This is a genomic window from Sphingosinicella xenopeptidilytica (assembly GCF_042676985.1).
Taxonomy (GTDB): Bacteria; Pseudomonadota; Alphaproteobacteria; order Sphingomonadales; family Sphingomonadaceae; genus Sphingosinicella; species Sphingosinicella xenopeptidilytica.
Window position 1 is genome coordinate 1 of the sequence record NZ_JBHTIK010000004.1, and the last position, 54642, is coordinate 54642.

Annotated in this window: 57 protein-coding genes and 1 pseudogene (1 of these 58 only partly in view); 30 read left to right on the forward strand and 28 right to left on the reverse strand. The window is 65.2% G+C overall.

Translation table 11 applies throughout. The annotated features are described in order from the left end of the window. The 3 genes and pseudogenes from ACFQ00_RS06455 to ACFQ00_RS06465 all read left to right on the forward strand — a co-directional run. On the forward strand, positions 1–1500 hold a 1500-nt coding region (locus tag ACFQ00_RS06455; protein WP_381487936.1), incomplete at its 5' end, for a TonB-dependent receptor. Positions 1501–1584: 84 nt separating this feature from the next. Next, positions 1585–1815: pseudogene (locus ACFQ00_RS06460) on the forward strand (XdhC family protein); the annotation flags it as partial. After that, positions 1812–2810 (forward strand): molybdopterin-binding protein, encoded by a 999-nt coding sequence (locus ACFQ00_RS06465; protein ID WP_381487938.1) that lies wholly within the window; start codon positions 1812–1814, stop codon positions 2808–2810. The pseudogene ACFQ00_RS06460 and the gene ACFQ00_RS06465, both read left to right, overlap by 4 nt. An 884-nt stretch (positions 2811–3694) precedes the next feature. Here the strand turns inward: ACFQ00_RS06465 and ACFQ00_RS06470 are convergent. Genes ACFQ00_RS06470 through ACFQ00_RS06485 form a run of 4 tightly spaced genes read right to left on the reverse strand, consistent with a single transcriptional unit; the run spans position 3695 to position 7375 of the window. Further along, positions 3695–4288 (reverse strand): flavodoxin, encoded by a 594-nt coding sequence (locus tag ACFQ00_RS06470; protein ID WP_381487941.1) that lies wholly within the window; start codon positions 4286–4288, stop codon positions 3695–3697. Positions 4289–4295: 7 nt separating this feature from the next. Then, positions 4296–5453 carry an aldo/keto reductase gene (locus ACFQ00_RS06475; RefSeq protein WP_381487943.1) on the reverse strand — a complete coding sequence of 386 codons (1158 nt, stop codon included), beginning with the start codon at positions 5451–5453 and terminating at the stop codon, positions 4296–4298. A gap of 57 nt (positions 5454–5510) precedes the next feature. Continuing rightward, complete coding sequence (locus ACFQ00_RS06480) at positions 5511–6368, reverse strand: aldo/keto reductase (protein WP_381487946.1); 858 nt, start codon at positions 6366–6368, stop codon at positions 5511–5513. A 23-nt stretch (positions 6369–6391) separates the two neighbouring features. Then, a complete protein-coding gene (locus ACFQ00_RS06485) occupies positions 6392–7375 on the reverse strand; it encodes an aldo/keto reductase (protein WP_381487949.1) in 984 nt (327 codons plus the stop codon). Between the two features lie 136 nt (positions 7376–7511). On the opposite strand from ACFQ00_RS06485, the gene ACFQ00_RS06490 reads away from it, so the two are divergent. Beyond that, positions 7512–8405, forward strand: a complete 894-nt coding sequence (locus ACFQ00_RS06490) for a LysR family transcriptional regulator (RefSeq protein WP_381487952.1) — start codon at positions 7512–7514, stop codon at positions 8403–8405. Positions 8406–8438: 33 nt separating this feature from the next. On the opposite strand, the gene ACFQ00_RS06495 is transcribed toward ACFQ00_RS06490, so the two are convergent. Then, positions 8439–9107 (reverse strand): carboxymuconolactone decarboxylase family protein, encoded by a 669-nt coding sequence (locus tag ACFQ00_RS06495; RefSeq protein WP_381487954.1) that lies wholly within the window; start codon positions 9105–9107, stop codon positions 8439–8441. 100 nt (positions 9108–9207) lie between these two features. Further along, complete coding sequence (locus ACFQ00_RS06500; RefSeq protein WP_381487956.1) at positions 9208–9690, reverse strand: (R)-mandelonitrile lyase; 483 nt, start codon at positions 9688–9690, stop codon at positions 9208–9210. A gap of 444 nt (positions 9691–10134) precedes the next feature. Between ACFQ00_RS06500 and ACFQ00_RS06505 the strand changes: the two genes are divergently transcribed. The 3 genes from ACFQ00_RS06505 to ACFQ00_RS06515 all read left to right on the forward strand — a co-directional run bounded on the left by ACFQ00_RS06505 (position 10135) and on the right by ACFQ00_RS06515 (position 12499). Beyond that, on the forward strand, positions 10135–10791 hold the full coding sequence (locus tag ACFQ00_RS06505; RefSeq protein WP_381487959.1) for a PEP-CTERM sorting domain-containing protein: 657 nt from the start codon (positions 10135–10137) through the stop codon (positions 10789–10791). 401 nt (positions 10792–11192) lie between these two features. Next, positions 11193–11804 carry a TetR/AcrR family transcriptional regulator gene (locus ACFQ00_RS06510; RefSeq protein WP_381487962.1) on the forward strand — a complete coding sequence of 204 codons (612 nt, stop codon included), beginning with the start codon at positions 11193–11195 and terminating at the stop codon, positions 11802–11804. Positions 11805–11878: 74 nt separating this feature from the next. Beyond that, on the forward strand, positions 11879–12499 hold the full coding sequence (locus ACFQ00_RS06515; RefSeq protein ID WP_381487965.1) for a TetR/AcrR family transcriptional regulator: 621 nt from the start codon (positions 11879–11881) through the stop codon (positions 12497–12499). Here the strand turns inward: ACFQ00_RS06515 and ACFQ00_RS06520 are convergent. The 6 genes from ACFQ00_RS06520 to ACFQ00_RS06545 form a co-directional block, all read right to left on the reverse strand. Next, positions 12496–14367 carry an ABC-F family ATP-binding cassette domain-containing protein gene (locus ACFQ00_RS06520; RefSeq protein WP_381487968.1) on the reverse strand — a complete coding sequence of 624 codons (1872 nt, stop codon included), beginning with the start codon at positions 14365–14367 and terminating at the stop codon, positions 12496–12498. The two genes, ACFQ00_RS06515 and ACFQ00_RS06520, sit on opposite strands and share 4 nt — an antisense overlap. A 33-nt stretch (positions 14368–14400) precedes the next feature. Continuing rightward, positions 14401–14916: a hypothetical protein gene (locus ACFQ00_RS06525; RefSeq protein ID WP_381487971.1), complete on the reverse strand. Its 516-nt coding sequence runs from the start codon at positions 14914–14916 to the stop codon at positions 14401–14403. Between the two features lie 10 nt (positions 14917–14926). Continuing rightward, the gene (locus ACFQ00_RS06530; protein WP_381487974.1) at positions 14927–17044 is read right to left on the reverse strand and encodes a methyl-accepting chemotaxis protein; all 2118 of its coding nucleotides are present in this window, start codon (positions 17042–17044) and stop codon (positions 14927–14929) included. A 103-nt stretch (positions 17045–17147) separates the two neighbouring features. Beyond that, entirely contained in the window at positions 17148–17582 is a 435-nt protein-coding gene (locus tag ACFQ00_RS06535; protein WP_381487976.1) for an HIT family protein, read from the reverse strand. Further along, positions 17579–18634 carry a CDP-alcohol phosphatidyltransferase family protein gene (locus tag ACFQ00_RS06540; protein ID WP_381488708.1) on the reverse strand — a complete coding sequence of 352 codons (1056 nt, stop codon included), beginning with the start codon at positions 18632–18634 and terminating at the stop codon, positions 17579–17581. Before ACFQ00_RS06540 ends, ACFQ00_RS06535 begins: the two co-directional genes overlap by 4 nt. 64 nt (positions 18635–18698) lie before the next feature. Then, positions 18699–19889: a sugar-transfer associated ATP-grasp domain-containing protein gene (locus ACFQ00_RS06545; protein WP_381487979.1), complete on the reverse strand. Its 1191-nt coding sequence runs from the start codon at positions 19887–19889 to the stop codon at positions 18699–18701. 129 nt (positions 19890–20018) lie between these two features. Between ACFQ00_RS06545 and ACFQ00_RS06550 the strand changes: the two genes are divergently transcribed. Both ACFQ00_RS06550 and ACFQ00_RS06555 read left to right on the forward strand, forming a co-directional pair. Next, positions 20019–20804, forward strand: coding sequence for a succinate dehydrogenase iron-sulfur subunit (locus tag ACFQ00_RS06550; RefSeq protein WP_381487982.1), 786 nt, complete (start codon positions 20019–20021; stop codon positions 20802–20804). A gap of 86 nt (positions 20805–20890) precedes the next feature. After that, positions 20891–21232: a TonB family protein gene (locus ACFQ00_RS06555; protein ID WP_381487985.1), complete on the forward strand. Its 342-nt coding sequence runs from the start codon at positions 20891–20893 to the stop codon at positions 21230–21232. A 54-nt stretch (positions 21233–21286) separates the two neighbouring features. Here the strand turns inward: ACFQ00_RS06555 and fliN are convergent, their stop codons facing one another. From fliN to sciP, 4 genes are all read right to left on the reverse strand, one after another. Continuing rightward, positions 21287–21616: a flagellar motor switch protein FliN gene (gene fliN, locus ACFQ00_RS06560; RefSeq protein WP_374598847.1), complete on the reverse strand. Its 330-nt coding sequence runs from the start codon at positions 21614–21616 to the stop codon at positions 21287–21289. A 29-nt stretch (positions 21617–21645) separates the two neighbouring features. After that, a complete protein-coding gene (locus tag ACFQ00_RS06565; protein WP_381487989.1) occupies positions 21646–22629 on the reverse strand; it encodes a flagellar motor switch protein FliG in 984 nt (327 codons plus the stop codon). After that, entirely contained in the window at positions 22626–23471 is an 846-nt protein-coding gene (locus tag ACFQ00_RS06570) for a flagellar M-ring protein FliF C-terminal domain-containing protein (RefSeq protein WP_381487992.1), read from the reverse strand. The genes ACFQ00_RS06565 and ACFQ00_RS06570 overlap by 4 nt, the downstream gene beginning before the upstream one ends. 194 nt (positions 23472–23665) lie before the next feature. Beyond that, positions 23666–23962, reverse strand: coding sequence for a CtrA inhibitor SciP (sciP, locus tag ACFQ00_RS06575; protein WP_121047996.1), 297 nt, complete (start codon positions 23960–23962; stop codon positions 23666–23668). Positions 23963–24215: 253 nt separating this feature from the next. Between sciP and mnmA the strand changes: the two genes are divergently transcribed. Then, positions 24216–25325 carry a tRNA 2-thiouridine(34) synthase MnmA gene (gene mnmA / locus ACFQ00_RS06580; protein WP_381487995.1) on the forward strand — a complete coding sequence of 370 codons (1110 nt, stop codon included), beginning with the start codon at positions 24216–24218 and terminating at the stop codon, positions 25323–25325. Between the two features lie 4 nt (positions 25326–25329). Here mnmA and ACFQ00_RS06585 read toward each other — a convergent pair whose 3' ends face one another. From ACFQ00_RS06585 to pdxH, 5 genes are all read right to left on the reverse strand, one after another. After that, positions 25330–26031, reverse strand: a complete 702-nt coding sequence (locus tag ACFQ00_RS06585; RefSeq protein ID WP_381487998.1) for an endonuclease/exonuclease/phosphatase family protein — start codon at positions 26029–26031, stop codon at positions 25330–25332. Positions 26032–26153: 122 nt separating this feature from the next. Beyond that, positions 26154–26639: a hypothetical protein gene (locus ACFQ00_RS06590; RefSeq protein WP_381488000.1), complete on the reverse strand. Its 486-nt coding sequence runs from the start codon at positions 26637–26639 to the stop codon at positions 26154–26156. 40 nt (positions 26640–26679) lie between these two features. After that, entirely contained in the window at positions 26680–27483 is an 804-nt protein-coding gene (locus ACFQ00_RS06595) for a PhzF family phenazine biosynthesis protein (RefSeq protein ID WP_381488002.1), read from the reverse strand. Further along, positions 27473–28396 (reverse strand): cation diffusion facilitator family transporter, encoded by a 924-nt coding sequence (locus tag ACFQ00_RS06600; RefSeq protein ID WP_381488005.1) that lies wholly within the window; start codon positions 28394–28396, stop codon positions 27473–27475. The genes ACFQ00_RS06595 and ACFQ00_RS06600 overlap by 11 nt, the downstream gene beginning before the upstream one ends. Next, positions 28396–28983, reverse strand: a complete 588-nt coding sequence (pdxH, locus tag ACFQ00_RS06605) for a pyridoxamine 5'-phosphate oxidase (protein WP_381488008.1) — start codon at positions 28981–28983, stop codon at positions 28396–28398. The genes ACFQ00_RS06600 and pdxH overlap by 1 nt, the downstream gene beginning before the upstream one ends. 129 nt (positions 28984–29112) lie before the next feature. On the opposite strand from pdxH, the gene ACFQ00_RS06610 reads away from it, so the two are divergent. The 10 genes from ACFQ00_RS06610 (at position 29113) to ACFQ00_RS06655 (ending at position 36210) form a co-directional block, all read left to right on the forward strand. Beyond that, positions 29113–29454, forward strand: coding sequence for an ArsR/SmtB family transcription factor (locus ACFQ00_RS06610; RefSeq protein ID WP_381488010.1), 342 nt, complete (start codon positions 29113–29115; stop codon positions 29452–29454). Positions 29455–29457: 3 nt separating this feature from the next. Next, positions 29458–29898, forward strand: a complete 441-nt coding sequence (locus ACFQ00_RS06615) for an ArsI/CadI family heavy metal resistance metalloenzyme (protein WP_381488013.1) — start codon at positions 29458–29460, stop codon at positions 29896–29898. A 4-nt stretch (positions 29899–29902) separates the two neighbouring features. Then, positions 29903–30391, forward strand: a complete 489-nt coding sequence (locus ACFQ00_RS06620; protein WP_381488016.1) for an arsenate reductase ArsC — start codon at positions 29903–29905, stop codon at positions 30389–30391. Further along, positions 30388–31413, forward strand: coding sequence for an ACR3 family arsenite efflux transporter (gene arsB / locus ACFQ00_RS06625; protein ID WP_381488019.1), 1026 nt, complete (start codon positions 30388–30390; stop codon positions 31411–31413). Before ACFQ00_RS06620 ends, arsB begins: the two co-directional genes overlap by 4 nt. Before the next feature lie 96 nt (positions 31414–31509). Beyond that, positions 31510–32466 carry a DnaJ C-terminal domain-containing protein gene (locus ACFQ00_RS06630; protein WP_381488711.1) on the forward strand — a complete coding sequence of 319 codons (957 nt, stop codon included), beginning with the start codon at positions 31510–31512 and terminating at the stop codon, positions 32464–32466. Then, on the forward strand, positions 32463–33353 hold the full coding sequence (locus ACFQ00_RS06635) for a YihY/virulence factor BrkB family protein (RefSeq protein ID WP_381488022.1): 891 nt from the start codon (positions 32463–32465) through the stop codon (positions 33351–33353). Before ACFQ00_RS06630 ends, ACFQ00_RS06635 begins: the two co-directional genes overlap by 4 nt. An 8-nt stretch (positions 33354–33361) precedes the next feature. Next, on the forward strand, positions 33362–34165 hold the full coding sequence (fabI, locus tag ACFQ00_RS06640) for an enoyl-ACP reductase FabI (protein ID WP_381488025.1): 804 nt from the start codon (positions 33362–33364) through the stop codon (positions 34163–34165). Beyond that, positions 34162–35232 (forward strand): chorismate synthase, encoded by a 1071-nt coding sequence (gene aroC / locus ACFQ00_RS06645; RefSeq protein WP_381488714.1) that lies wholly within the window; start codon positions 34162–34164, stop codon positions 35230–35232. The genes fabI and aroC overlap by 4 nt, the downstream gene beginning before the upstream one ends. Beyond that, complete coding sequence (locus tag ACFQ00_RS06650; RefSeq protein ID WP_381488028.1) at positions 35229–35513, forward strand: acylphosphatase; 285 nt, start codon at positions 35229–35231, stop codon at positions 35511–35513. Before aroC ends, ACFQ00_RS06650 begins: the two co-directional genes overlap by 4 nt. 94 nt (positions 35514–35607) lie before the next feature. Beyond that, positions 35608–36210, forward strand: coding sequence for a PEP-CTERM sorting domain-containing protein (locus tag ACFQ00_RS06655; RefSeq protein WP_381488030.1), 603 nt, complete (start codon positions 35608–35610; stop codon positions 36208–36210). 12 nt (positions 36211–36222) lie between these two features. Here ACFQ00_RS06655 and ACFQ00_RS06660 read toward each other — a convergent pair whose 3' ends face one another. Beyond that, the gene (locus ACFQ00_RS06660; RefSeq protein ID WP_381488033.1) at positions 36223–37512 is read right to left on the reverse strand and encodes an adenylosuccinate synthase; all 1290 of its coding nucleotides are present in this window, start codon (positions 37510–37512) and stop codon (positions 36223–36225) included. A gap of 139 nt (positions 37513–37651) precedes the next feature. On the opposite strand from ACFQ00_RS06660, the gene ACFQ00_RS06665 reads away from it, so the two are divergent. After that, positions 37652–38665 (forward strand): alpha/beta hydrolase, encoded by a 1014-nt coding sequence (locus tag ACFQ00_RS06665; protein WP_381488036.1) that lies wholly within the window; start codon positions 37652–37654, stop codon positions 38663–38665. Here the strand turns inward: ACFQ00_RS06665 and ACFQ00_RS06670 are convergent. The 3 genes from ACFQ00_RS06670 to ACFQ00_RS06680 form a co-directional block, all read right to left on the reverse strand. Then, on the reverse strand, positions 38662–39777 hold the full coding sequence (locus ACFQ00_RS06670; protein ID WP_381488039.1) for an ATP phosphoribosyltransferase regulatory subunit: 1116 nt from the start codon (positions 39775–39777) through the stop codon (positions 38662–38664). The genes ACFQ00_RS06665 and ACFQ00_RS06670 overlap by 4 nt on opposite strands. 62 nt (positions 39778–39839) lie before the next feature. Then, positions 39840–41417 (reverse strand): phosphoglycerate dehydrogenase, encoded by a 1578-nt coding sequence (gene serA, locus ACFQ00_RS06675; protein ID WP_381488042.1) that lies wholly within the window; start codon positions 41415–41417, stop codon positions 39840–39842. Between the two features lie 89 nt (positions 41418–41506). Then, positions 41507–42643 carry a phosphoserine transaminase gene (locus tag ACFQ00_RS06680; RefSeq protein ID WP_381488045.1) on the reverse strand — a complete coding sequence of 379 codons (1137 nt, stop codon included), beginning with the start codon at positions 42641–42643 and terminating at the stop codon, positions 41507–41509. Between the two features lie 148 nt (positions 42644–42791). On the opposite strand from ACFQ00_RS06680, the gene ACFQ00_RS06685 reads away from it, so the two are divergent. Next, entirely contained in the window at positions 42792–43940 is a 1149-nt protein-coding gene (locus ACFQ00_RS06685) for an alpha-hydroxy acid oxidase (protein WP_381488048.1), read from the forward strand. On the opposite strand, the gene ACFQ00_RS06690 is transcribed toward ACFQ00_RS06685, so the two are convergent. After that, a complete protein-coding gene (locus tag ACFQ00_RS06690) occupies positions 43937–45082 on the reverse strand; it encodes a diguanylate cyclase domain-containing protein (RefSeq protein WP_381488051.1) in 1146 nt (381 codons plus the stop codon). The genes ACFQ00_RS06685 and ACFQ00_RS06690 overlap by 4 nt on opposite strands. Before the next feature lie 162 nt (positions 45083–45244). Here ACFQ00_RS06690 and ACFQ00_RS06695 point away from each other — a divergent pair, with 162 nt between their 5' ends. From ACFQ00_RS06695 to ACFQ00_RS06705, 3 genes are read left to right on the forward strand one after another with little or no spacing between them, the layout of a single operon-like run. After that, positions 45245–45877, forward strand: a complete 633-nt coding sequence (locus tag ACFQ00_RS06695) for an extensin-like domain-containing protein (RefSeq protein WP_381488054.1) — start codon at positions 45245–45247, stop codon at positions 45875–45877. A 32-nt stretch (positions 45878–45909) separates the two neighbouring features. Then, positions 45910–46788 carry an LOG family protein gene (locus ACFQ00_RS06700; protein ID WP_381488058.1) on the forward strand — a complete coding sequence of 293 codons (879 nt, stop codon included), beginning with the start codon at positions 45910–45912 and terminating at the stop codon, positions 46786–46788. Between the two features lie 38 nt (positions 46789–46826). After that, on the forward strand, positions 46827–48086 hold the full coding sequence (locus ACFQ00_RS06705) for a DUF418 domain-containing protein (protein WP_381488061.1): 1260 nt from the start codon (positions 46827–46829) through the stop codon (positions 48084–48086). Here the strand turns inward: ACFQ00_RS06705 and ACFQ00_RS06710 are convergent. Further along, positions 48083–48733, reverse strand: a complete 651-nt coding sequence (locus ACFQ00_RS06710; protein ID WP_381488063.1) for a c-type cytochrome — start codon at positions 48731–48733, stop codon at positions 48083–48085. The genes ACFQ00_RS06705 and ACFQ00_RS06710 overlap by 4 nt on opposite strands. A 148-nt stretch (positions 48734–48881) precedes the next feature. Here ACFQ00_RS06710 and ACFQ00_RS06715 point away from each other — a divergent pair, with 148 nt between their 5' ends. Then, a complete protein-coding gene (locus ACFQ00_RS06715; protein ID WP_381488067.1) occupies positions 48882–49775 on the forward strand; it encodes a prephenate dehydratase in 894 nt (297 codons plus the stop codon). A 140-nt stretch (positions 49776–49915) separates the two neighbouring features. On the opposite strand, the gene ACFQ00_RS06720 is transcribed toward ACFQ00_RS06715, so the two are convergent. Next, entirely contained in the window at positions 49916–51202 is a 1287-nt protein-coding gene (locus tag ACFQ00_RS06720) for a serine hydrolase domain-containing protein (RefSeq protein ID WP_381488069.1), read from the reverse strand. A gap of 84 nt (positions 51203–51286) precedes the next feature. Here ACFQ00_RS06720 and ACFQ00_RS06725 point away from each other — a divergent pair, with 84 nt between their 5' ends. The 4 genes from ACFQ00_RS06725 to mdh form a co-directional block, all read left to right on the forward strand. Next, positions 51287–52036: a ParA family protein gene (locus tag ACFQ00_RS06725; RefSeq protein WP_374598902.1), complete on the forward strand. Its 750-nt coding sequence runs from the start codon at positions 51287–51289 to the stop codon at positions 52034–52036. A gap of 10 nt (positions 52037–52046) precedes the next feature. Then, the gene (locus tag ACFQ00_RS06730) at positions 52047–52478 is read left to right on the forward strand and encodes a PaaI family thioesterase (protein ID WP_374598904.1); all 432 of its coding nucleotides are present in this window, start codon (positions 52047–52049) and stop codon (positions 52476–52478) included. Then, entirely contained in the window at positions 52475–53596 is a 1122-nt protein-coding gene (gene zapE / locus ACFQ00_RS06735; protein ID WP_381488073.1) for a cell division protein ZapE, read from the forward strand. The genes ACFQ00_RS06730 and zapE overlap by 4 nt, the downstream gene beginning before the upstream one ends. Positions 53597–53755: 159 nt before the next feature. Further along, positions 53756–54642, forward strand: the 5' portion of a protein-coding gene (gene mdh / locus ACFQ00_RS06740; RefSeq protein WP_381488076.1) for a malate dehydrogenase. 76 nt of this gene lie beyond the right edge of the window; only the first 887 of its 963 coding nucleotides appear in the window; the start codon lies at positions 53756–53758; its stop codon lies beyond the right edge, outside the window.

The window sequence follows — 54642 nt, forward strand, 5'->3', positions numbered from 1 at the left end:
TACGCGCAGGGTTCCTACACGCGGAACTTCCAGGACCATTGGGATCTGCCCGGCGGCTATGAAGCTTCGGCAGGCTCGGTCGAGGACGGCGGCGAGCGTGAGTTCACCCGCACGGAGGATTGGCGCGTTAACGTAAAGCTAGGCTTCACGCCGAACGCCACGGACGAATATTCGATCAGCTACACGCGGCAGGAAGGCGCGAAGAACGCGCCGCTCCATGTCACCGACACGGCGACGCAGCGCAATTGGGCGTGGCCACAGTGGGACGTGGAGAGCATTTATTTCCTGTCGACGACGGCGCTGGGCGACAATGCCACGCTCAAGACCCGGGCCTACCGCAACAAGCTCGACAACCTGCTCCGCTCCTTCGACACCGCCGCACAGACGGCGCAGACGCGCCCGCGCGCCTTCAACAGCCCGTACAACGACACCGCATGGGGCGGCTCGGCGCAGCTCGATGTCGATCTCACCGACAGCTACGGCCTCAGCGTCGCCGCGCACTACCGCCGCGACAAGCATATCGAGTCGCAGCAGGTCTTCCCGGCCGGCACGTGGGAGCCCGATCAGGAGAACCTCGAGGAAACGTGGAGCGTCGCGGTCGAGAACCGTCTCGCGCTGTCGCCGACGCTCACGTTCACCGCAGGCGCCAGCTACGACTGGCGCGACCTCAAGCGCGCGGAGGAATATGGCGCCGTCCCCGGCCTTCCGGGCAATCGCCTGTTCTCCTATCCGATCCGCAACAGCAGCGCGCTGAACGGGCAGGGGCGGCTCGTCTGGACGCCGGACGATGCGACGCGCGTCCACGCCAGCATCTCGTCGCGTGCGCGTTTCCCCACCGTGTTCGAACGCTTCAGTTCGCGCTTCGGCGGCGCCACCTCGAACCCGGACCTGAAGGCGGAGCGCGCCACCAATTTCGAGATCGGCGGCAGCCGCCAGTATGGCGCTGTACGCGTGGAAGGCGCGGCGTTTTATTCGCGCGTTACCGACGTGATCGTCGCCTTCCCGACCATCATCGAGGTCTGCACGGCGCCCGGTGTCTGCGATCCGCAGGCCGTCACGCAAAGCCGCAACCTCGGCAAGGGCGACTATTACGGCGTCGAGCTGTCGCTCGATGCGCGCCTCGGCGAGACGCTCGGCCTCGGCGCCAACTACACGTGGACGCACCGGAGCCTCGATGATCCGTCGAATGCGGCGTTCCAGCCCACTGGCGTGCCGGAACACAAAGCGTTTGTCTGGGCGGACTGGTCGCCGGCCTCGCGCCTCCACATCGTCCCGAATGTCGACATCGCGTCGAGCCGCTGGACCGTGAACACGGCCGGCACGCGCTACTACAAAACCGGCAGCCACGTGCTCGCCAACCTGCGCATCGATTTCGACGTGATGGAGAACGTGACGCTCGGTATCGGCGCGCGCAACCTGTTCGACGAGACCTACCAGCTCACCGACGGCTTCCCGGAGCCGGGCCGCAGCTTCTTCGCGAGCGTCAGGGCTCGGCTGTAGGGCACGTCTGCAGGTTTCACCATCATGAAGTCACGGCCGATTGAGACGTCGAGTTGCACGGGCAAACACTTGGTGATCCGGGACGACGACCCGGCATTGATCGCGGCGCTGAACTCGCCTGCCTTCTACATCGCCGCGCTCGGATCGCGGAAGAACCAGGCGATCCGCCGCGAACGACTCGCCGCTGCCGGATTCAACGATACGGCATTGGCACGTGTTCATGGCCCCGCCGGGCTTGCCATCGGCGCGGCGAACCCCGCCGAGATCGCGCTTTCGATCGCCGCCCAGATGATCGCGGTGCGGCGCGGCGCGTGAAGTTCGGCCCCGTCCCCCTCGAGCGCGCGGAGGGCGCGTATCTCGCCCACGCGGTCCACACCGGCGCGCGACGGATCGCGAAGGGCAAGCGTCTTGATGCGGCGGACATCGCCGATGCCCGCGCGGCGGGCCTAGCCGAACTCGTCGTGGCAGCGCTCGAAAGCGATGATCTGCACGAGGATGCCGCCGCTGCCCTGCTCGCATCCGCCGCTGCGGGCCCCGGCCTCACCGCCCAGCCGCCCGCGCACGGCCGCGCCAACATCGTTGCCGACACCGCCGGGCTTCTGCTCGTGGAAACCGCCGCGATCGATGCCGTGAATGCCCATAACGAGGCGGTGACGCTGGGAACGCTCGCCCCGTTCGCGCCCGCCGCAAAGGGCGAGATCGTCGCAACGGTGAAGATCATCCCCTTCGCCGTGCCCGAGCCCCTGACCCGAAGCGCGGCGAACAGCGCGCGAGGCGTGCTGCGGTTGGCACCGTTCGGCAGGCGCCGCGTCGCTTTCATCCAGACGACGCTCCCCGGCACATCCGCCAAGCTGCTCGCGAAAACCGCGGAGGTGACGGAGGCACGCTGCGCCGCGCTCGGCCTTGCCGCATGGCGCGAAATGCGCTGCGCGCATACGGCGAATGCGCTCGCAGCCGTACTTGCGGAGACGGCGGATGCCGACATCGTCCTCATCAGCGGCGCCTCGGCGATCAGCGACCGGCGCGACGTGATCCCCGCCGCGATCGAACAGGCAGGGGGCGCGGTGCTGCGGCTCGGGATGCCGGTCGATCCCGGCAATCTCCTGTGCCTCGCGCGTATCGGTACGCGGCCGGTGATCGGCCTTCCCGGCTGCGCGCGCAGCCCGCGCCGCAACGGCTTCGATTGGGTTCTGGAGCGGCTGTGGGCGGGCCTCGACGTGACAGGCGCAGACATCGCCTGCATGGGTGCGGGCGGGCTTCTCGCCGACGTCCCTCGCACCGAACCGCGCCGGGCTGCGATGATCCATTGATCTTCCGTGGTGACGGACAGATAGTGCCGTCCTCAATAGGCATCACGGGCCGGAGCAGCGCAGATAACGCCCGTACATGCCCGATCGTTCTTAAGCAATACTGCAACGCGTCCAGCGCATGTTCAACGACGATGCCGTTGCAGGAGCGGACGTTGAAATAACTGATCTCGATCCATGCATCGGGCAGTGCCCTCGGTTCGAGGGCAAGGATCGCGCTCCACGTCGTGGCATGCTCGGGTGCAAGCGCAGTATTGGCGCGCGACGAGGAAGATGGCCGCGCCCGCCGGATAGCCTGTGTCGACATGGTTTGCGGCGTACGCGCGAGTACGCGTTCTGCACGCTGATGGATGCGAGCGGGTCATGCTGATCTGCTCGTAATCTCCTGGTCAGGTTGGAAAATATAATAGCTGCACATGGCCAGAACTACACTATTGACGTCGCCTCCTGCTGGTCGTGGCGGGAAACTCAGAGACGAGTAGCGGGAGGGTTGGGGTGCTCCAATCAGCCTCATGTTTGATGGTTCGCGACTATGAACGGCCCCCTTTCTAAGTGGTCCAAAATTGATGATATTTTGGATCATGATTACTTCATCCCAACGCTGGTCCGGTCCTTGTTAGAAAGGCCGGTCTGTTTGGATCGGAGCAGGCAGGCCCGCTATATGATTCGGCGGTGTCGAATAGGGTGACGCCGTGATCGTGGGCGATACGGACCAGCTTTATCTCCTCATCTCCTCCGCCTTGTCGACAAGCGGTCCGTGAAGGGCCTTCATGCCTATACAGGCAAGGCCAAGAACCGAAACTTCCAGACTGTTTCCCAATATGCGCGGCTTCATCTCGCAACTCCTTGTCTGACAATGAGGCCGACTGGTGGTCGCTACCGCGAGTTCAAGATGCCTTAATCTCAGCGAGCCATCCTTTGATCTCATTGAGCGTCCGGCGCTCCTGATCTGCTTCCATCACGAAAGGCGGCTCGATCGGTACGCCGGGCGCGTGGCTGGTGAGGATCGACAAGCTGTTGCCAACGCCATAGCTGCCGTGCGTGATGAAGGGCCGGATGATCTTGCCCCTGAAATCGTATGCCTTGAGATAGGAGCGGATCGGTGGCGGAGTCGTCTCCCCCCAGATCGGGAATCCGAGAAAAATCGTGTCGTAACCAGCAATGTCGGGGCCTCGTTCTGCAAGAGGCGGCTCATAGCCCTGATCCCGCTCCCGCCGCGCCCTCTCGACGTGCTCCTCGTAGTCCAATGGATAGGGCTGCGCTGGTCTTATCTCGAAGAGGTCAGCGGCAAGTACGCGCTGAAGAGTGTCGGCAATAACCCGCGTATTTCCCGATCGGGTGACATAGGCCACCAGCGTCCTCGATCCTGCCCCTTGCGAGCCGCTGCCCGTTTCCGCACACGCCGCAGTACCGGCAGCCAGCGAAAAAATGGCGGGGGCCGCAAGAAGTGAGCGCAGCGACAGGCTGTTCATCGGAACCATCACAACCTCAGCGTTTCGGCGGGGCTTCGACGCCGGAAAAGGCGAGCACGGCGTCGGGAAGGCGCGCACCCTGGACCTGAATAGCCGCGACAGCACGGTTAAGCTCGGCCATCTCGGCGGGCGTCAGTTGCACCGCCGCTGCCCCGACATTCTCGATCATATGCGCCATTTGCGTGGTTCCGGGAATCGGCACGATCCAGGGCTTCTGCGCCATCAGCCATACGAGTGCGATTTGCGTGGGCGTCGCCTGCTTGTGCTCCGCCCATTGTCTTAGCAGCGCGACGAGCGCGAGGTTGGCGGTCATATTCTCCGGCGAGAAGCGTGACTCAACCTTGCGAATGTCGCCATCCGCGAACCGCGTCTGCCCGTCGATCGCGCCAGTGAGGAAACCTACTCCGAGTGGACTCCACGGCACGAAGCCGATGCCGAGTTCCTCGCAGAGCGGAATCACCCACGCCTCCGGCCCGCGCCACAGCATCGAATATTCATTCTGAACGGCGGTGACGGGTAGCTCCGCATGAGCATGCCGCAACGTGTTACGGCCCATCTCGCATAAGCCCCAATGCAGAACTTTCCCCTGCGCCTTGAGATCCTTGATGGCGCCGGCAACATCCTCGATCGGAACGTCCGGATCGACCCGGTGCTGATAAAGAAGGTCGATGCGATCGGTGCGAAGGCGCCTCAGCATTCCTTCGACCGCTAGCTTAATATGGTCCGGACGGCTATTGAGGCCTGGGCCACGCGCGCCGGTTTCGAGGTCGATATTCCATCCGAATTTGGTTGCGATCACAATCTGGTCGCGGAAAGGCGCGACACCTTCGCCAAGGATACGCTCAACTTCGTGAGGACCGTAGGCTTCGGCCGCATCGAAGAAGGTGACGCCGCGGTCGAAGGCTGTCCGGATGATGTTGTGCATCTCGGATCGGCTGGGGATCGTCGTCTGGTATGTGCGGCTCATATTCTGGACGCCGATGCCGATACCCGACACTTCGAGCGACCCGAGCCGCTTTCGCGCGCTCGACTGGGTAGCTGGATAACGAACAGAGCCGATGGCCGGAGGCGCAGCCCGCGCGGCAGTGGCACTGAGCAGCGGCACCGCCGCGAGGCCGCCGCCTGCCGCCAGCAAGCCGCGACGACTAATCTCATTTCCGTTAGCGTCAGCCATGACCCGTCTATACTTTCAAATGTCGGCGGGACCGCCGCGCCGCCGGGATTTTTCGACCTAAAACTTTCGGGTGCCGAGCCACTTCACCATCGCCGGGTCGCGGTGGTCGAAGAAGCTGCTGGCCTTCTTGTCGAGCGTCGCGATTGTAGCGAGGTCTTGGTCATCGAGCCGGAAGTCGAAGATCGCGAAATTCTCCGCCATGCGCTCCTTGCGCACCGACTTGGGGATGGCGACAATGCCGCGCTGGTTCAGCCAGCGCAGGACGACCTGCGCGATGCTCTTGCCGTGCTTGCCCGCGATCGACTGGAGCACGTCGTTGGAGAACAGTCCGCTCTTGCCCTCGGCAAACGGTCCCCATGCTTCGGGCTGGACCTTGTACTCTTCCAGAATCTTCTGCGCGTCGTCCTGCTGATGGAAAGGGTGGATCTCGATCTGGTTCACCGCAGGGCTGGTCTCGTTGTGAAGCACGAAATCCACCAGTCGATCAGGGTAGAAATTGCTGACGCCGATCGCGCGAATGCGCCCGTCGCGGTTCAACTCCTCCATCGCCCGCCAGGCGCCATAAACATCGCCATAGGGCTGATGGATCAACCAAAGGTCGAGATAGTCGAACTGCAACTTGTTGATCGAACGTTCGAAGGCCGCCTTCGCGCCCTCATAGCTCGCGTCCTCAATCCAGAGCTTGGTCGTGACGAACAGCTCGCTTCGGTCGATCCCGTGGGCTTTAATCGCTGCGCCGACGGCCTCCTCATTGCCGTAGGAGGTCGCGGTGTCGAGAAGCCGATAGCCAACGTCGATGGCATCGCGGACGCTGCGTTCGCACTCCGCAGGATCGGGCACCTGAAACACGCCGAAACCCAAGCTTGGCATCTGCACGCCGTTGTTCAGCGTCACAGCGGGAATATTGCTGGTCATGGTGTTGCTTTCTCTTAGATCACTCAGCGATTGACGAAGCTCTGGTGTGAAGCGGGATAGCGTGCGCCCTCGATCTTGATCCCGGCCAGCGCCTTGTCGATACGTTCAAGATCGTCGCCGGTCAGCGCGACGGCCGCCGCCCCGATATTCTCCTCAAGACGATGCAGCTTGGTGGTGCCGGGGATAGGCACGATCCACGGGCTCTGTGCGAGCAGCCAGGCCAGCGCGATCTGTGCCGCCGTCGCGCCCTTTTCCGTCGCGATGGAGGTGACGAGATCCACGACCGTCTGATTTGCCTTGAGCGCGTCAGGCGTAAATCGCGGCACGGTGCTGCGAAAGTCCTTCTCGCCGAAGGTGGCGTTGGAGTCGATTTTCCCCGTCAGGAACCCTTTGCCCAGCGGTGCGAAGGGAACGAAGCCGATGCCAAGTTCTTCCAGCACGGGAAGGATTTCAGCTTCCGGCTCGCGCCACCACATCGAATATTCGCTTTGCAGGGCGGCGACCGGCTGCACGGCATGGGCGCGCCGGATAGAATCCGCGCCAGCTTCCGACAGGCCGAAATGCCCGACTTTTCCCGCTTCGATGAGTTCCTTAACGGCGCCGGCTACCTCTTCGATCGGCACGTTGGGGTCGACGCGGTGCTGATAGAAAAGGTCGATCCAGTCGGTGCGAAGGCGCTTCAGCGCCGCGTCGGCGACTTGGCGGATGCTATCGGGCCGGCTGTCGAGTCCTTCGGCCGGCACTCCGTTACGGAAGCCGAACTTGGTCGCGATCACCACCTGATGGCGGACTGGTTCGAGTGCTTCACCTACAACTTCCTCGTTTAGCCCCGGCCCATAGGCTTCCGCCGTATCGAAGAAGGTCACGCCACGCTCATACGCCGCCCGGATGAGTTCGATCGCATCCTTTCGGTCGGTCGCCGGGCCATAGCCGTAGCTCAAGCCCATGCAGCCAAGGCCGAGCGCCGAAACCTCCAGCCCACTGTTACCAAGAATGCGCTTTTGCACGACCGTCGCTCCTTCACCTGGCCGTTGCGGCAGCAGGCAGACTGCACAACCCTTCAGTTTCAAGATGAATATAGCGCGCTCACACTTTCGCGATTAGATGCTATAATCTGCTAGTCGTCATAAGTTGAGCTAAACAATGTCGAACGAGAACTTCAACGTGTTGGCCGCCTTCGCGGTCGTGGCGAGGGAACGCAGTTTCACCCGTGCCGCCGCTCAGTTGGGCGTGTCGCAGTCCGCGCTCAGCCAGACCGTGAAGGGCCTGGAAGCGCGGCTCGGGATGCGGTTGCTTACCCGCACGACCCGCAGTGTCGCGCCAACCGAGGCAGGTGAGCGACTGCTGAACAGCGTCGCACCGCGTTTCGAGGAGATCGAGCAGGAACTGGCCGCGATGAGCGTACTGCGCGAGAAACCCGCCGGCACGATCCGCATCACCGCCGGGGAGCATCCGGCGATGACCGTGCTTCAGGCAGGGCTTGTCCGATTCTTGCTCGACTATCCAGATATCCATGTCGAAATCATCGTCGATTATGGCCTCACCGATATTGTCGCGGAAGGCTTCGACGCCGGGGTTCGGCTTGGCGAACAGGTCGCCAAGGACATGGTTGCCGTACGGATCGGTCCCGATATGCGGATGGCTGTGGTCGGCTCGCCCGCCTATTTCGAGAAGCATCCGCAACCGCAGACGCCGCAGGAGCTGACGGCGCATAATTGCATCAACATCCGCCTGCCGACCTACGGGGGTCTCTTTCCGTGGGAATTCGACAAGGACGGGCGCGAGGTTAAAGTCCGGGTCGAAGGCCAACTCGTGTTCAACAACGTCGCGTTGCGGCTCAATTCAGCCCTTGCCGGACTCGGCCTTGCCTACATGCCCGAAGATCAGGCGCTCGATCAAATTAACGCGGGGCGGCTTGTTCGGGTTTTGGAAGACTGGTGCGAACCATTCCCCGGGTACCATCTCTACTATCCGAGCCGCCGCCATGCATCCCCGGCCTTTGCAATCATGGTCGACGCGCTGCGCTATCGCGGCTGATAAAGGGCTCGTGCGCGTCACGCATCCGCTTCGTCACTCCCGGATATTCAGCGTGGCGAGGGCTTCGGTCAGCGCCGTGCGGGCGCGATTGGCGGCGGCGATGTCGCCCCATTGCTCCAACCCGCCGGTCAACTGGTGAAGCTGCGCGGGCGTGAGGCCCACCCGGATGCTGGCGGCCATGTGCGAGCGGAGTTGTGATTCCACGCCCGGCGTTGCGGCCAGCGCGCCGACGGTGGCCAGCTCGCGGCTTTGCCAGTCGAGATTGTCGCGCTCGAAGATATCGCCGAAGAGATGGGACTGAAGGAACTCGTTGATGACTGGCGCGAACTCGAACACTGGTCCCGCGACCGGCGCGCCGGAAATCCTCGTCTGATTGGCTCTGCCGACGGCGCGCAACTCTTCGCCGGTCAGGATCGCCTTGATCGGCTCGCGTCCGGGTGCATCCTGGATACCCCGCTGCTTGCGCTCCCCCACCAGCTTCGCCAGCTCGCCCAGCGCGTTGAGGCTGCGCGGGAAGCCGGCATAGGCGTAGAGCTGGACGAGGATTTCCCTAGCCTCGCTGATGGAGAGGCCAGCATCCAGTCCGCGGGTCAAGGCGGCATTGAGCCGGGGCATGTCGCTCGTGGCCATTGCGGCGGCGATCAGCGGGATGGCCGCCTGTTTGGCGGACAGGGTCTGGAAGGCGACTTGATTGCTACTCATGCTATGCGCCTCCGAGGCGTTCTGCTGCGCGTGGACTGAGGGAGGCGCCACCCCGAAGGCAAACACAAGCACGGTTATTCCGAGGCTCGCTGGACGACGATCAGCGCGCATTATATTCTTCATCGGTCACCTTCTCCATCCACTCCACGCTCTTGCCGTTCACCACGCCCGTGACGGCCAGGTGGGTCATGGCGGTCTTGGGCGCGGCGCCGTGCCAGTGCTTGATGTCGGGCGGGCATTCGATCACGTCGCCGGGATGGATTTCCTGGATCGGTTTGCCCGCCTCCTGGGTCAGGCCCACGCCCGACATTACGATCAGACGCTGCCCTGCGGGATGCGTATGCCAGGCGGACCGTGCCCCGGGCTCGAACGTCACATAGGCACTTGACGCATTGACCTCCGGGGTCGCGGCGAACAGGGGGTCGACGCGCACCCGGCCGGTGAAGTTCTCCTCCGGTCCTGCGACGGACGCCCGGGTTCCAACGCGGCTGATCTGCTGGCCGGTCGCGGAGCCATCGGGCCGGGCTTCGACGCCTGTCGCAGCGAGCGTGGAAAGGGCGACCGAGGCGGCAATTTTCTTCATTGAGAGACGTGTGGACCACTTTCACAATGTCACCTCAGTTGCAGGGGATCAGGTCATCGGCACTGTCGTTAAGCCGGCCACTTCGTCAGGGGCCAATTGTTGGTAGATGTGATGGTATATGACACAGGAATGGTGGAAATACGCGAATAGTAACAATCATATAGCCGCCTTTGATCGTTCCCGTAGGGGTCACCACCATTCGCACGTTGTGCGGATATGGCCGTGCAGATGGCGGCTGCTTTATCCTCTGATATCGTTTGATGGTCTGCTCGCATCGTGGTGCATGGATAAGTGCTGCCGGAGTCGGCTGAATTTACAATCTCTTCGCTTGCTAATGGAAAGCGCTTTCGCAGCGCTGCGCAAACGCGCGATTGTTTCGGTGCTGGCACAATCGTTGCTTGTTTTGAAAACGGGCGACTATGCGCCCGACAGGGGGGATCCAACATGCAACGCTTTATCGTTGCCGCATGGTGCGGCGCTGCCATGACGCTTGCCGCATCGGCGCAGGCCGCGGTGATCAATTACACGTTCACGACCAACGAGGCTGTCGGCGGGACGTTCGACGGCATCGCGGTTTCGGGCAGTTTCAGCTACGATAACACGCCGGGTGGCGCCCTTGTCGTCCCGAACGCCCCGGTCGCCGGAGCCATCATCTACATCGGTAATGTTACGGACTTCACGGCCGAGGTCGGCAGCAAGACGGTGAGCTACACGAAAGGCAACGTGGTTGTCGGCAACGACAAGTTCAATCCGCCGGCGACGCCGGGCGCGCCCTTCGATATCGTGCAGCTTGTTCCGACGACGGGATTCAGCGGCTGGACCGAGCTAGGATACACGCTGGTGAGCGCCGACATCCTGTTCGTCGAATCGGCTCTCGGGTTCGATTTCCTCGACAATCAGGCGCTCCCTGAGATGCTGAACGAAAACCGGCCTGACGTGCCGGGGTTGTTTTCGCTTCTTTTCCGTCCTGTGGTCGGCGGCCCCGATGTTCGCGTATTCTGGACCGGGTTCATCGTCGAGCGGGTGCCCGAGCCGGCCGCGTTGGCGCTGTTCGGCCTTGGTCTCGTGGGCCTTGGTTTCACGCGTCGCCGCCGCGTTTGAGCGTACGTTCGAGGATATCTTGCAAATAAACGGAGCGCGCCGCTGCGCGCGCTCCCCATTGGCAATGAACGAACACGCCCGGTCGTTGTCGGGTTACTTTACAGTTTGAAGACGGTGCGCGGGCCGCATCGTTTGAAATACGTGCTTTCCGGCGATTGGCCCCCTTTTTGCTTTCAAATGGAAAGTGGCGGATTCGCGTGCTGGAAGGCATGTCTTTGAGTTCGCAATGAAATCCGGTCTCCGATAGGGAGGCCCGACCGGCGTGCTGCACCCTGCATTTGCCGAACGCTTTTCTGCGTCTTGTTAACTATTCTCTTGCTACTGCTTTCATCGCTGTTAGCATTCGCGCCACTCGCGCCCGCGGGTACCTATTAGTAACCATAAGCTTACCCGGGGGCGTCATGCCGAAGCCCATTTCTGAAATTCGCAAGCCTGAGATCGTGCAGGCTGCCATCAAGGCGATTGGCCGCGAAGGCCTGCCCATGCCTTCCTACGATTCGATCGCCAAGGAAGCGGACATGTCGCGGCAGCTCATCCGGCACTATTTCCCCGATCCCGAAGGCCTGATGGTCGCGGTGTGCGATGCGCTGGCGGCAAGCTACCGCGACTGCCTGATGAAAGGCATCATCGAGGCTGCCGTGACCGAGCGCCTGCCGATGTTCCTCGATTTCTATTTCGACTTCCTCGCGGGGAACCAGAAGCCGAAGGACGATGGCGTTTACGACGCGATGTTCTCGCTTGCTGCGAGTTCCGAGGCGGTGCGCATGAACCTCAGCGGGCAGTATAATCTGCTCCAGTACACGATCGCGCACGAGATCCAGATCAGCAACCCGACGCTGAGCCAGAAGGCATGTCGCGAAATCGCCTTTCTGTTCGTGGCCCTGATGTATGGGCACTGGAAGATGGTGGCGACACTCGGCTTTTCCGAAGACTACAACCGGGTGACGCGCGAGGCGGTCGACCGGCTGATCGCATCCTACGTGCAAAACTACCACGATCCCGATCTAGACTGAGCGGGGCCACTGGCTTCGGCTTGCGCGACAGGCCCGCAGCCTGCGATACGTCTGCCTTGATGGTGAAGGCAGGCATGGCGTCCACGACAGAAGAAACGAAACGGCGCCGCGCGCGCCGGCAGACACCGGCGCTGCGGCGGCAGGATCTGCTCGCGGTGACGATCAGCTGTCTCGCGCAGCTCGGCCCGCGCGGCACCACGGGGCGTGAAATCTGCCGCCGGGCCGGCGTGTCGCACGGGCTGCTGCGCCATTATTTCAGCAATCCCGACAACCTGCTGCTGGAAACCTATCAGGAGCTTTGCGACAGCTTCATCGCGCGCTTCGCGGAAGAACTCGCAGCCGGATACGCGGACCCGTGGAAGACGATCGATCGGCTGTTCGAGGTGCATTTCAGCGACGAATGGTCGAACCCCGATATCCTTGGTGCGTGGATCGCCTTCTGGGCGCTTGTCCGCAACAATCCGGACTTCGCCGCGGTGAGCGTGGATTACAACGCGCGCTTGCAGGCGCTGCTCGCTCAGGCTGTGGCGCGGCTTCCTGAGGGCCCGGTGCCGCCGCGCGATATCGCCGCGCTCGTCTCGGCGACGATGGACGGGCTGTGGCTCGATTACAGCCTCTCGTCCGCGCGCCTGCCGCGTGCGCGTGCGCTCGATCTTGCAAAGACGATGCTGCGGCGGCTGGCGCCTCCGGCTTAGGCCGCAACCTCCAGCGCTTCCGACGCGGCGAGCCACTCTGCCTCGGTAGCTTGAATCCGGTCCGTCAGATCGGCACGCAGTTTCATCAGTTCGCCCATCGTCTTCCTCGCGTGCGCGGGGGCGGCCGCCGAGGGGTCGAACATCGCAAGGTCGACCGCGCTGCGTTCGGCGGCGAGTTTCGCAAGGTCCGCTTCGAAAGCCTTCACGGCGGCACGCAGGCGCTTTTCCTGCTCGCGTGTGTCGGCTGCGGCTTTGCGGGCTCCCTTGCGGTTCCCGGAGGATGCGCCGCCTGTCTGCCGGTCGTTCGATTTGCCGAGCACGAAGTCGGTATAATCCTCAAGGCTACCCGTGAAGTCCTCGGCACGGCCGCCGTCCACCAGGACCAGACGATCGGCGGTCAGCTCGAGCATGTGGCGATCGTGGCTGACGAGCATGACTGCACCGGAATATTCGTTCAGCGCCTGCACCAGTGCCTCGCGCGAATCGACGTCGAGGTGGTTGGTCGGTTCGTCGAGGATCAGCATGTGGGGCGCCTCGCGCGTGATGAGCGCGAGCGCCAGCCGCGCGCGCTCGCCGCCCGAAAGCTTGCCGACCTTGGTGAGGGCCTTGTCGCCGGAGAAGCCAAAACGCCCGAGCTGCGCGCGGACGGCACCGGGCGTCGCGCCCTTCATGATGCGCGTCATGTGCTCGAGCGGCGTGTCTTCGGTATCGAGTTCTTCGACCTGGTACTGCGTGAAATAGCCGACGCGCATCTTGCCCGCCGTGCGCATGTCGCCCTCCATCGGCGGCAGCTGCGCGGCGAGCAGGCGGGCAAGCGTGGTCTTGCCGTTGCCGTTGCGGCCGAGCAGCGCCACGCGGTCATCCGGATCGAGGCGAAGGTTGAGGCGCGAGAGGATCGGGTTGCCCTCGGTGTAGCCCACCGATGCCATGTCGAGCGTGACGAGGGGCGGCTTCAGCTCGCTCGGGTTCGGAAATTCGAAGCTGAGGCTGGGGTCTTCGGCGATCGCGGCGATCGGCTGCATCTTCGCCAGCGCCTTGGCGCGCGACTGTGCCTGCCGCGCGGTGCTCGCACGGGCGCTGTTGCGGGCGATGTAATCCTGCAGCTTCTCGCGCTGCCGGGTCTGCGCGGAGCGTGCCGCCTCGAGCTGCGCCAGCCGTTCGGCCCGCTGCCGCTCGAACGCATCGTAGCCGCCCGGGTAGAGTGTGATCTTGCCGCCTTCGAGATGCAGGATGTGATCGACGACGTTGTTCAGCAGGTCGCGCTCGTGGCTGATGATGATCATCGTCGCGCGGTAGGTCTTCAGGAAGTTTTCGAGCCAGAGCGTCGCTTCGAGGTCGAGGTGGTTCGAAGGCTCGTCGAGCAGCAGCAGGTCGGGTTCCGAGAAGAGCAGGGCGGCGAGCGCGACGCGCATCTTCCAGCCGCCCGAATAGCTATCAAGCGTGCGGCCCTGCATCTCCTCGTCGAAGCCGAGGCCGACGAGGATGCGCGCGGCGCGTGCCTCCGCCGTCCACGCATCGATGGCGTTCAGGCGTTCGTGAATTTCGGAAATGCGATCGGGGTCGGTCGCGGTTTCGGACTCGGTGAGGAGGGCAGCGCGCTCCGTATCCGCCGCGAGCACGGTTTCAAGCGGCGTCGCGGTGCCGGCAGGGGCTTCCTGTGCGATATAGCCCATGCGTGAACGGTTCGCGGTCTCGATCTCGCCGCCATCGGCTTCGAGGAGGCCGCACATAACACGCATCAGTGTGGACTTGCCCGCGCCGTTGCGCCCGATCAGCCCGACACGGCTTCCCGTGGGCAGCGACGCGGTCGCGCCGTCCAGAATGATGCGGCCGCCAAGCCGCACGGTGATGCCGTTGATATTGAGCATGGGCGGGGGCGATACACGAATGTTCGTGCTCTGTCAGGTGGAGATGCTCTTGCGTTTTAAATGGCTGATCAGCGCATCGATGGTGGAGCGAAGGTGTTTCTGTTGGGCCTTTGCTTCCTCGGCTGTCAGAACGAGTTGTTCGTAAGTCGGTCCGTCTGCACCATAGCGGACCAAACGGAAGATATAGATGTCGCGGCCAGCATCGGTGCGCGCCGTTTCGACGGTTCCGTGAGCGAGGAAACCGCGAAGGATTTCAAAAGCCTTGAAGCGATCGAGCAGTTTCAGAATCCGCGCCGAGTTCAGGCCGATCGGCGCATTGATCTCGGCTATTTTCCGCAGTCGTTCGAATTTCTGACCGGCAAGATGCGGGAATTTCGGTTTGAGCGCGGCATATTCGGGACGGTTCGCTGCATCGTTCAGCAGCGGCGCGAGCGCGTGCTCCAGTTGTGCGAACTTGTCGATGACCCAGCCGCGAAAAAGGTGGGCGTCATGGCGGCGATGGGCTGCCGGATCGACAGCGACCGGAGGCTCGCTCTGCATCGCGGTCATGGCAGGTGCGTCAGGCCGCGCGGACGCGGGCGAGGAAGCGGTCGACCTCTGTGGTGAGCGTGCTGGCCTGCCGGTTGAGGTCGGCGGCTGCGTCGAGTGCGTCTTTTGCCGCGATGCCTGTCGCCTCGACGCCGGAGCGTACCTGATCGATGTTGCGCGCGACGGCGTGCGTGCTGTCGGACGCCTGATGCGTATTGCGTGCGATTTCGGAGGTTGTGGCGGCCTGCTGCTCGACGGCAGCGGCGACCGTGGCGGCGATGCCGTTGATTTCGCCGATCGTGGAGACGATCTCCTCGATCGCACCGACGGTTTCGCGCGTCACCGACTGGATCGCGCCGATGCGTTCGTTGATGTCGATCGTGGCCTTGCTGGTCTGGTTCGCGAGCGCCTTGATCTCGCTGGCGACGACAGCGAAGCCGCGCCCTGCCTCGCCGGCGCGGGCCGCCTCGATGGTCGCGTTCAGTGCGAGCAGGTTGGTCTGCTCGGCGATCGAATTGATGAGGCCGACGATCTCACCGATCTTCTCGGCATCGACCGAAAGTCCGGCGACGATCTCGTCCGTGGCGCGGGCGCGCGACACGGCCTGCTCCGACATCGCCGAGGACTCGACGACCCGGTGCGAGACTTCGGCGAGCGAGCGGGCCATTTCCTCGGACGCATTGGCAACGGTGAGCGCGTTGTGGCTGGCTTCCTCCGCCGAGACCGTCACATCGGTGACGAGTACGGCGCTGCTGCGCGCTGCGTCGCTTACCTGCTGCGAGCCCGCCGCGATCTGGCGCGCCGCACTGTCTACGGCGGCGACGACGTGGCGAACGCTGGTTTCGAATGCGTCGGCAAGCTCGCTAAGCGCGGCGCGTTTCTCGGCGGCGGCGTGCTGGCGCTCGGTTTCGCGTTCGGCGCGTGCGGCTTCCTCGCGCTCGCGGTCGCGGCGTTCGGCTTCCACCGCGGCGCGGCGGCGCTCTTCGACTTCGGTCGCGTTCTCCTTGAACACGGCCACGGCCCGCGCCATGTCGCCAACCTCGTCGCGCCGCTGTGCGCCTTCGATGTGCGTGCCGGTTTCGCCGCGGGCGAGCGCGAGCATCGTGTTCGCCATGGTCGCGATCGGGCGTGCGATCAGATGGTTGGTGAGGAGACCCGCGACGATCGACACGCCGATACCGGCGGCGCCGGCAAGAAGCGTGATGAGAATCGCGCCGCCGGCGGCAGCCTGTGCGGCGAGATCGGCCATGCCCTGCTGATCGGCGATCGCTTCGGAGAACGCCTCCACGTTGCGCTCGAACGCCGGGCCTGTCTTGCCGAGCAGCCGGTCGACGGCTGCGTCGCGGTCGCTGGTGCGGCGGACGATCTCGTCGAACGCCTTGTCGTAGGCGACGAGGCTGACGATGATGCCGTCGGCCTTGCGCGTGAGCGCCGGATCGGTGAGGCCTTCGAACACGCCGTTCAGCGCATCTTCGAGGTTGAGGAGGTCGGATTTGGTCTGCTTCACGATCTCGGGCGAGGGCGAGGAGAGATAGCGGTTCACATCGACCCGCAGCAGCGAATAGGTTTCGAGTGCGAGCGCTGCATTATAGGCTGTCTGATGGTCGCCTGCGCGGTGGCTCGCCGTGACGATATCGTGGAGTGCGGCGCCGATTTCCGGCCCCTTGGCCTCGATGGTACCGGACACGAGGCGGGTGATCGCGGTCTGGTTTTCGACGATCCCGCGGAACTCGGTGCGGAAAACGCCGCGTAGCCGGTCGATGCGCGCGAGCGTGGCCTCCTCGCCGACTATGGCCGCGCCGTCTTCGGCGCGCTTCAGCGCATCCTGTGCCGCATTGAGGCTTGTGTTGACCTCCGCGACGAGCGCGGCGTCGGGGCGGATGACATAGTCCTTGATACGACCCTGCGCGGTCATCGCAGTGGCGTGGGCGCGGGCAATCGAGCGGGCGCTGTCGGCAAGGTGGGCGACTTCGGAGACGGTGGAACGGGTGACGAGAAGCGAGCCGGTGGCGACCATCGCAAGCACCGCCATCGCGAGCCCGCCGATGCCGTAGCTCACCAGCACCTTCTTGCTGATCTTCCAGTGGGTTATGATCGCGATAAACGGCGACACGTCAACGCGCGCGATCAAATCCCTGAAACGCTCCATAGCCAGCACAAGCCCCATACACCGGGAAAAGCGGCACATCCGGTTCCCGCCCCATCCGCATACGGCCGGCGGTGTTTCATCATGGTTAACATTGCGCGGGTTTTCAGCGCGCGGGCCAGAACCCTTTGAGCCACGCAGAAACGGCGGCGATTCCGGCTGCGTCCAATTCCACCGCTTCTCCGAGCGCCGGGAGTTTCGGCCAGCCGGCATCCGGGAACGCGCGGTCTTCGAAGCTGCGGGTGCCCTCGTAGCGGGGGATCACGTGGGAATGGACGTGCGGGTCCACCATCATCAGCATCAGGTAGTTGAGCTTGGTGTGATCGACGGCGGCGCGAAGCGCGGTCTCGATATCGCGGCTGACGTTCGCGAGTTCCGCATAGGCGGCGGGTTCGAGGTCCGCGAAGGCTGTGGCGTCCGACTTCGCGGCGAGCACGAGGCTGCCGAGCGTGGGCTGTGCGGGGCGGAGCAGAACGATCCAGTGGTCGTATTCGGCAACCAGCGTTGCCGGGTAGCCGAAGCGGCGGATGGTGTCGTTCACGCCGCGCTTCCGTCGCTGAGCCACGAGGCGAGGGCGCCGCGGCGCCGCGCGACGATCGCCTGCAGCAGCCGGACGAAATGGAAGACGAGACTGAGCACCGTCCACGCCGTTACGCCGAGAAGCCCGAGATCGGGGCGCGAGAACAGCATACTGACGAACAGGATCACCATGTTGGGGTTGCGGCGCGCGGTGATCAGGCGGAAATCGGTGTCGACCTTCTGCCAGACGTGGATGTGCATTCCGGCGACGTGGATGAACCAGCCCTCGATGAGCCGCTGCAGCACATAGCCGCCGACCATCACGCCCATCACCATCCAGAACACGGGCGGATCGAGTGCGAGGCCATGCGCAGCGAGGCCGACGCCCCACGCGTACCACCAGAAGGGCGGGTGCACGAGATCGAGCCCGTGATCGAAGACATTGCCCCACCACGACGAGGTGATCGTGCAGCGCGCGAGCTTGCCGTCGACGGTGTCGAGCACCATGAAGACGAGGCCTGCCGCCATGCCGGTCCAGTAGTGGCCGTCCCAGAAGAGGATCGTCGCCCACACGCAGAGCGCAGCGCCGATCGTCGTCACCATGTTGGGCGTCATGCCGATGCGTGCGGCGATGCGGGTGAGGACGAGCGCCCATTCGGGCCACAGATACTTGGTGAGGATGTCGGTGACGCCCTTGTAGGCGCCGAAGTAGCTCGCGCGTTCGATGGCGCGGACGTTCGCCGGGATCAGCTCGATCAGGAACGGGCGTTCGCGCTTTCGGAGTGTGGCGTTGTAGATGGTGATGCCGTCTTCATAGGCGGTGACGGCAAGCCCTTCCGCCCAGGCATTGCTGCCAGCCTCTATGGCATCGCGCACGGCTTCGGCGCGGTCAGGCGGTACGTTCGCGAGTACTGGGCGACCGCCGAGGGTGAGGGCGGTGCCGGGGCGTTCAGCGATCCAACCGAACCACTGCGGGTCGAAAGCGAAGCGGGTGTCGGCGACGATGACGCCCGACTGATCCGCCTGCGGTGCGCGTGCGGCTGCGATGCGTCGGATGCGTTCGGCGGAAGACATGCCCCAGATCGGCGTTTCGTTCTTTCCTGCGAGAAGAAGCGTCGTTGGCGTGTCCACAGGTCTCTCAGTCGGTTTGCAGCCCAGCGGTGCTTATAGACGGAGAGGGAAGAGGCGCAAGTTTGGGGGCGGGCAGATATTGGCCATCCCACTGCAGCGGCGCGGCATCGGCCCACGCGCTGGCGGGCAGCGCTTCGAGCGCCTGCAGATAGGCGCGGCCCACGGCAAGCTGCGAGAGGCCGCAGGCGTTCGTGAACTGCGTGAGCTGGTGGCCGGGGTTCCAGTTGCCCTCGATGAGCACGGGGCCGCAATCGGCAAGGCCGATGTCCCAGCCGATGAGGCCATAACCGGCGCCAATCGTCGCGTGCGCCGCGATGGCGAGCCGGACGGCGGCGTCGGCGAGATCGCGCAGGTCGATCTCTTCGAGTGAAATGCCGGTCGCGGGGTGACGCCGCAGATGCCGGATGCGGCCGTCTGCCTTGCCGATGACGTCTCCGGCGGTGCCGTCCACGACGGCGGCGGCAAGGCCTCCACGGCTGAAATTATCGACCGGCCCCGATCCGCCGCCGATGCGGAGCACGAGCCCGTGCGCGGCGAGCGTTCCGCCGAGGCGGAACGTATGCACGCGCAGCGTCGGGAGGGCGCCCGGGGAAATGTCCGACAGGCGCGGCGCCGTTCGCAATGCCTGCTGGAGGAGGCCGCCGCGGCCGACGACACGCGCCAGATGTGCCGCCAGCGCGTCGGCCTGAAAGCGCGTTCCGTTGCTGTCCGCCCAGCCGTGCGCGATGCGCCGGTAGCGGGCGACGCCGCGGCCGCGCGAGCTGTAGTTCGGCTTGGCGACGATCTCGCCGTGCCGTTCGAACCAGGCGGCAACGGCGGTGGGAGAAGCCGGGCCGGAGAAGGTTTCCGGCGCCGGCAATTCCGCGTTCGCAATGACGGCGGCGAAGCTGCGCTTGTCCTTGAGCAGGCTGGAGGCGAGTGGGATGGCGGCGGGATTGAGCAGCCGGTGGATGCCGCGGCGGTAGAGCTGCGACAGGTAATGCGCGGGGTCGACGATCCCCGCGAGCAGGCGCGCCTCGTCTTCGGGGATGCCGAGCGCGCGGCAGCGGGGGTCGTGCGTGCTGCGCCCTGCCAGCTTCCCGAGACCGGCGGCAAGCGCACGCTGGCGCGGCGTCCAGTGCCGGAGCAACTGTTCGTGATAGAAGCCGAGCAGCGGGTCGCCGCCAGAGATCGGGGGCAGGGGGCGCGTGGTGATCATCGCCCGCCGCCGTATCGCCACCGTGTGACGGCTTGAGGACTTATTGCGGGACACGGCGTTTTTTACGGTTTTTTCCGCCACGCGATTGCGCTAGGCAGCACGCGCGAGAGAACAGGAGAGACGCGCGCGATGGCCGAATTCACGCTTCCGAAGAACAGCAAGGTGAACGGCAAGGGCAAGGCTTACAAGGCCCCCGAGGGCGCGACGCACATCAAGACGTTCAAAATCTACCGCTGGTCGCCGGACGACAGCGAGAATCCGCGCATGGACAGCTATGAGCTCGATCTCGACAGCTGCGGGCCGATGGTTCTCGACGCGCTCATCAAGATCAAGAACGAGGTCGATCCGACGCTGACCTTCCGCCGCTCGTGCCGCGAGGGTATCTGCGGTTCGTGCTCGATGAACATCGACGGTTCGAACACGCTCGCCTGCACGAAGCCGATCGACGAAGTGAAGGGCGACGTTGCGATCACGCCGCTGCCGCACATGGAGGTCGTGAAAGACCTCGTGCCCGACTTCAAGCACTTCTACGCGCAGTACGCTTCGATCAAGCCGTGGTTGCAGACCGTTTCCACGACGCCTTCGGGCAAGGAGCGCGTGCAGTCTCCGGAAGACCGCGAGAAGCTGGACGGGCTCTATGAGTGCATCCTCTGCGCGTGCTGCTCGACGGGCTGCCCGAGCTACTGGTGGAACTCCGACAAGTTCCTTGGCCCGGCGATCCTGCTGCAGGCTTATCGCTGGCTCGCGGACAGCCGTGACGAGATGACCGGCGAGCGGCTCGATGCGCTGGAAGATCCGTTCCGGCTCTATCGCTGCCACACCATCATGAACTGCGCGAACGTCTGCCCGAAGGGCCTGAATCCGGCGAAAGCGATCGCGGAGATCAAGAAGATGATGGTCGAACGCCAGCTCTGAAGCATCCAGTGCGGTTCCTCTAAGTCGATCATTTCCCAAACGAAATAAACCATTTCGCAAGACTTGGGCCGCTAGCGTCCACCACCATGGAAGGGTGGGTCCATAAAACTGCGATTGCCGCGCTCGTTCTCCTCGCTTCGGCGGGGACGGCGGCGGCTGCCGATTGGAAATCGACCGTGACGCGGCTCATCGCCGCGCAGCACTCCTATCCGCGCAGCGCGCAGATCCGGGGCGATCAAGGCACCGCGAAGGTACGGATCAGCGTGGATGCCGGGGGCAAGATCACGGGTGTCGAACTCGTCGAGCCGACCGGATCGCAAATCCTCGACCGCGAGGCCGTGCGCATTCCGCAGAAGATCGGCACCGTGCCACCACCACCGGGCGGCCCCACCAAGCTGGTGATCCCCATCGCCTGGAAGCTAACATAGAGTGTGTATGTTCAGCCTATGGCGGGCTGAATCTCCACACGCTCTGGAGTGCGATTAGGCGTCCTGCTTCACGATTTCCGTCATGGTGACGCCGAGGTGTTCGTCGACGAGCACGACCTCTCCGCGCGCGACGAGGCGGTCGTTCACGAAGATTTCGATCGCTTCGCCGACGCGCCGATCAAGCTCGATCACGGCGCCGGGCGCGAGCTTCAGGAGCTGGCTGACTTCCACCGCCGAGCGGCCGAGCACCGCCTGCACGCGCACGGGCACATCGAACACCGATTCGAGCTCCACCGCGCCGGGCAGGCCGTCGGCAGCGTCCTCCGGCGAAACTTCCGCCGCATAGGCGCGCGTGGGTTCATAATCGGGACGCAGGTCGTCCATGGTGCTTCTCCCTCGGTAGGACGCAGGCATCAGAATACGAACTCCTCGCTGCCGTCGCGGTTGTCGGCGAGAACGATCTCGCCCGTGTCTGCGAGCTGCTTTGCCACCTGAACGATCGCCTGCCGGGCTTCTTCCGCCTCGCGCAGGCGAATGGGGCCCATCAGCTCCATATCCTCGCGCAGGATGCGGGCGGCGCGCTCCGACATGCTCATGAAGAAGAATTCGCGCAGTGCCTCGCCGGCGCCTTTCAGCGCCGCGGCGAGCCGGTTCTTGTCGATGTTGCGCAGCAGCGTCTGGATGCTGGCGGCATCGAGCCGGGCCAGATCCTCGAACGTGAACATCAGCGCGCGGATGCGCTCGGCGGCATCGAAGGCGCGGTCTTCGAGCGCCAGCATGAAGCGCGCCTCTGCATCGCGGTCGAGGTGATTGAAAATCTCGGCCATCACTTCGTGCGTGTCGCGGCGCGCGCTGTGCGCGGGGTTCGACAGCAGATCGGCGCGCAGTGTCTCCTCGACCGTATCGAGCACATCCTGCCGCACGGCGCCGACGCGGAGCATCCTGAGCACGACATCCATCGCGGTGTCTTCCGGCAGGCGCGAGAGGACGCGTGCGGCCTGCTCACGCCCGATCCGGCCGAGCACGACCGCCGCCGTCTGCGGGTGTTCACCGCGAAGATAGGCGGCGAGAACGTCTTCGCTGACGTTGCCGAGCGTGTCCCACGTCGTCTCGCTCGCGGGCCTCGCCGTCTCCAGAGCCGCGGGGCTGGAGAGCTCGCCGGCGAATGTGGCCAGCAGGCGCTCGGCGAGCGGGGCGGGGACCGGGCCGATCCGGGCCATGGCGGCGCTGAGCGCCCGTGCCTCGTCGTTGCCGAGGTGTGCCCAGATCGCGCCGCCATGTTCGCGTCCGAGCGCGAGCATCAGCGCGGCGGCGCGCTCGACGCCGGTGAGCGCGGCAAGCGGTTCCGCCGGTGCGGCGAAGGGTTCGGCGCGGAGGGCTGCTGCGCGGGCGCTCATGCGGACATCCACTGGCGGACAATGGCAGCGGCAGCGGCGGGGCGCGCGGCGACGGCATCACCGGCACGGCGAAGCGTGGGGCTGTGTGTGGTATCGTTCGTGAACGCGAAGGCTGCGGGCTGTGCAGACTCGATCGCTTCGGGTTCAGGCGCGGACGTTACGACGGGCGTGCGCCGTCCGAACATGCGCAGGATCAGGAACAGCGCGGCGAGCGCAAGAATGCCGATGAGAAGCGCGCGTGCGAGCGGCAGAAACGTATCCACGGTGCCCGCAAACGCAGGTGCGGCCTCGGCGCGCGCGAAGCGCACGGTCTCGACGGTCAGCGAGTCGCCGCGCATCGCGTCGAAGCCGACCGCGCCCTGCGCAAGACGTGTGAAGCGCGCGAGTTCGGCCTTCGTGCGCGGCTGGTAGCCTACGCCGTCCAGCCCTTCGACATGGCGGCCGTCCACCATGACGGAAACGGTGAGGCGGCGAATCTGGCCGCTGCTCCTGATCGTCGTCGTCTCGGTGCTGTTCGTGCCGGGGTCGCCAGCCTCTGTAACCTGCCGTGTCTGGTCCGGTTCGATCTCTACCGAAACGACGGCGCGCACGTTCTCGCGGCCGACGATCGCGCCGATCATCGCTTCGACCTGTTCGCGAAGCCGGGCTTCGACGCTGGTCTGCCGGTCAGAAACGGGAACGGCTGCGGTGGGGGCTGGATTGGCGGCGGCGGGGGCAGGGTCGCGCAGCAACACAAGGCCGAGCAGCGCTGCGGCCGCACAGAGCAGGGCGATCAGCAGCAACTGCGGCTTTCCGTTCTGCTCCGGCGCTTTCGACTCTGGCGCTTTTACGGCCTGTTCCACGCGCACACGTTTCCCGACGTTCAAACAATGCGGAACTGTGCGGCCGGGATGGTGAAAATGACGTAAAGAAATGGCGTGCCGCGGCGTGGTGTCGCCATGCGCCGGACGCAGAAAGGGCGGAAGACGTCCCCCGATGTCTCCCGCCCTTTGGCAGGCGCCCGCACAGGAAGGGGCGCCGGTTCTTTAATTCGGTGTCAGGCGCTTTCGCGATCGTAGAGCGCCCGGTAGTGCTGAACGCGCGTGACGCGGAGGCCGGGCATACCGACACGGTCCACGGCGCGCTCCCATGCCGCGAATTCCTCGGGGCTGAGGCCATAGCGCTCGCACGCGTCGTCCGCAGAGATGAGCCCGCCCTTCACCGCAGCCACGACCTCGGCCTTGCGGCGCACCACCCAGCGGCGCGTGTCCGAGGGCGGCAACGTGTCGAGCGTAAGCGGCTCCCCCAGGGGGCCGATCACTGATGCAGGGCGAAACTTCTGATTTTCCATCATTATTCTTTTGGCTCCAACACTACGCGACTGCCTTGTTGATGCACCCTAGCCTCAGACCCTTAAAAGAACGCCTAAACGCCAAGGTAAATTCTGCGGCAACAGAGCTTAACGCCGCCCTTCCCGACTTAGTGTTTGAAATCGTTGTACCTGCCTTTAGCGAATCACCGGGACCGAGGAACCGCAAGCGCGGCCTTCGGCACCACATACGGGACGGAAGGTGCAAAAATGGTAAGCGACCTCTATATGCGCGGGCATGAGCAGCATAACTGACCTCGGCGGCCTCCGGCCCGGTGCGCGTGTTGTCGTCGCCATGTCCGGCGGCGTCGACTCGAGCGTTGTCGCGGCGCTCGTGAAGGAAGCTGGCTACGAGACGATTGGTGTTACGCTTCAGCTCTACGACCACGGCACGGCTGTGGGGAAGGCGGGCACCTGCTGCGCGGGGAGCGATATCCACGACGCGCGGCGTGTGGCGGACCGGCTCGGCATCGCGCATTACGTGCTCGACTACGAAAGCGCCTTCAAGGACAGCGTGATCGAGGCGTTCGCCGACGAATATGTGCAGGGACGCACGCCGATTCCCTGCGTGACGTGCAATCAGACGGTGAAGTTCCGCGATCTCCTGTCGGTCGCGCGCGACCTTGGCGCCGATGCGATGGCGACGGGCCATTATGTGCGGCGTGTGCAGGGGGCGGGCGGGGCGGAGCTTCACCGTGCGGTCGATCCGGCGCGCGACCAGAGCTATTTCCTGTTCGCGACGACGCGGGAGCAGCTCGGCTACCTGCGCTTCCCGCTCGGCGGCATGGAAAAGCCGGCGGTGCGCGAACATGCGCGGCGCTTCGGGCTGATCGTGGCAGATAAGCCGGACAGTCAGGACATCTGCTTCGTGCCCTCCGGCGACTATGCCGGAATCGTGCGCAAGCTGCGACCCGAGGCGGGCGAGCCGGGTGAGATCGTTGACATGGGCGGCGCCGTGCTCGGGCAGCATCGGGGCCTCATACACTATACGGTTGGCCAGCGGCGTGGGCTTGAGATCGGCGGGCTTTCCGATCCGCTATATGTCGTGCGGCTGGAGCCGGAGACGCGGCGCGTCGTCGTCGGGCCGCGTGCGGCGCTGGGTGTTGCTGCGGCGGTGCTCGGCAAGATCAACTGGCTCGGCGCGGACATTGGCGATGGCATCGACGTTCTCGCCAAGGTGCGATCGATGGCGAAGCCTGCGCCTGCGCGCTTCGATGGCCGCAGGGTGACGTTCGCGGCGCCGGAGTATGGCGTCGCGCCCGGGCAGGCGTGTGTTCTGTATGATGGCGAGCGCGTGCTCGGCGGGGGCTGGATCGACGGGACAGTTTCGGCGCTGGCCGCGGCCTGAACGTTCAGGCGCTGCGCGCGACGTTCGCCCACACGGGAAGGTGATCGCTGGCGCGCTTCGCGGTGAGCGAGGTGTGGACGCCGCTCTCCTCCACCTTGAAATGATCGGAAACGAAGATGCGGTCGAGCGTGCCGAGCGGGCGGCGCGTCGGGAAGCTGGGGCCGCAGGCGGCGCACTGGTGGTGGCGCTGGAATTCCTTGAGCGCCTTGCTGTTCACCATCCAGTCGTTGAGATCGCCCATCAGGATGCTGGGGAGCTGCGTCGTGCGCTCGCCGAGGTGATCGACGAGCATCTTCGCCTGCCGTGCGCGATAGAGCCCGGAGAGATCGAGGTGCATCCCGACGACGCGCACCGGTTCGCCGCGCACGCGGAGGTCCGCCAGCACGGCGCCGCGCGGCTCCAGCATCGGCAGGAAGAGCGGTTCGCCGTGGATGATCTCGTGGTCCTTGCGCACGAGGATGGCGTTGCCATGCCAGCCGATGCTGTTCGGGCGATTTTCGATGGGAACGGCACGGTAAGGGCTTTCCGCTTCAATCATGTCACGCGGGATCGCACTCGCCCGCTCGCCGAGGCGGCGGTCGGCCTCCTGAAGCGCGATGATGTCCGCATCGAGCTCGTTGAGCACGGCGAGTACGCGGTCGGGCTTGCGGAGGCGATCGAGGCCGATGGCCTTGCGCATGTTGTAGCTGGCGACGCGGAGGGTCATGCGCGGGAAGATAGGGGGGCGAGAGGGTTCTTCAAAGAGGCTGGCTATCCGGTGTCATCCACATCGTTGATAACTCTTGCAAATTCGAGGCGGCTGTCCAGATCACGTTCGCATTAGGCTATTTAATAAAATTCCGGAAAATCATAACTTCTTTCTTCCCCGCACCCATATTTCGTGCCCGGATCGGCAAAAAAAAGAATTTCGAATATTGGTGAAATTCTTCTCGCAGAATAGTAGTTTAATTCCGCTATCGGCATTTTTCCATATTTGATTGCAATTTGCGAATAATCTGCAGTTATAAGGAGAGGGTTGTTGGATGATATTCTCGAACTCTCCATGGTAATTCCCAGTCTTTCGCGTAACTGCCTTACGACAATCCGCTTGGCGGTGTAATCTAAAGGCAAAGGTTGTGATCGAAGAGGCTTCGAATACAACTCCCAAAGAGCGCGATCATGAATGATAAGCGGTCCCGGGTCGGCGCACAGCGATCGAGCATGGCGAACGCCGTTCCATACCAGCAGCCAATCAGCAATGAACAGCGCCCCGATCATCGCAGGGATCGTAAGAATCGGTCCGACATAACGGAAGAAGATTTCTTTGATGCTCACCGATAGCCCTCTTTCTCGATGATCCGCGCGCCGTGCGAGTTCAAAGGGTGAAGCTGCCTTCGATCACCGTGACGCAGGTTCCGCCGAGCACGGCGCGCTCGCCTTCGAGGCGACAGGCGACGCGGCCGCCGCGCGGGCTGGCCTGGAACGCCTGGAACGCGGGCTTGCCGAGCCGATCCGCCCAGTAGGGCGCCAGCATGGCGTGCGCGGCGCCGGTGACGGGGTCTTCGTCGATGCCCGCGCCTGCCGCGAAGACGCGACTGACGACGTCGTAGCCATCATCGCCGGGTGCGGTGACGACGACGAGGTGGTTACCGACCTCGCGCAGCAGACCGAAATCGGGCTTCATGGTGCGGACGGCGGCGGCATCGGACACGACGTAGAGCCAGTTTTCGCCGGGAAAGCCGAGTACGGCTTCGGGCTGGAGGCCGATCGCCTTCACGACGCGCGGGTCCGCCGCCGCCGGTATCGGGCGGCGGGCGGGGAGATCGAGTTCGTAAGCGCCGTTTGCGCGCCGCACCTCCAGCACACCGGCGAGGCGGGTGCGGAACCGGATGCGATCGAGATCGACATCGCGCGAGAGGAGATAATGACCGCTTGCGAGCGTCGCATGGCCGCACAGGTCCACCTCGATCGCGGGGGTGAACCAGCGGAGGTCGTAGTCCGCGTCCGGCGCGTCCGAGGGGATGAAGAAGGCGGTTTCGGCGAGGTTGTTCTCCTCGGCGATCGCCTGCAGCACATCGTCCGCGAGCCGTGCGTTCAGCGGCATTACGGCCGCCGGATTGCCTTCGAAGGCGCGCCCCGCGAAAGCATCGATCTGGGCGAAGGGCAGCTTATTTGGCATGGCTTTCCTCCTGCGTGGCGCGCGTATCGAAATGGCCGCTCGGATCGACGTGGACGAGGATGTCGCTGCCGGGGAAGGCTTCCAGCACGCGGGCCTCGACAACATCGACGATATCGTGGGCGGCCTGCACGGTCATGTGCGGATCGACCCAGATGTGGAACTGGATGAAGTCGGTGTGCCCCGCATGGCGCGTCTTGAGCTCGTGGATACCTTCGACGCCCGGAACCGCGCAGACGAGCGCTTTCAACTGTTCGCGCTTCTCGTCCGGCCACTCTTTGTCCATCAGCATGTCGAGCGCGTGCCGCGCGGTCTTGAAGGCGCCCCACACCAGCCAGAGCGCGATGAACACACCGAACAGCGGGTCCGCGCCGCGCATCCCGAGCATCGCATCGAGCACCAGCGCCGCGATGACGGAGAGGTTCAGCAGCAGGTCCGACTGGTAGTGCATCCGGTCCGCATCGATCGCGAGCGAACCGGTGCGGCTGACGATGACGCGCTGGTAGGAGACGAGCGCCAGCGTCACCAGAATCGCGAAAATCGAAACGCCGATACCGAGTTCGGCTTCGGCTGGGGGTGTCTCGTTCGTGAACGCCTGCACCGCGCGCCAGCCGATGCCGATGGCGGAAACGGTGATGAACACGGTTTGCAGAAGCGCAGCGATCGGCTCCGCCTTGCCGTGGCCGAAGCGGTGATCGGCATCGGCGGGTTCAGCGGCGACGCGCACGCCGATCAGCGTGATGATCGACGCGATGAGATCAAGCGCGGTGTCGGCGAGCGATCCGAGCATGGCGACGGAGCCTGTTTCCATCGCGGCCCAGCTCTTGACCGCACCGAGAACAAGCGCCGCCGAGAACGAGGCAATCGCCGCCCGGCGGGTGAGCCTGCCGCGCGCTTCGAGCCTCGCGGTGTCCATCACGGATACTGCATCGAGCGCGCCCAGCCGCTGCCGTCGCGGTCGTAGATATAACGCTCGTGCAGGCGGCTCTCGCGGTTCTGCCAGAATTCGATTCGCGAGGGCACGACGCGGTAGCCCGACCAATGCGGCGGGCGCGGCACGTCACCGCCATCATACTTCGCGGTGAATTCGGCAACGCGGCCTTCGAGCGTCGCGCGGTCGTCCAGCGGCTCCGACTGGAAGCTCGCCCATGCGCCGATCTGCGAGGCGCGGGGACGCACGGCGAAATAGGCGTCGGCCTCGGCCGCACTCACCGGCTGCACGGCGCCGTCGATGCGGACCTGGCGGCCCAGTGATTTCCAGAAAAAATTGAGGTGCGCGTGCGGGTTCGCGGCAAGCTCGCGGCCCTTCCGGCTCAACGTGTTCGTGTAGAAGGTGAAGCCGCGCGGATCGACATCCTTCAGCAGCACGATCCGCACCGAGGGCCGGCCGTCGGCATCGGCAGTGGCGAGCGACATGGCATTGGCGTCACTGGGCTCGGAAGTGGATGCTTCCTGAAACCAGCGGCCAAAGAATTCGAAGGGATCGTCGGGAAGCGTCATCATGGCGCGCTTCATAGCCCCTGCAACGCGGGGAGGGAACTGCATGTCAAAACAATTCGACTATTATCGAAATGTGGATTGACGAGTTCATATGATTCGATAATTCTGGAAATATAGAAGGGTGAGTCGGCAATGAGCATTTCAACAAGTGAAGCCGCGATCGCGGCGCTCTCCGCACTGGCGCAGGAGCATAGGCTTGCGGCGTTCCGCCTGCTCGTCGAAGCCGGGCCAGAGGGGCTTCCCGCCGGTACGGTTGCCGATCGGCTGGGGATGCCGCCATCGTCGCTATCGTTCCACCTGGCTCATCTAGAGCGGGCAGGGCTCGTTGCAAAAACGCGGCTTGGGCGAACGCTGATCTACAGCGCGCGCTTCGCAACCGTTCGCGGGCTAGCCGACTATCTCCTCGAAAACTGCTGCGGCGGACGCTCCTGCGCGGATGCCGCAGTCCCTGAACGTCTCGCCAAAGGAGCCTGACCGATGAAACGTCTTCACGTCCATGTCGCGGTGAGCGATCTCCAAGCCTCGACCCGCTTTTATTCGGCGCTCTTCGCTGCGGAGCCGACCGTGGTGAAGGCCGACTACGCGAAGTGGATGCTTGAAGACCCGCGCGTCAACTTCGCCATTTCCACGCACGACGGCGCGGCACCGGGCCTGTCTCACCTCGGTATCCAAGTGGAAAATGCGGACGAGCTGACGGAGGTTTACGGGCGTCTACAGAAAGCGGACCGCCCCGTTCTCGATGAGGGCGCGACAACCTGCTGCTACGCGAAATCCACCAAGAGCTGGATTGCCGATCCGCAGAACATCGCTTGGGAGACGTTCCTGACCACCGGCGATGCCGTCGACTATGGCACCGGACCGGAACTCAGCCGTATCGCCGCCGATCCGGCCGCAACCGGCCAGCGCTGCTGCGGGTGAGACGATGGAGCCCTACAACGTCCTCTTCCTCTGCACCGCGAACTCGGCGCGCTCGATTCTGGCCGAGGCCATACTGAGCGAGATCGGGGAGGGGCGGTTTCGGGCGTTCAGCGCCGGTAGCCAGCCGCGCGGAGAAGTGAACCCGGCGGCGCTCGACGTGCTGCGCAGCCTTGGGCATCCCGTCCAAGATCTGCGTTCCAAGAGCTGGGACGAGTTCGCGGAACCGGGGGCTCCCAAGCTCGATTTCGTGTTCACGGTCTGCGACAACGCCGCCGGCGAGGTCTGCCCGATCTGGCCGGGGCAACCGGTGACGGCGCACTGGGGAATCCCCGATCCGGCCGCAGTCGAAGGCAGCGAAGCCGAAATTCACGCCGCCTTCTTTGATGCCTACCGGCAGCTGAAAAACCGCATCTCGCTGTTCACGGTGCTTCCCATCGCATCCATTGATCGGTTGAGCCTCAGGCATCGGCTGGCGGAGATCGGCAAGGCATGAGCCTGTTCGAACGCTATCTGACGCTGTGGGTGATCGCCTGCATCGCTGTGGGCATCCTGCTCGGATCGGCGATGCCGAGCCTGTTCGCGGTGATCGCGGGCGCGGAGGTTTACAGCGTGAACCTGCCGGTCGCCTTGCTCGTATGGCTGATGATCATCCCGATGCTGATGAAGATCGATTTTGCCGCGCTGCGGCAGGGCGGCGCGCACTGGCGCGGCATCGGCGTCACGCTCGCGCTCAACTGGGCGATAAAGCCCTTCACGATGGCGGCGCTCGGCTGGCTTTTCATCGGCTGGCTGTTCCGCCCGTTGCTGCCCGAAGCGGAGATCGAATCCTATATCGCGGGGCTTATCCTGCTCGGCGCTGCGCCCTGCACGGCGATGGTGTTCGTGTGGAGCAATCTCTGCCGCGGTGAGCCACTTTTCACGCTCAGTCAGGTCGCGCTCAACGACGCCGTGATGGTTGTCGCCTTCGCGCCGATCGTCGGCCTGCTGCTTGGTCTCTCCGCGATCACGGTGCCGTGGCAGACGCTGCTGATTTCGGTGGGGCTCTACATCGTCGTGCCGGTGATTGCAGCGCATATCGTGCGTGCGCGGCTGCTCGCGGCTGGCGGGGAAGCGCGGCTGCAGCGCGCGCTCGCCGCGATCCAGCCGATGTCGCTTGCCGCGCTGCTGGCGACGCTGGTGCTGCTGTTCGCCTTTCAGGGGCAGCAGATCCTCGCGCAGCCGCTCGTCATCGCGCTGCTCGCCGTGCCGATTGCGATTCAGGGCTATCTGATCTTCGGGATCGGCTATGTCGCGAACCGGGCATTCGGCGAGGCGCACTGCATCGCAGGCCCCTCCGCGCTGATCGGCGCCAGCAACTTCTTCGAGCTTGCGGTGGCGACCGCCATCAGCCTGTTCGGCATCACATCGGGCGCTGCGCTCGCAACGGTGGTGGGCGTGCTGATCGAGGTGCCGGTGATGCTGTCGCTCGTCGCGATCGTGAACCGTTCGCGCGGATGGTACGAAAAGAGCGCCTGATCGCCTCTTGCGACGCCGGAATTCCTCCCTATCTCCGGTCTGTTGTATTTCGGCAACAGTGGATTTTCCGGAGGCATTGTGGTGAGCGTAGGGACGATGAGCGATCTCTATTCGACCCTTGGTGTGCAGCGTGGGGCAAGCGATGCGGAAATCAAATCCGCCTACCGCAAGCTGGCCAAGGAACTGCACCCCGACCGCAACAAGGACAACCCGAAAGCCGCGGAGAAATTCTCCGAGGTGACGGCGGCCTACGACCTGCTTTCCGATAAGGACAAGCGCGCGCAATACGACCGCGGCGAGATCGACGAGCAGGGCAATCCGAAGATGCCGTTCGGCTTCGGCGGCGGGCCGGGCGGCGGCTATAGCCGCACGCACACCGGCGGCGCGGGGGCCGGCGGCGAGGATTTCAGCTTTGCGGGTGCGGCGGACGATCTGCTTTCCGAGCTGTTCGGGCGCGGGCGGCGTGGCGGCGGTGGCGGTTTCGGCGGCTTCGATTTCGGCGGCGGCGCGGGGCCGCGCCAGGCGCCTGCCAAAGGCCGCAACGTTGCCTACAAGCTTGCCGTGGATTTCGCCGAAGCCGCCGAATTGAAGCCGCAGCGCGTGACGCTCGCCTCCGGCAAGACGGTGGACCTGAAACTCCCGGCCGGATTCGCGGAAGGCCAGCAGATCCGGCTTGCCGGTCAGGGCGAGGCGGGGCCGGGCGGCAGCGGCGACGCCATCGTGACGCTGCGTACCGCGCCGCACCGCTTCTTCAAACGTGACGGCGACGATATCCGCCTCGATCTGCCGATCCGGCTCGACGAGGCCGTGCTCGGCGCGAAGGTGAAGGCGCCGACGACGAGCGGTTCGGTGATGCTCTCCGTGCCGCCGGGCGCCTCTTCGGGCAAGGTGCTGCGCCTGAAAGGCAAGGGCTTCCACAAGAAGGACGGCGGGCGCGGCGATCTGCTGGTGACGCTGGTGATCGCAATTCCCGAAAGCGACGCCGCGCTGAAGGCGTTCGCGGAAGGGTGGGACAGCGGCAAGGCGCACGATCCCCGCGCCGGGATGGCATGATCCGTCTTTTCGCGCGGCTGCTTGAGGAAGAGCGGCGCGCGGTTCGCGTGGCCTTTCGCGTTGCGAAGGGTGTGTGGGACGACGGCTTCATCCACGCCGGGAACCTCGCCTATCTTTCGATGCTGGCGCTGTTTCCGTTTTTCATCGTGCTTGGCACGATTGCGGGGATGCTCGGCCGGTCCGATGCCGGGCTCGAAGCCGTCGAAGGCTTTCTGCGAACGCTGCCGCCATCCGTTGCCGGGATCGTCGGCCCGCCGATCGAGGCAGCGATGCAGGGATCGACCGGCATCCTCACCTTCTCGATCGTCGTCGGCCTGTGGACGGCGGGGAGCTACATCGAGACGATCCGCGACATCCTGCGCCGCGCCTATCATGCCGAATATGCAGCGCCCGTCTGGCAGCGCCGGCTTGGCAGCCTCGCCGTGATCCTCGGCAGCGTGATGCTGATGCTGGCGGCGTTCGCGGCGCAGGTGATCATCGTGGCGGCGGAGGAGGTCGTCGTCCGCTTCCTGCCGTGGATCGACATGGTCGAGCAGATCATCGACATCGGGCGGCTGGGGCCGCTCGTGATCCTGTTCATCGCGCTCTACCTGCTGTTCCACAGCCTGACGCCGGGGCGTTTCCGCAAGCAGGGGCCAAAATGGCCGGGGGCTGCCGTTACCGCGGGCGTATGGGTGGGGGCGACGCTGATCCTGCCGCGCCTGCTCGCCGACGTTTCCACCTACGATCGCTTCTACGGGCCGCTCGCGGGCGTAATGATCACGCTCCTGTTCTTCTTCATTGCGGGCATGGGATTCGTGATCGGCGCGGAGCTAAACGCGGCACTGGCAATGGAACCCGAAAATGGGCAAAAGGACGCGGAATCGGGGGGACAACCGAAAGGCTGAAAGCAGACATGGCTGGATTGTTGCAGGGAAAACGCGGGCTGATCATGGGGCTCGCGAATGAACGTTCGCTGGCGTGGGGGATTACAAAGGCGCTTGCGGATCATGGTGCGGAACTCGCGTTCAGCTATCAGGGCGAAGCGCTGGAAAAACGCGTGCGCCCGCTCGCCGAAAGCGTCGGATCGGATTTCCTGATCGATTGCGACGTTTCCGACATGGCGGGGCTCGATGCCGCGTTCGAAACGTTGGCGGCGCGCTGGCCGACGATCGACTTCCTCGTCCACGCCATCGGCTTTTCGGACAAGAACGAGCTGCGCGGCAAATATGTCGATACCAGCCTCGAGAACTTCCTGCTGACCATGAACATCTCGGCCTACAGCTTCGTCGCGGTGACGCGCCGCGCGCGGGCGATGATGCCGAACGGCGGCTCGGTGCTGACGCTGAGCTACTACGGCGCCGAGAAGGTGGTGCCGCACTACAACGTGATGGGCGTGGCGAAAGCGGCGCTTGAAACGAGCGTGAAGTATCTCGCGATGGACCTCGGGCCGGAGAACATCCGCGTGAACGCGATTTCCGCCGGGCCGATCAAGACGCTGGCGGCGAGCGGCATCGGCGACTTCCGCTACATCCTGAAGTGGAACGAACTGAACAGTCCGCTCCGGCGCAACGTCACCATCGAGGACGTGGGCGGCGCGGCGCTCTACCTGCTTTCCGACCTCGCCAGCGGGGTGACGGGCGAAATCCACCATGTCGACGCCGGCTACAACGTGATCGGCATGAAGGCCGAGGACGCGCCGGACATCGCGCTCGCCTGATGTTCAACAGCTTCGGCCGCATCTTCCGGTTCACGACGTGGGGCGAAAGCCATGGCCCGGCGCTCGGCGTCGTCGTCGACGGCTGCCCGCCGGGGATCGCGCTCACCGAGGCCGATATTCAGCCGTGGCTCGACAAAAGGAAGCCCGGCCAGTCCCGCCACACGACGCAGCGGCGCGAGCCCGATGAGGTGAAAATCCTCTCCGGCGTGTTCGAGGGCAAGACCACGGGCACGCCGATCTCGATGATGATCGAGAACGTCGACCAGCGTTCGAAGGACTACGGCGACATCGCCGAGAAATACCGGCCCGGCCATGCCGACTACACATACGACCAGAAGTACGGCTTCCGCGACTATCGCGGCGGCGGGCGTTCGTCGGCGCGCGAGACGGCGGCGCGCGTGGCGGCGGGGGCGGTGGCGCGGAAGGTGATCGAGGGTGTCGGCATCCTTGGGCATGTCGTCGAGATCGGCGGCGATCGCGTGGAGCGGTTCGCGGCGCACACGCTCGGCGACAACGACTTCTGGTGCGCGGACCCGGATGCGGCGACGCGCTGGGAGGTGCTGCTCGACAGTGTGCGCAAGTCCGGTTCTTCGGTGGGCGCGGTGGTCGAGGTGTTTGCGAGCGGGGTTCCCGCAGGCTGGGGCTCGCCGCTCTATGCGAAGCTCGACGGCGAACTCGCGGCGGCGATGATGTCGATCAACGCTGTGAAGGGCGTCGAGATCGGCGACGGTTTCGCGGCGGCTCGCCTGCGCGGCGAGGACAATGCCGACCGGATGCGGCCGGGCGCAGGGGCCGGCGATCCGCCTGTGTTCGACACGAACCACGCCGGCGGCGTGATGGGCGGCATTTCGACCGGGCAGGACGTCGTCTGCCGTATCGCGCTGAAGCCGACCTCGTCGATCCTGACGCCGGTGCAGACGATCACGCGCTACGGCGAAGCGGTGGAGGTGATGACCAAGGGGCGGCATGACCCCTGCGTCGGCATTCGCGCCGTGCCCGTTGCCGAGGCGATGATGGCCTGCGTGCTCGCAGACGCCTTCCTCATGCACCGCGCACAGGTGGGATGACGGATCGAGTTGCGCGGCGGCTGCGCATCCATGGCCGCGTGCAGGGCGTCTGGTTCCGTGCATGGACGCTCGAAACCGCGCAGCGCCTCGGCCTCGACGGCTGGGTGCGCAACCGCATCGACGGCACGGTGGAGGCGCTCGCCGTGGGCTCCGCCGAAGCCATCGAAAAGCTGATCACGGCCTGCCACGAGGGCCCGCCCGCCGCGAAGGTGGAGCGTGTTGAGGTGGAGGAGGCGAAAGGCATCGTGCCGCGCGGCTTCAAGAAGAAACCAACCGTTTAGAACCGCTCCTGTAAACTGAGACGTGAAAACGCCCGCGCGGTGTCGCGGCTGCCGTGTCACGCCCTCGTCCGGATACCGGCAAGGAGATTGGATCATGTTCAGATTTCTTGGCGCGTTGGCAGCGACTTCGCTGCTCAGCTTTCATGCGGCCGCCGCCGTCATCAGCGCGGATTTCCGCACGGAAGCGGACCTGCCGGACTATAGTGTGCGCGGGGCGCTCGTCCATGAACGGACAGGGTCCGTGCTGGGCGCCGGCAACGAGCTCGACAGCAGCGATTTCGTGAGGAATCCCAGCCATTGGGGCGGCGGTATCGTTCACGTGGACTGGGACGCGGCGACCAACGTGCTGACGCTCGATTCGCGCGACACATGGGATTTCCAGACGTTTATTCTGGAAATCGGCAATATCGTGTTCGACAGCGCGCAGAAAATCGTGGGGCTGTCGGTGATTTCCGATAGCCTCGTAACGCGTGAGGGTGGCGCGCCGATCCTGAACTTTACCGACGACGGGCTATCGATCGGGTATCAGAGCGGCCGGTACGACGTTTTCAATTTCACCGGGCGCGAGGCGAGGTTTCAGGTGATCCTTGCCGATATCGCGGACGTCGCACCGATACCCGAGCCGGGTACACTTGCACTGCTGGGTCTCGGAATCGTCGGACTTGCCGCGCTACGGCGGTCCCGCGCCCGCGCCTGAGCGGACAGACGCTCAGTCCGCGAAGGGGTCCGTCACGAGGATCGTGTCCTCGCGTTCCGGGCTTGTCGAGACGAGCGCCACCGGGCAGCCGATGAGTTCCTCGATGCGGCGGACGTACTTGATCGCCTGCGCGGGGAGCTGTGCCCAGCTGCGCGCGCCGGCGGTCGATTCGTGCCAGCCGTCGAACGTCTCGTAGATCGGCTTCGCGGCGGCCTGCGCGGCGGGGTGAGCCGGCAGGTGATCGTAGTGGACGCCGTTTACATCGTAGCCGGTGCAGATCTTCAATTCTTCGAAACCGTCGAGCACATCGAGCTTGGTGAGCGCGATGCCGGTGACGCCGGAGACGGCGATCGACTGGCGCAGCAGCGCGGCGTCGAACCAGCCGCAGCGGCGCTTGCGGCCCGTGACGGTACCGAACTCGTGGCCGCGCTCGCCGAGGCGCTGGCCGGTTGCGTCGTCGAGTTCGGTGGGGAAGGGGCCGGAGCCGACACGCGTTGTGTAGGCCTTGACGATGCCGAGCACATAGCCGGTCGCGGACGGGCCGAGGCCGGAGCCGCCGCTCGCCGTGCCAGCGATGGTATTCGAGCTGGTGACGAACGGATAGGTGCCGTGATCGACATCGAGCAGCACGCCCTGCGCGCCTTCGAAGAGAATGCGCTTGCCCGCGCGGCGGGCCTCGTTGAGGCCGACCCACGCCGGACCGGCATAGGGCAGCACCTCGGGCGCGATGGCTTCGAGATCGGCGATGAGGGTGTCGCGATCGATCGGATCAACGCCGAAACCGGCGCGCAGCGCGTTGTGGTGTGCGAGCAGGCGGTCGATCTGCGGGCCTGCCTCATCGAGGTGCGCGAGGTCGCAGACACGAAGCGCGCGGCGGCCGACCTTGTCCTCATAGGCAGGGCCGATGCCGCGCCGGGTGGTGCCGATCTTGCCGGCGCCGCTCGCGTCCTCGCGCAGCGCGTCGAGATCGCGGTGGAAGGGGAGGATCAGCGGGCAGGTCTCGCTGATCACGAGATTCTCGGGGCTGATCGCAACGCCCTGGGCCGTCAGCTTCTCGATCTCGGCCTTGAGGTGCCACGGATCGAGCACGACGCCGTTGCCGATCACCGAGGGCGTGCCGCGCACGATGCCCGAAGGCAGGAGGCTCAGCTTGTAGGTGTTGTTGCCGACGACGAGCGTGTGGCCCGCATTGTGACCGCCCTGGAAGCGCACGACGACATCGGCGCGGGCCGATAGCCAGTCGACGATCTTGCCCTTGCCCTCGTCGCCCCACTGGGCGCCGATCACGGTCACATTGGCCATTTCGGGGACGTCTCCATTCAGCGTCGATACACGGCGGCACTCACTAGGGTTGAAGCGCACGTGCGTCCACGGCTTTTGCATGGGAGGCGAAGGTTATTCGCTCTATCACGCGTATGGAACACGAAGGCTGGGAGATGAAATGCGGGCGAAGCTGATTCTTGGGACGATGGCGCTCGTGCTGGCGGGTGCGGCGGCAGAGGCGCAGCAGCGGCCGCGCTTGGGCGGCGGGCTGATGGCCTGTCGCGCCGACATGGAGACGCTGTGCGGCAGCGACAAGGCCGACAAGCCCAAGGTGCGCCAGTGCATCATCGAGAATCGCGACAAGGTTTCGGAGGACTGCAAGCGCGCGCTCGACGCGATGCGCAACGGCCCGGGTGCGGGCGCGATGCCGACCGTGACGGTGAGCTACGGCAACGACGCGCGGCAGGCGATCGACTTCTACCGCGCGAAGGGCGCCGCGCCCGCGCCGCTCATCGTGTTCATCCATGGCGGGGCGTGGAGTCTTGGGGACAAAAGGCAGGCTTCCGGGCGGAAACCGGAGCACTTCACGGGCGAGGGCTATGCCTTCGCATCGATCAACTACCGGCTGGTGCCGCAGGCGACCGTGGAGCAGCAGGCGGCGGACGTTGCCTCCGCGATCGACATGCTGCGGTTCCGCGCGGCCGAGTATGGCATCGATCCGAACCGGATCGCGCTGATGGGGCATAGCGCCGGGGCGCACCTCGCGGCGCTGGTGGCGACCGATCCGCAGTATCTGAAGGCAGCGGACGTGCCGATGAGCGCGGTGAAGGCGGTCGTGCTGCTGGACGGCGCGGGGTATGACGTGGCTGCGCACATGAAGACGGGCGGGCCGGTCGTGCAGAAGCTGTATGGTCCGGCGTTCGGGGATGATCCGAAACGGCAGGCTGCGCTATCGCCGATGACGCATACCGCCGCGCCGAACGCCGCTGCGTGGCTGGCACTTTATGTCGAGGGGCGTGATGCTTCGCTCGGCCAGTCGCGGGCGTTGGTGCAGGCGCTTGAAAAGGCGGGGGCGAAGGCGCGGGCGGTGGCTGTGCCGGACAGCAGCCACGGTGAACTCAATCAGGATTTGGGTGCGGATGGCGACTCTGCGACGGCGGACGTCGACGCGTTCCTGAAGGCGGCGCTTTAGAGTTTGATGAGTTCGCCGTTTTTCAGCGCGTAGTCGCAGCGCAGGCGCGCGGGCGTGTCCGCGTCGGTGAGCGCGGCGACCGTCGTCCAGCCCTCGGCGCGTAGTTTGGCGGCCTGCGCGGCTTCGCCGAGCGGCACGAACAGACGGCGGCGGCGCGAGGCACCGAGGCCTGCGTCAACGAGGCCGTCGACATAGAGCGAGAAGCCCACCGCCGTTTCCTCGCTACCGCCCGGGTGGCGCACGAGATAGGTGCCGCCGCGGCCGACCTCGCCGCGTACGCCCGCGGCGAACACGGAAAAGCCGATCCACGTCTGGTATTCGAAGCCGTGGCGCTCGGTGGGATCGATGGTGACGGCGGCGTGCGGAGCAGCGGTCGCCACCAGCCGCTCGAGGCCCGCGATGCGCGTGTCGAGTGCGCCTGCGGCGTCGAGCGCCTTGAGGCGTGCGAGCGCGGTATCGGCGGGGCCGGCGGCTTCGATGAGCGTGCTGTACTGCGCGGCGCCGAGTGCCTGCAGCGCGGCGGCATCCTTGCCGTCGAGCGCGGTCTGTACGTCGGCGAGCGGTGCGGTGACGGGCCACGGCCCGGCGGTGAGCGTGCCGACGAGATCGGGAAGGGTGAGATCGACCGACATGTCGGTGAGGCCCGCCGCTGACAGGGCTTCAAGTGCGATGCCGAGGAGTTCGGCGACGGCATCGACGTGATCGGAGCCGATGAGTTCGGCGCCCATCTGCATCGCTTCGCGCTGCGGGCCGACTTGCGCAGGGCGCACGCGGAGCACAGGGCCGCCGTAGGCGAGGCGCAGCGGGCGCGCGATGTGCGCCATGCGTGTCGCGGCGATGCGGCCGACCTGCGCGGTGATATCGGGACGGAGCGCCAGCGTGCGCTGCGACAGCGGATCGACGAAACGGAGCAGATCCTGCGGGCGCGCGGAGGAGAGGCGCGTGACGAGACTGTCCTCGAACTCCACGAGCGGCGGCGAGACGCGCTCGTAGCCATGCGCCGAAACCTGATCCAGCAACGTGCGGAGCAGGTCGGCGGCCGCCTCGGCCTGCGGCGGCAGACGGTCGCGGAAGCCTTCGGGGAGCAGGCCCTTGGAGATCGGATCGGTCATGGTGGCCCGGCTCTAGCGGCGTGCGCGGCCCGAAACAAGGTTCAGGCCGCGCATACCGTTACTTAGAAGCGAAGGGCCTTCACGTCCTTCACGCCGTCGAGCTTGCAGAGCGTCCACAGCAGCGGATCGGCGATGTCGCCGTCCACCGAGAGCAGCAGGATCGCCTCGCCGCCCTGACCGCGGCGGCCGAGGTGGAAGGTACCGATGTTGACGTTCGCTTCGCCGAGCGCGGAGCCGACCTTGCCGATGAAGCCCGGCTTGTCTTCGTTCGCGATGAACAGCATCGAGCCGTCGAGATCGGCTTCGACCTTGATGCCGAACAGCTCGACGAGGCGCGGGTGCTTCATGCCGAACAGCGTGCCCGCGACCGAGCGTTCGCCTTCCTCGGTTTTCACCGTCACGCGCAGCAGCGTGTGGTAGTCCGTCTCGCGTTCGTGGCGGACTTCCGCGATTCCGATGTCGCGCTCACGGGCGATGTGAACAGCGTTAACCATGTTCACCGTGTCCGAGATCGGGCGCATCAGGCCGGTGATCACCGCACTGGTGATCGGCTTGATGTTGAGCTCGGCGGCGGCACCCTCGACCTCGACCGTGACGTGGCTGATCGCACCCTTGGCGAGCTGGCCCGCGAGGAGCCCGAGCTTTTCGGCAAGCTCGATGTAGGGGCGAACGCGCGGTGCTTCCTCGGCGGAGAGCGACGGCACGTTGAGCGCGTTGGTAACGGCGCCTGACAGCAGGAAGTCCGAAATCTGCTCGGCGACCTGAATGGCGACGTTCACCTGCGCTTCGTCCGTGGAGGCGCCGAGGTGCGGGGTGGAGATGAAGCCGGGCGTGCCGAAGAGGGGGCTTTCGTGCGCCGGTTCGGTGACGAACACGTCGAGCGCGGCGCCCGCGATGTGACCCGAATCGAGCAGTTCCTTGAGCGCCGCCTCGTCGATGAGGCCGCCGCGCGCGCAGTTGACGATGCGGACGCCCTTTTTCGTCTTCAGCAGGTTGTCGCGGCTGAGGATGTTGCGCGTCGAATCGGTGAGCGGTGTGTGCAGCGTGATGAAATCGGCGCGGGCGAGGAGCTGGTCGAGCTCCACCTTTTCGATGCCGATGTCCTCGGCGCGCTCCGGTGTCAGGAACGGATCGAACGCGACGACCTTCATCTTGAGGCCGAGAGCGCGCTCGGCAACGATTGAACCGATGTTGCCCGCGCCGATGAGGCCGAGCGTCTTGCCCGTGACCTCGACGCCCATGAAGCGGTTCTTTTCCCACTTGCCGGCCTGCGTGGAGGCGTCGGCCTCCGGGAGCTGGCGGGCGAGCGCGAACATCAGTGCGATGGCATGCTCGGCGGTGGTGATGGAGTTGCCGAACGGCGTGTTCATCACGACGACGCCCTTCGCGGAGGCGGAGGGGATGTCGACGTTGTCGACGCCGATCCCGGCGCGGCCGACGACCTTCAGGTTGGTCGCGGCTTCGAGGATATCGGCGGTGACCTTGGTGGCCGAGCGGATTGCGAGGCCGTCGTACTGGCCGATGATCGCCTTCAGCTCGTCCTTGGTGAGGCCGGGCTTCTCGTCGAACTCGACGCCGCGCTCCTTGAAGATGGCGGCGGCCTTCGGGGACATTTTATCGGAAATCAGAACCTTGGGCATGGGATGCACTTTCCTCATCGTCATACCGGTTTGGGCCGGTATTCCTTCACGTTGGGATGGACCCCGGCCTTAAAGTCGGGGTGACGGTTTCAGTTGGAAACGACTTGCGCGAAGGCCCAGTCGAGCCAGGGCGTCAGCGCCTCGATATCGGCGGTCTCGACGGTGGCGCCGCACCAGATACGGAGGCCTGCGGGAGCGTCGCGGTAGCCGTTGATGTCGAGCGCCGCGTTTTCCTTTTCGAGGAGCGAGGCGATCTTCTTCGGCGTTTCCGCATCGGCGCGCGGGTCCGTGATCTTCAGGCAGACGCTGGTGTTCGAGCGCGTCGCGGGGTCGACCGCGAGGTTTTCGATCCACGGCGTCTTTTCGACCCACGCATTGAGCGCGGCCGCATTGGCATCCGCACGGGCGGCGAGGGCTTTCCAGCCGCCGAGCCCGTCCGCCCATTCGAGCGCGTCGATGTAGTCCTCGACGCAGAGCATCGAGGGGGTGTTGATCGTCTCGCCGACGAAGATGCCTTCGATCAGCTTGCCGCCTTTGGTCATGCGGAAGATCTTCGGCAGCGGCCATGCGGGCGTGTAGGTTTCAAGCCGTTCCACCGCGCGCGGGGAGAGGATGAGCACGCCGTGCCCGCCTTCGCCGCCCAGCACCTTCTGCCAAGAGAAGGTGGTGACATCGAGCTTGTCCCACGGCAGGTCCTGCGCGAAGGCGCCGGAGGTCGCGTCGGCGAAGGTGAGGCCTTCGCGGTCCGCCGGAATCCAGTCGCCGTTCGGCGCGCGGACGCCCGAGGTGGTGCCGTTCCACGTGAAGATCACGTCGCTGGCGAAATCGACGGTGCCGAGATCGGGAAGCTCGCCATAGGGCGCCTTCAGCACCGTGGGGTTGAGCTTGAGCTGCTTGGCGACATCGGTGACCCAACCTTCACCGAAGCTCTCCCAGGCAATCGTCGTGACGGGGCGGGCGCCCAGCATCGACCACATCGCCATTTCCACCGCGCCGGTGTCCGAGGCGGCGACGATACCGATGCGGTAATCGTCCGGCACGCCCAGCACCTTGCGGGTGAGGTCGATGGCGAGCTTCAGGCGCGCCTTGCCGAGCTTTGCGCGATGCGAGCGGCCGAGCACGTCGAGATTGAATTTCAGGGGATCCCAGCCGGGGCGCTTGGCGCAGGGGCCGGAAGAAAACTGGGGGCGAGCGGGCAGGGTGCCCGGTTTCGTAACGTCAGTCATAATCTCTCCTTACAGAGAGCGCGCGCCGCGTTGGGACGGCGTGGCCCGCCGCCGCTCATAGAGATGCGCGGCGAAGAGTCAAATGGCCATTTTGTGGCAAGGGGTCTCGATGCTACAGGCGGGGGGATAAGGTCCGGGGGAGTTCGCAATGCGTCTCAATGATTGTCACAATATCGCGGATTTCCGCAAACTTGCGAAAAAGCGCCTGCCCGCGCCTGTGTTCCACTACATCGACGGCGCGGCGGACGACGAGATTACGCTGGCGCGGAGCACGGCCGCGTTCAACGACTGCGACCTGGTGCCGCGCGTTCTTGCGGGCGTGGAAACGGTCGACATGTCCACCACGCTGTTCGGCAAGCGCATCGAGATGCCGCTGTTCCTCTCGCCGACAGCACTTCAGCGTCTGTTTCACCACGACGGCGAACGTGCCGTGGCGCGCGCGGCGGAAAAGTTCGGCACATTCTGCGGGATTTCCAGTCTTGCGACCGTGAGCCTCGAAGAGATCGGGCGCACGATTTCCACGCCCAAGCTGTTCCAGTTCTATTATCACAAGGACAAGGGCCTCAACAGCGCCATGATCCAGGCGGCGAAGGCCGCCGGGTTCGATGCGCTGGCGCTCACCGTGGACACCATCGTCGGCGGCAACCGCGAGCGCGATTTCCGCACCGGCTTCACCTCGCCGCCGAAGCTGACGCTTGCCAGCATGTTCAGCTTCGCTACGCACCCGTCGTGGACGCTGAATTACCTGCTGCGTGAGCGATTCGAACTTTCGAACCTCAAGGATCACATCAAGCAGGGCAGCAACACGGCGGTGACGGTGAGTGAATATTTCACCTCGCTGCTCGACCAGACGATGGACTGGAAGGCGGCCGAACAGATTCGCGCCGAATGGGGCGGGCCGTTCTGCCTGAAGGGCGTGATGTCCGCGGAGTGCGCACGCCGGGCGATCGATATCGGCGCGAGCGCGATCATGATTTCGAACCACGGCGGGCGCCAGCTCGATGGGTCGCGCGCGCCGTTCGATCAGCTTGCGGAGATCGTCGATGCCGTGGGCGACCGTCTGGAGATCATCCTCGACGGTGGCGTCCGGCGCGGTACGCATGTGCTGAAGGCGCTGTCGCTGGGTGCGCGCGCGGTTTCGGGCGGGCGGCTCTATCTCTATGCGCTCGCCGCGGCGGGGCAGCCGGGTGTCGAACGCATCATCGGCAAGCTGCGCGGCGAGATCGAGCGCGACATGAAGCTGATGGGCGCGCGCACGCTTGCGGATCTGTCGCGCGAGAACCTGCGTTTCCGCTAGGCGGCAGCCGGAATTTTCTGTGCCTTGTCATCGACCTGCGCGGCGATGCCGCCGCCTCGGCGCTTGGCGATGTACAGGGCTTCGTCGGCGCGGCTGATGAGGGGTTCGAGATCCTCGGCGCGGTCGTCTGAAACGGCGTAGCCGATGCAGGTGGAGATCTTCGCGACCCGCCCGCCGAGCCGGAACGGCTGGCGGATCGCCGCCTCTATGCGCCGCGCGAGCACGGCGGCCTCCTCCGGGTGCTTCATGCCGCACTGGACGACCGCGAACTCGTCGCCGCCAAGCCGCGCCGCCATGTCGGTTTCCCGGATGATGTAGGTGAGCCGTTTGGCGACTGCCGCGAGCAGCGCGTCGCCCACGGGGTGGCCGAGCTCGTCGTTGACGGTCTTGAAGCCGTCGAGATCGAGGCAATGGACCGCGACGAGTCCGGCGCGCGAATTGAGGGTGACATGCTCCTCGAACCATTCGCGAAGCGCGAGGCGGTTCGGGAGATCGGTGAGGCCGTCGGTGCGCGCGAGATTGCCGAAGGTGATGCGCCGGCTGATCTCCCGCACGGTGAAACGATAGCGATCGAGCAGGCTGCGGATGCCGCCGGCGAGCAGTGCGGTCATCATCGCGGCGGTGGCCCAGTAGCTCTCGTTCGGCACCATGAAGGCCGAAACGATTCCGGGGACGAGGCCGATGGCCATGCTGGCGATCGCAAGGCGTGGCCGCAGCGCCATTCCGGCAGAAACACCGGCGCCGTAGCCGACGAGCAGGGCGACGGTAAACAGGTGCGCTTCGGTTGCGGGCAGCATGAAGACGCGCGCACCATATGCGCCGAGACACACTGCAAAGGCGAGATACGCCGCCGCAAAGTGCCGCTCCAGACGCTGCGCGCGTTCGACGCCGAGCCCGGTATCGAACGCCTCCTTGCGGCCGCCAAAGGCGACGGCGAGCCGGATGAGGCTCGTGAGCGTTCCGGCGGCCACGAGGAGGGCGAGCGTAATGTCGCCGGTTTGGTGGACCACCAGGGTGCCGCCCGTGATGAAACCTACGGTCATGATCAACGAGGGGATGAGCGCCGCGTAGATGCTGCGCACCAGATCCACATAGATGCCGTCGAGCACGGTCTCTGCCCGCGGGAAAAACGCCCGTTTCATACGCTACCTACTATCCCGCAACTCTTCCTTAGCTCTCTCAGGAGCGGTTGGTGCGACGTTTCCCGATGCGGATTGAAGCAAGGTTAACGTGTGCGTCAAATGCGACGGACCGAGAACGGCGGGGCCGGTTGCGGGGGACGCTTGCCGCGCTAAAAGAGAGGCATGTGGGGTCGCTTTCTTTCCGCCTTGTCGCTCATAGCCGTTGCGGCCTGCTCGGGCGGAGCGCCGCCGGTTTCCGAGCGGCCGCCGGAAGCGCGGCTGCCCGATAGCGCGGCGGCCTGCTTCGCGCGGCTCGACCGGATTCCGGGGCTGAAGTACCGCAAGCTCGATCCGCACGTCGAAGGCCAGTGTGGATACGAGGACGCGGTGCTGCTGCTCGATATCGGCGTGCCCGTCGCCGGGCTGAAGGCGGTTTCGTGTCCGGTCGCCGAATCGCTCTATCGGTGGGTGCATGAAGGTGTGCGCCCGGCGGCGCGCGATCATTTCGGCGCCGACGTCGTTCGCATCCAGAGCTACGGCACCTATGCCTGCCGCACACGCAACAGCCAGCCGGGCGCGCGGCTCTCCGAACATGCGCGCGCGAACGCGGTCGATATCGCGAGCTTCACGCTGGCGAATGGCCGCACGGTCGCGGTGAAATCCGGCTGGCGCGGGCCGGGCGACGAGCAATCATTCCTGCGCGCCGCGCACCGCGCCGGCTGCGCGCGGTTCAACATCGTGATCGGCCCCGATGGCGACGCTTTCCATCAGGATCACCTGCATCTTGATATGGGGCGCGGGCCATATTGCCGCTGACGCGAGCGGTTTTCGACGCTAGAGACGCCTGAATGGATGACAAGACCACAGTTTCGCACCGCACCTTCCCTTCGGCGGAAGAGGATGCGGCGGTAGCCGCCAATACGACCCCGATCCCGCAGACCGAGCACCCGAGCTATCGGCTGGCCTTTCAGGATCAGGATTTCCTGTTGCGCGAGGAGCTGCGGCCGATCCGTTTTCAGCTCGAACTGCTGAAGCCCGAGATGCTGCTGAAAGAGCACGGCATCGCCTCCACCTTCGTGCTCTACGGATCGGCGCGTATCCCGTCTCCCGAAACGGCCGATGCGCTCGTCGCGGCGGCGCGGACGGACTGGGAGAAGCGGGTCGCCGAGCGGCTGCGCGCCAAGGCCAAATATTACGAGGAAGCCTACAAGCTCGCGTACCTCGTCTCCTCGCTGCCGCGCGAGGACGGCGAGCGGCATTTCGTGGTCTGCTCGGGCGGCGGGCCTTCGATCATGGAGGCGGCGAACAAGGGCGCGCACGATGCGGGCGGCGAATCCGTCGCGCTCAACATCGTGCTCGAACACGAGCAGCTGCCGAACCGGTACGTGACCCCGGCGCTTTCGTTTCAGTTCCATTATTTCGCGCTTCGCAAGATGCACTTCCTGATGCGCGCCAAGGCCGTGGCGGCGTTCCCCGGCGGCTTCGGCACGTTCGACGAGCTGTTCGAGACGCTCACGCTCATCCAGACGCGCAAGGTGAAGCCGTTCCCCGTGCTGCTGTTCGGGCGCGAATTCTGGGAGCGGATCATCAACTTCGAGGCGCTTGCCGAGGAAGGCACGATTTCGCGCGACGACCTCTCGCTGTTCCACTTCGTGGAAACGGCCGAAGAAGCATGGGAAATCGTGGCGGGCTTCTACGAAATTTCTGCTATGGGTGGCCCCTGCTAGGGCGAACCTGAACGACAGCGCCCGAACCGGGGAGGGGGATGGGCGAAGCGCGGGACAGCGCGGAACGCATCGAGGCGCTCGATGTTCTGCGCGGTATCGCCATTCTCGGCATCATGCTGCTCAACATCTGGGGTATGGGCAGCGTCCCCGGTATCGCCTCCGATCCGCGCATTTCCGGCTGGGCGCTTTCCGACCGCGCGGTCTGGTGGGTACAGCAACTCTTCATCGAAGGGACGATGCGCGGGCTACTCTCGCTGCTGTTCGGCGCGGGGTTCGTGATTCTCGCTAGCCGTCCGAACGGTGCTCGCTCGGCGCTATCGATCTACTATCGGCGCATGGCCGCGCTTATCGTGTTCGGCCTCATCCACGGCTACCTGCTGATGTGGCCGGGCGACATCCTGCTCATCTACGGGATCGCCGGGCTGTTCCTGTTTCCGTTCCGCGACCTTCCGGCGCGTGCGCTCATCGGCCTCGGGCTCGGGGGAATCGCGGTTCTTACCGCGATCGGCGCTGCGGCGGTCGTCGAAGGGATGAACACGCGCGAACACGCGGAGGCCGCGATCGCCGCAGGGGCGGGCGACGAAGACGAGCGCATCGTTGCGTGGCAGGACTATCTTGCCGCGATCCAGCCCGACCTTGAGGCCGATGCACACTCACGCGCGGCGCGGCAGGGCAGCCTTGCCGACAACATCGCCTACAAGGCGACGATCGCCAGTGAGTGGAACGACCTTGCCGGGCTCAGCTGGTGGTCGCTCGATGCGGTGGCGACGATGCTGGTGGGTGCCGGGCTGTTCAAGGCCGGCTTTCTTGGCGGCGGATTACAGCGCGAAACCTATCTCAAGGTCGCGCTTGTCGGCTACGCGATCGGTGTTCCCATCAATTTCATCGAGGCGGAGCAGGCAGTCGCTGCCGGGTTCATGGTGCCGATTCCGATTTCGGAGGTCACCTACCAGATCGGGCGGCTGGCGACGACGCTGGGGCACACGGGCCTTGTGCTTGCGGCTTTGCAGACCGTGGGCGGGCGGCGCGTACTCGGGATCTTCGCGGCGCCGGGGCGGATGGCATTCACCACCTATATCGGCGAGACGCTGATCGGGCAGTGGCTGCTTTTCCCCGGCTTCGCGCTCGGGCTACACGGGAAAGTCTCGATCGCGCAGAGCTGGCTGATCGCGCTTGGTATCGCGGTCGTTTTGACCGTGTTCGCCACGTGGTGGCTCGGCCGCTTCAGAATGGGGCCGCTCGAATGGCTGTGGCGCTGGCTCACCTATGGCCAGCGCCCAGCGTTCATTCGGAGTTAGTGCGTCGCTTCCGCAGGTGCGGCTTCCGCGGGAGCGGCGGCAGCGGGCGTAGCTTCAGCGGCAGCAGCGTCGGCCGGAGCCGCAGCGGCGGGCGCTTCGGCAACCGCCGGCGCGGTCGGCAGCGGCAGCGGGCTGTCGCTCTGCGAATTGAGGTAGACGAGCAGGTCGGCGCGATCCTGCGGCTTCGAGATGCCCGCGAAGCTCATCTTGTTGCCGGCGATGTACTTGCGGGGCGATTCGACCCAGTGGCTGAGTTCGTCCCAGCCCCAGTTGCCGCCATGGCTCTTCACGGCGTCCGAATAGGCGAAGCCGGCGAGGTGCGCGACCTTGGCGCCGAGAATGCCATAAAGGTTCGGACCCTGGCCGTTGGCACCGCCCTTGTTGACCGTGTGACAGGCAGCGCACTTCTTGAACTGCGCTTCACCCTTCGCCGGGTTGGCGGTGGCGAGGAACGCGGCGATCGGCTGCACGGCTTCGGCAGCACCGGCGCCGGCGTCAGCCTCGACCTCGACGCCTTCGACGACGTAGCCCTTCGTTTCGGAGTGGCCAGGCGCGTAGACGAATCCCGTGAGGATCGACAGGCCAAGCACCGCAATCGCGGCCGCGAGCACCCAGCCGATAATCTTGTTCCATTCGTAACTGTCCACTGCGCCCTCCGAAGAGCGGGGCCTTTCTCTGAAGCCCCCCGGTTCAAAATCGCGCGGAACATAGTTTCAGGAGTCGGGATTGCCAAGCTCCAGATCGCCGCAGGCTGCGCTTGACGTGGGAAGCCCCCGCGCCGCAAAGAGCGCGGCGATGCAGAACTATCCCGAATCCGCCGCGCGGCTCGTTGAAGAGCTTGCGCAAGCCGCTGAAAAAACGCCGGAAACCGCCGTTGCCTTTCAGGGCGCGCCCGGCGCCTATTCGCATCAGGCCGCGCGAGAGATGGGGCAGGGTGCGCCGACACTGCCGTGTCTTTCCTTCTCCGACGCCATCGATGCGGTGCGCGAAGGGCGCGCGGGGCGGGCGATCATCCCGATCGAGAACTCGCTGCACGGCCGCGTCGCCGATATTCACTTCCTGCTGCCGGAGTCGGGGCTGTGGATCGTCGCCGAGCATTTCGTGCGCGTGCGACACTCACTGCTCGCCGTGCCGCGCGCCGCGCTTTCGGACGTGAAGGTCGCGATCAGCCACCCGCAGGCGCTCGGCCAGTGCCGCAAACGCCTTCGCGAATGGGGTATCAGCCCGGTGGCGTCGTTCGACACGGCTGCCTCGGCCGCGAAGGTCGCGGATGATGGGGACAAGACGGTGGCAGCGGTCGCCTCGCAGCTCGCCGGGCAGCTTTACGGCCTTACGCCGCTCGCCGAGGGGATCGAGGACGAGGCGCACAACACCACGCGCTTCGTTTCGCTGGCCCGGGAGCCGTTGATGCCGGAGGCGGGACTTCCGGCCATGACCTCGCTGCTGTTCGAAGTGCGCTCGGTGCCCGCCGCGCTCTACAAGGCGCTCGGCGGCTTCGCCACCAACGGTGTCAACCTCACCAAGCTCGAAAGCTACATGCGCGACGGCCAGTTCCAAGCCGCCGAGTTCTACGTGGACATCGAAGGCCGCCCCGACGACCCCAATGTCGAGCGCGCGCTCGATGAGCTGAAGTACCACACCAAGTGGGTGCGGATGCTCGGGACATACCCGCAGGCGCGGGCGCGCTAGGACCGATCGACATTCAGCCCTGACGGGCTGCAAATGGCGGCTTTCCGCGCTTCCGGTGCTCACGTACCTTTAGTACGCTCCGCTCCGGGTCACGAAAATCCACCATTTTCGCCACGTCATCTTCTGAATGTCGATCGGTCCTAGAGGCCGAGATCGGCAGCGAGCGCTTTCCCGAGGTCTTCAGGGAGCGGATAGGCCTGCTGCGGCATGTACTGCGTCATCAGCACGACGCTGAGCTTCTGCGCGGGGAGCGCCGAGGCGAGTGTGCCTGCCGCGCCGCCCCAGCCGTAGCTGCCGGGGATGAGGCCCGGGCCGGCGGTGGTGACGACGCGCCCGCCTGCGCCGTAGCCCTGATTGCCTTCATAGAAGACGCCCCTGGGGAGCAGGTTCGAGACCGCGAGCTTCGCGGCTTCGGGCGAGATGATCTGCGCGCTGCCATGGTGGCCGCCGTTCGCGACCATCCGCATGAAACGCATGTAGTCGTCCGCCGTCGACACGAGCCCGCCGCCGCCCGCCGGGTAGCTGGCGGGGACGGCATATTCGGTCTTCGGCGGGGCATCGACGGGCACGAGGTTGTTGCTGTGGAGCAGATAGTTGGTGGCAAGCCTGTCCATTGACGCGGCGGGCACGGAGAAGCCGGTGTCGTGCATGGCGAGCGGTGTCAGCAGCCGTTCCTGGAGCACGGTTTCGAACGGTTTGCGCGCGACCTTTTCGATGACGGCGCCGAGCACATCGAGAGAAATGCTGTAGTTCCACGCCGTGCCGGGGTCGGCGACGAGGGGAAGCTCGGCGACGGCGTTCGCGAAGGCCTGCAGGCTGCTCGGCGATTCGCCGTCGCCCGGCTCGCGCCCGACCGTGCGCATACCGGGCATCAGGCCGAAGCGGCGATACGCCTTGCCGACGGCGCTCGGCATGAAGTGGTAGGTGAACCCGGCGGTGTGCGTGAGCAGGTGGCGCACCGTGATCGGCCCGCTCGCGGGGCGGGCTTCGAGGCTGGTCGCCGGGTCGATGGCGACCTTCATCGCCTTGAACGCGGGGAGGATGTCGGCGATCGGCTGATCGAGGCCGAGCGCACCTTCGCTGATCATCTGCGCGGCGAGCACGCCCGTGATCGGCTTTGTCATCGAATAGATGCGCCAGATGCTTTTCGCGTCGACCGGCGTTTCGCGCTGCAAGCCGAGCGTTCCCGCGCCGGTATAGAAAGCGGGGGCGTCGCCATTGCCCACGCCGATGATCATGCCCGCCACCTTGCGCTCCGCCACATAGCGCTCGGCAAGCGCCTTCAACGCCGCCCAGTTGCGGACGGGCGCGGCGGCGGGGGCAGCGGTTTGGGACGTCGCGGCGCAGGCCGGAAGCAGCGCAAGACCGCCGAAAGCGGCGATTCCGCCGAGGAGGCTGCGACGGTCGAGCCCGGATTGCAATGTCATCGGCGGCGATTCCCCTGTTGGCTACGTGGCTTAGAAATGCCACATGAGTGGCATGGAAAAACAGGACGTCAACGGCGGAGCGGCATGAAAGTCATCGCAGTCTTCAGCCTGAAGGGCGGCGTCGGCAAGACGTCCGTGGCTGTCAACCTCGCACACCTCCTCGCAACGCAGGCCAAGCGGCGCACGCTGCTGTGGGATCTCGACGCGCAGGGCGCGGCATCGGACCTGCTGCAGGTCGAACCCAGCAAGAAGGCCCGCAAGCTGTTCGCCGGAAGCGGCGGCGGCGATATCGAGGCCTATATCGTGCCGAGCAAGTGGCCGGGCCTCGATGTGCTCGCGGCGGACGAATCGCTGCGCAAGCTCGATGTCCAGCTCGTCGAATCGCAGCGTGCGAAGTTGCTGGCGAAGCGGCTTGCGGCTGTCGCGAGCGAGTACGACCGCGTCGTTCTGGATTGCCCGCCGGGCTTCGGCCTGCTCGCCGACCAGATTTTCCGGGCGGCTGACCTGATCGTCGAGCCGATGACGATGTCGCCGCTTTCCGCGCGCACCAACGAGCAACTCGCCGAGCATCTGACGCGGCACCACAAGGGCGAGCCGCCGGTGATCCCGGTGTTCACGATGGTGGACAAGCGCCGCGCGCTGCACCGCGAGACGCTGGAGGCTTGCCCCGACGTTCACGCGATCCCCTATTCGAGCAAGGTCGAGGAGATGGCGGTCTATTGCCTGCCGCTCGCCGAGATCGCGCCCGATGCCGTGGAAACCAAGGAGTTTTCGAAGCTGGTGACGGCGATCGAACGCAAGCTCACCCGGCCCGCCCGGCCGCGAAAGGCCTGACCGCCGCGCGATGCCGACCATAGAGATTGCGGACGGGCCGCTCAAAGGTTGGCGCCGCTGGAGTCAGCTTGACGAGGACAGTTTCCAGAGCCTCGTCGGGCCGGTCTATTTCCGTGCCGGTGCGGACGGCGGCGTCGAGTGCCGCTCTCCCACGGAGACAAAGCATCGCAACAACCAGGGCCGCCTGCACGGCGGCTATGTGACGACGTTCATCGATATGGCGCTGTTTGCCATCGCTGCGCCCGCGCTCACAGCACACCGGGCTGTGACGCTGACGCTGAACACGGAGTTCCTTGGCGCCGGTGTGCCGGGCAAGGATATCTACGCGACCGGCGAGATCACCCGCGAAACCGGCAAGCTCATCTTTCTGCGTGGTCTCGTGACGCAGGACGGGCCGATCGCCTCGTTCTCCGGCGTGCTGAGGAAGGTCGCGCCGCGTTGAGCGTTGTCGAGGCGTACCGCGCGCTGATCGCGGCGAATGAACTGAAGGCCGATCCCGATCAGGCCGCCGCCGCCGCGCGGCTCCAGAAGCTCGAAGCCGAACTGCGCGCGGGTCCGCCGACGAAGAACGGCCTGCTTTCCCGCCTGTTCGGCAAGGCGGAGAGCGTGCGCCCGCGCGGCATCTACATGTGGGGTGCGGTCGGCCGCGGCAAATCGATGCTGATGGACCTCTTCTACGAGGCCGCGCCCGCCGTCCCCAAACGCCGCGTGCATTTCCATGCCTTCATGCTGGAGGTCCACACCGCGCTGCACAAATGGCGCGAGCAGAACGTCGACGACCCCATCCTGCGCGTAGCCGAGGACATCGCGAGGGGCGTGCGCCTGCTCGCCTTCGACGAGCTTCAGGTGACGAACGTCGCCGACGCCATGATCCTCTCGCGCCTGTTCACGGCCATCCTCGGGCACGGTGTCACCGTGGTCGCGACCTCGAACCGACCGCCGCGCGACCTCTACAAGAACGGCCTCAGCCGCGATCTGTTCTTGCCGTTTATCGATCTGATCGAGCAGGAACTGGATGTCGTGAGCCTCAATGGCCCGACCGACTACCGGCTCGACCGGCTGGCGGGGATGCCGACTTACTACGTGCCGAACGGGCCAGAGGCGACCGCCGCGCTCTCCGAAGCCTTCTTTCGTCTCACCGATTACCCGCCGGAAGATCGCGCGCATGTGCCCACCGAGACGATCGACGTGGGCGGCGGGCGTACGCTCCATGTGCCGAAGTCGCTGAAGGGTGTCGCTGTGTTCTCGTTCAAGCGGCTGTGCGGAGAGGCGCGGGGGGCAGCGGACTATCTTGCGGTCGCGCAGCGTTATCACACGGTCATCATCGTCGGCGTGCCGAAGATGGGGCCGGAGAAGCGCAACGAGGCGACGCGCTTCGTGGCGCTGATCGACGCGCTTTACGAATACCGCGTCAAGCTGCTGATGGGCGCCGATGCGCTTCCCGGAGATCTCTATCCGGCCGGCGATTATGCTTTCGAGTTCGAGCGCACGGTCTCCCGCCTGATGGAGATGCAGTCGGCCGACTACATGGCCGAAGGGCACGGCGTAAGGACTGCCTGAAGCCCGGCTCATTTGCTGCGTCGCACACAGTGATGAGAATTTTGCACTGCGCGTATTTTTACGAACGGTTGCAGCGCCGCGAATCAGGGGCTATCGGGATCGCGTTTTCGCCGGTCGTCCGGCCGGCGTTCCACGCATTGCCCTCAGTGAGAGAGACCCATGGCACGCAATAAAATTGCTCTGATCGGCGCCGGGATGATCGGCGGCACCCTCGCACATCTCGTCGGAATGAAGGAACTGGGCGACGTTGTCCTGTTCGACATCGCGGACGGTATGCCCAAGGGCAAGGCGCTCGACCTCGCGCAGTCGGCTCCGGTCGAAGGCTTCGACGCGCGCCTGAAGGGCACCAGCGACTACGCCGACATCGCGGGCGCGGACGTCTGCATCGTCACCGCCGGCGTGCCGCGCAAGCCCGGCATGAGCCGCGACGATCTGCTTGGCATCAACCTGAAGGTCATGAAGGCCGTGGGCGAGGGCATCAAGGCGCACGCGCCGAACGCCTTCGTGATCTGCATCACCAATCCTCTGGATGCGATGGTCTGGGCGCTGCGCGAGTTCTCGGGGCTTCCCGCGAACAAGGTCGTCGGCATGGCCGGCGTGCTCGACTCGGCGCGCTTCCGCCACTTCCTCGCTGAAGAGTTCAACGTCTCGGTCGAGGACGTCACCGCCTTCGTGCTCGGCGGCCACGGCGACACGATGGTGCCGGTGGTCGAATATTCGACCGTCGCGGGCATCCCGGTGCCGGACCTCATCAAGATGGGCTGGTCGACGCAGGAGAAGATCGACGCGATCGTGGCGCGCACCCGTTCGGGCGGCGGCGAGATCGTCGGTCTGCTCGGCAACGGCTCGGCCTACTACGCACCGGCCTCCTCGGCGATCGCGATGGCCGACTCCTACCTCAAGGACAAGCGCCGGCTGCTGCCGTGCGCGGCGTTCCTTTCGGGCGAGTACGGCGTCAAGGACCTGTACGTTGGCGTGCCGATCGTCATCGGCGCGAACGGCGTCGAGAAGATCGTGGAGATCGAGCTGAAGGGCGAGGCCAAGGC

Coding starts and splice junctions, on each gene's coding strand:
- ACFQ00_RS06470 (WP_381487941.1), bottom strand. CDS start 4,288: ATGGTTCCGATGAACAGCCTGTCGCTGCGCTCACTTCTTGCGGCCCCC.
- ACFQ00_RS06475 (WP_381487943.1), bottom strand. CDS start 5,453: ATGGCTGACGCTAACGGAAATGAGATTAGTCGTCGCGGCTTGCTGGCG.
- ACFQ00_RS06480 (WP_381487946.1), bottom strand. CDS start 6,368: ATGACCAGCAATATTCCCGCTGTGACGCTGAACAACGGCGTGCAGATG.
- ACFQ00_RS06490 (WP_381487952.1), top strand. CDS start 7,512: ATGTCGAACGAGAACTTCAACGTGTTGGCCGCCTTCGCGGTCGTGGCG.
- ACFQ00_RS06495 (WP_381487954.1), bottom strand. CDS start 9,107: ATGAGTAGCAATCAAGTCGCCTTCCAGACCCTGTCCGCCAAACAGGCG.
- ACFQ00_RS06500 (WP_381487956.1), bottom strand. CDS start 9,690: ATGAAGAAAATTGCCGCCTCGGTCGCCCTTTCCACGCTCGCTGCGACA.
- ACFQ00_RS06505 (WP_381487959.1), top strand. CDS start 10,135: ATGCAACGCTTTATCGTTGCCGCATGGTGCGGCGCTGCCATGACGCTT.
- ACFQ00_RS06510 (WP_381487962.1), top strand. CDS start 11,193: ATGCCGAAGCCCATTTCTGAAATTCGCAAGCCTGAGATCGTGCAGGCT.
- ACFQ00_RS06515 (WP_381487965.1), top strand. CDS start 11,879: ATGGCGTCCACGACAGAAGAAACGAAACGGCGCCGCGCGCGCCGGCAG.
- ACFQ00_RS06520 (WP_381487968.1), bottom strand. CDS start 14,367: ATGCTCAATATCAACGGCATCACCGTGCGGCTTGGCGGCCGCATCATT.
- ACFQ00_RS06525 (WP_381487971.1), bottom strand. CDS start 14,916: ATGACCGCGATGCAGAGCGAGCCTCCGGTCGCTGTCGATCCGGCAGCC.
- ACFQ00_RS06530 (WP_381487974.1), bottom strand. CDS start 17,044: ATGGAGCGTTTCAGGGATTTGATCGCGCGCGTTGACGTGTCGCCGTTT.
- ACFQ00_RS06540 (WP_381488708.1), bottom strand. CDS start 18,634: ATGTCTTCCGCCGAACGCATCCGACGCATCGCAGCCGCACGCGCACCG.
- ACFQ00_RS06545 (WP_381487979.1), bottom strand. CDS start 19,889: ATGATCACCACGCGCCCCCTGCCCCCGATCTCTGGCGGCGACCCGCTG.
- ACFQ00_RS06550 (WP_381487982.1), top strand. CDS start 20,019: ATGGCCGAATTCACGCTTCCGAAGAACAGCAAGGTGAACGGCAAGGGC.
- ACFQ00_RS06555 (WP_381487985.1), top strand. CDS start 20,891: ATGGAAGGGTGGGTCCATAAAACTGCGATTGCCGCGCTCGTTCTCCTC.
- fliN (WP_374598847.1), bottom strand. CDS start 21,616: ATGGACGACCTGCGTCCCGATTATGAACCCACGCGCGCCTATGCGGCG.
- ACFQ00_RS06565 (WP_381487989.1), bottom strand. CDS start 22,629: ATGAGCGCCCGCGCAGCAGCCCTCCGCGCCGAACCCTTCGCCGCACCG.
- sciP (WP_121047996.1), bottom strand. CDS start 23,962: ATGATGGAAAATCAGAAGTTTCGCCCTGCATCAGTGATCGGCCCCCTG.
- mnmA (WP_381487995.1), top strand. CDS start 24,216: ATGAGCAGCATAACTGACCTCGGCGGCCTCCGGCCCGGTGCGCGTGTT.
- ACFQ00_RS06585 (WP_381487998.1), bottom strand. CDS start 26,031: ATGACCCTCCGCGTCGCCAGCTACAACATGCGCAAGGCCATCGGCCTC.
- ACFQ00_RS06595 (WP_381488002.1), bottom strand. CDS start 27,483: ATGCCAAATAAGCTGCCCTTCGCCCAGATCGATGCTTTCGCGGGGCGC.
- ACFQ00_RS06600 (WP_381488005.1), bottom strand. CDS start 28,396: ATGGACACCGCGAGGCTCGAAGCGCGCGGCAGGCTCACCCGCCGGGCG.
- pdxH (WP_381488008.1), bottom strand. CDS start 28,983: ATGATGACGCTTCCCGACGATCCCTTCGAATTCTTTGGCCGCTGGTTT.
- ACFQ00_RS06610 (WP_381488010.1), top strand. CDS start 29,113: ATGAGCATTTCAACAAGTGAAGCCGCGATCGCGGCGCTCTCCGCACTG.
- ACFQ00_RS06615 (WP_381488013.1), top strand. CDS start 29,458: ATGAAACGTCTTCACGTCCATGTCGCGGTGAGCGATCTCCAAGCCTCG.
- ACFQ00_RS06620 (WP_381488016.1), top strand. CDS start 29,903: ATGGAGCCCTACAACGTCCTCTTCCTCTGCACCGCGAACTCGGCGCGC.
- arsB (WP_381488019.1), top strand. CDS start 30,388: ATGAGCCTGTTCGAACGCTATCTGACGCTGTGGGTGATCGCCTGCATC.
- ACFQ00_RS06630 (WP_381488711.1), top strand. CDS start 31,510: ATGAGCGATCTCTATTCGACCCTTGGTGTGCAGCGTGGGGCAAGCGAT.
- ACFQ00_RS06635 (WP_381488022.1), top strand. CDS start 32,463: ATGATCCGTCTTTTCGCGCGGCTGCTTGAGGAAGAGCGGCGCGCGGTT.
- fabI (WP_381488025.1), top strand. CDS start 33,362: ATGGCTGGATTGTTGCAGGGAAAACGCGGGCTGATCATGGGGCTCGCG.
- ACFQ00_RS06650 (WP_381488028.1), top strand. CDS start 35,229: ATGACGGATCGAGTTGCGCGGCGGCTGCGCATCCATGGCCGCGTGCAG.
- ACFQ00_RS06655 (WP_381488030.1), top strand. CDS start 35,608: ATGTTCAGATTTCTTGGCGCGTTGGCAGCGACTTCGCTGCTCAGCTTT.
- ACFQ00_RS06660 (WP_381488033.1), bottom strand. CDS start 37,512: ATGGCCAATGTGACCGTGATCGGCGCCCAGTGGGGCGACGAGGGCAAG.
- ACFQ00_RS06665 (WP_381488036.1), top strand. CDS start 37,652: ATGCGGGCGAAGCTGATTCTTGGGACGATGGCGCTCGTGCTGGCGGGT.
- ACFQ00_RS06670 (WP_381488039.1), bottom strand. CDS start 39,777: ATGACCGATCCGATCTCCAAGGGCCTGCTCCCCGAAGGCTTCCGCGAC.
- serA (WP_381488042.1), bottom strand. CDS start 41,417: ATGCCCAAGGTTCTGATTTCCGATAAAATGTCCCCGAAGGCCGCCGCC.
- ACFQ00_RS06680 (WP_381488045.1), bottom strand. CDS start 42,643: ATGACTGACGTTACGAAACCGGGCACCCTGCCCGCTCGCCCCCAGTTT.
- ACFQ00_RS06685 (WP_381488048.1), top strand. CDS start 42,792: ATGCGTCTCAATGATTGTCACAATATCGCGGATTTCCGCAAACTTGCG.
- ACFQ00_RS06690 (WP_381488051.1), bottom strand. CDS start 45,082: ATGAAACGGGCGTTTTTCCCGCGGGCAGAGACCGTGCTCGACGGCATC.
- ACFQ00_RS06695 (WP_381488054.1), top strand. CDS start 45,245: ATGTGGGGTCGCTTTCTTTCCGCCTTGTCGCTCATAGCCGTTGCGGCC.
- ACFQ00_RS06700 (WP_381488058.1), top strand. CDS start 45,910: ATGGATGACAAGACCACAGTTTCGCACCGCACCTTCCCTTCGGCGGAA.
- ACFQ00_RS06705 (WP_381488061.1), top strand. CDS start 46,827: ATGGGCGAAGCGCGGGACAGCGCGGAACGCATCGAGGCGCTCGATGTT.
- ACFQ00_RS06715 (WP_381488067.1), top strand. CDS start 48,882: ATGCAGAACTATCCCGAATCCGCCGCGCGGCTCGTTGAAGAGCTTGCG.
- ACFQ00_RS06720 (WP_381488069.1), bottom strand. CDS start 51,202: ATGACATTGCAATCCGGGCTCGACCGTCGCAGCCTCCTCGGCGGAATC.
- ACFQ00_RS06725 (WP_374598902.1), top strand. CDS start 51,287: ATGAAAGTCATCGCAGTCTTCAGCCTGAAGGGCGGCGTCGGCAAGACG.
- ACFQ00_RS06730 (WP_374598904.1), top strand. CDS start 52,047: ATGCCGACCATAGAGATTGCGGACGGGCCGCTCAAAGGTTGGCGCCGC.